This window comes from Ruegeria sp. AD11(2025) (genome assembly GCF_056542405.1).
In genome coordinates, this window is record NZ_JBQFZU010000011.1 from 1 (window position 1) to 57,281 (window position 57,281).

At 60.4% G+C, this 57,281-nt stretch carries 54 protein-coding genes and 2 pseudogenes (1 of these 56 running past the window's edge); 16 read left to right on the forward strand and 40 right to left on the reverse strand.

Going from position 1 to position 57,281, the window contains the following annotated elements; all coding sequences use genetic code 11:
- Positions 1–252: 252 nt before the first annotated feature.
- The 10 genes from ACR1XY_RS12080 to ybgC all read right to left on the reverse strand — a co-directional run bounded on the left by ACR1XY_RS12080 (position 253) and on the right by ybgC (position 9,716).
- Positions 253–828 carry an MOSC domain-containing protein gene (locus tag ACR1XY_RS12080; RefSeq protein ID WP_480593591.1) on the reverse strand — a complete coding sequence of 192 codons (576 nt, stop codon included), beginning with the start codon at positions 826–828 and terminating at the stop codon, positions 253–255.
- A gap of 101 nt (positions 829–929) precedes the next feature.
- Positions 930–2,846 carry an ATP-dependent zinc metalloprotease FtsH gene (gene ftsH, locus ACR1XY_RS12085; protein WP_480593594.1) on the reverse strand — a complete coding sequence of 639 codons (1,917 nt, stop codon included), beginning with the start codon at positions 2,844–2,846 and terminating at the stop codon, positions 930–932.
- 76 nt (positions 2,847–2,922) lie between these two features.
- The gene (tilS, locus tag ACR1XY_RS12090) at positions 2,923–4,176 is read right to left on the reverse strand and encodes a tRNA lysidine(34) synthetase TilS (RefSeq protein WP_480593598.1); all 1,254 of its coding nucleotides are present in this window, start codon (positions 4,174–4,176) and stop codon (positions 2,923–2,925) included.
- Positions 4,173–4,997 (reverse strand): tol-pal system protein YbgF, encoded by an 825-nt coding sequence (gene ybgF, locus ACR1XY_RS12095; RefSeq protein ID WP_480593601.1) that lies wholly within the window; start codon positions 4,995–4,997, stop codon positions 4,173–4,175. The genes tilS and ybgF overlap by 4 nt, the downstream gene beginning before the upstream one ends.
- 4 nt (positions 4,998–5,001) lie before the next feature.
- Positions 5,002–5,511: a peptidoglycan-associated lipoprotein Pal gene (gene pal, locus ACR1XY_RS12100; RefSeq protein WP_480593603.1), complete on the reverse strand. Its 510-nt coding sequence runs from the start codon at positions 5,509–5,511 to the stop codon at positions 5,002–5,004.
- A gap of 88 nt (positions 5,512–5,599) precedes the next feature.
- On the reverse strand, positions 5,600–6,919 hold the full coding sequence (gene tolB, locus ACR1XY_RS12105) for a Tol-Pal system beta propeller repeat protein TolB (RefSeq protein ID WP_480593605.1): 1,320 nt from the start codon (positions 6,917–6,919) through the stop codon (positions 5,600–5,602).
- Positions 6,916–8,013 (reverse strand): energy transducer TonB, encoded by a 1,098-nt coding sequence (locus ACR1XY_RS12110; protein WP_480593606.1) that lies wholly within the window; start codon positions 8,011–8,013, stop codon positions 6,916–6,918. The genes tolB and ACR1XY_RS12110 overlap by 4 nt, the downstream gene beginning before the upstream one ends.
- A 9-nt stretch (positions 8,014–8,022) precedes the next feature.
- The gene (gene tolR, locus ACR1XY_RS12115) at positions 8,023–8,499 is read right to left on the reverse strand and encodes a protein TolR (RefSeq protein ID WP_480593608.1); all 477 of its coding nucleotides are present in this window, start codon (positions 8,497–8,499) and stop codon (positions 8,023–8,025) included.
- 1 nt (position 8,500) lies between these two features.
- On the reverse strand, positions 8,501–9,196 hold the full coding sequence (gene tolQ, locus ACR1XY_RS12120) for a protein TolQ (RefSeq protein ID WP_480593610.1): 696 nt from the start codon (positions 9,194–9,196) through the stop codon (positions 8,501–8,503).
- A gap of 112 nt (positions 9,197–9,308) precedes the next feature.
- Positions 9,309–9,716 carry a tol-pal system-associated acyl-CoA thioesterase gene (ybgC, locus tag ACR1XY_RS12125; protein WP_480593612.1) on the reverse strand — a complete coding sequence of 136 codons (408 nt, stop codon included), beginning with the start codon at positions 9,714–9,716 and terminating at the stop codon, positions 9,309–9,311.
- Between the two features lie 198 nt (positions 9,717–9,914).
- On the opposite strand from ybgC, the gene ACR1XY_RS12130 reads away from it, so the two are divergent.
- Positions 9,915–11,621 (forward strand): SulP family inorganic anion transporter, encoded by a 1,707-nt coding sequence (locus ACR1XY_RS12130; protein WP_480593614.1) that lies wholly within the window; start codon positions 9,915–9,917, stop codon positions 11,619–11,621.
- Between the two features lie 3 nt (positions 11,622–11,624).
- On the opposite strand, the gene ACR1XY_RS12135 is transcribed toward ACR1XY_RS12130, so the two are convergent.
- The 4 genes from ACR1XY_RS12135 to ruvC form a co-directional block, all read right to left on the reverse strand.
- Positions 11,625–12,248 carry a hypothetical protein gene (locus ACR1XY_RS12135; protein ID WP_480593616.1) on the reverse strand — a complete coding sequence of 208 codons (624 nt, stop codon included), beginning with the start codon at positions 12,246–12,248 and terminating at the stop codon, positions 11,625–11,627.
- A gap of 63 nt (positions 12,249–12,311) precedes the next feature.
- Positions 12,312–13,331 carry a Holliday junction branch migration DNA helicase RuvB gene (gene ruvB / locus ACR1XY_RS12140; RefSeq protein ID WP_480593618.1) on the reverse strand — a complete coding sequence of 340 codons (1,020 nt, stop codon included), beginning with the start codon at positions 13,329–13,331 and terminating at the stop codon, positions 12,312–12,314.
- 4 nt (positions 13,332–13,335) lie between these two features.
- Entirely contained in the window at positions 13,336–14,013 is a 678-nt protein-coding gene (ruvA, locus tag ACR1XY_RS12145) for a Holliday junction branch migration protein RuvA (RefSeq protein WP_480593620.1), read from the reverse strand.
- Positions 14,010–14,507, reverse strand: a complete 498-nt coding sequence (gene ruvC / locus ACR1XY_RS12150) for a crossover junction endodeoxyribonuclease RuvC (protein WP_480593622.1) — start codon at positions 14,505–14,507, stop codon at positions 14,010–14,012. The genes ruvA and ruvC overlap by 4 nt, the downstream gene beginning before the upstream one ends.
- A gap of 335 nt (positions 14,508–14,842) precedes the next feature.
- Here ruvC and ACR1XY_RS12155 point away from each other — a divergent pair, with 335 nt between their 5' ends.
- Positions 14,843–15,055: a DUF1127 domain-containing protein gene (locus tag ACR1XY_RS12155; RefSeq protein ID WP_480593624.1), complete on the forward strand. Its 213-nt coding sequence runs from the start codon at positions 14,843–14,845 to the stop codon at positions 15,053–15,055.
- Between the two features lie 99 nt (positions 15,056–15,154).
- Here ACR1XY_RS12155 and ACR1XY_RS12160 read toward each other — a convergent pair whose 3' ends face one another.
- The 4 genes from ACR1XY_RS12160 to ACR1XY_RS12175 all read right to left on the reverse strand — a co-directional run bounded on the left by ACR1XY_RS12160 (position 15,155) and on the right by ACR1XY_RS12175 (position 20,049).
- Positions 15,155–15,499 carry a hypothetical protein gene (locus tag ACR1XY_RS12160; RefSeq protein ID WP_480593626.1) on the reverse strand — a complete coding sequence of 115 codons (345 nt, stop codon included), beginning with the start codon at positions 15,497–15,499 and terminating at the stop codon, positions 15,155–15,157.
- 97 nt (positions 15,500–15,596) lie between these two features.
- The gene (locus ACR1XY_RS12165) at positions 15,597–16,475 is read right to left on the reverse strand and encodes a 50S ribosomal protein L11 methyltransferase (RefSeq protein ID WP_480593628.1); all 879 of its coding nucleotides are present in this window, start codon (positions 16,473–16,475) and stop codon (positions 15,597–15,599) included.
- Positions 16,476–16,541: 66 nt separating this feature from the next.
- Complete coding sequence (locus ACR1XY_RS12170; RefSeq protein WP_480593630.1) at positions 16,542–17,774, reverse strand: MFS transporter; 1,233 nt, start codon at positions 17,772–17,774, stop codon at positions 16,542–16,544.
- Positions 17,775–17,853: 79 nt separating this feature from the next.
- The gene (locus ACR1XY_RS12175) at positions 17,854–20,049 is read right to left on the reverse strand and encodes a primosomal protein N' (protein ID WP_480593632.1); all 2,196 of its coding nucleotides are present in this window, start codon (positions 20,047–20,049) and stop codon (positions 17,854–17,856) included.
- Positions 20,050–20,137: 88 nt separating this feature from the next.
- Here ACR1XY_RS12175 and fsa point away from each other — a divergent pair, with 88 nt between their 5' ends.
- The 4 genes from fsa (at position 20,138) to ACR1XY_RS12195 (ending at position 23,410) form a co-directional block, all read left to right on the forward strand.
- Positions 20,138–20,791: a fructose-6-phosphate aldolase gene (gene fsa / locus ACR1XY_RS12180; protein ID WP_480593634.1), complete on the forward strand. Its 654-nt coding sequence runs from the start codon at positions 20,138–20,140 to the stop codon at positions 20,789–20,791.
- A gap of 197 nt (positions 20,792–20,988) precedes the next feature.
- A complete protein-coding gene (locus ACR1XY_RS12185; protein ID WP_480593636.1) occupies positions 20,989–21,696 on the forward strand; it encodes a DUF484 family protein in 708 nt (235 codons plus the stop codon).
- Complete coding sequence (locus ACR1XY_RS12190; protein WP_480593639.1) at positions 21,693–22,613, forward strand: tyrosine recombinase XerC; 921 nt, start codon at positions 21,693–21,695, stop codon at positions 22,611–22,613. Before ACR1XY_RS12185 ends, ACR1XY_RS12190 begins: the two co-directional genes overlap by 4 nt.
- Positions 22,614–22,696: 83 nt before the next feature.
- Positions 22,697–23,410 (forward strand): CDP-alcohol phosphatidyltransferase family protein, encoded by a 714-nt coding sequence (locus tag ACR1XY_RS12195; RefSeq protein ID WP_480593642.1) that lies wholly within the window; start codon positions 22,697–22,699, stop codon positions 23,408–23,410.
- On the opposite strand, the gene ACR1XY_RS12200 is transcribed toward ACR1XY_RS12195, so the two are convergent.
- The 10 genes from ACR1XY_RS12200 to ACR1XY_RS12245 all read right to left on the reverse strand — a co-directional run bounded on the left by ACR1XY_RS12200 (position 23,395) and on the right by ACR1XY_RS12245 (position 35,820).
- On the reverse strand, positions 23,395–23,862 hold the full coding sequence (locus ACR1XY_RS12200; RefSeq protein WP_480593644.1) for a hypothetical protein: 468 nt from the start codon (positions 23,860–23,862) through the stop codon (positions 23,395–23,397). The genes ACR1XY_RS12195 and ACR1XY_RS12200 overlap by 16 nt on opposite strands.
- Before the next feature lie 76 nt (positions 23,863–23,938).
- Positions 23,939–24,394, reverse strand: a complete 456-nt coding sequence (locus tag ACR1XY_RS12205; RefSeq protein ID WP_480593646.1) for a methylated-DNA--[protein]-cysteine S-methyltransferase — start codon at positions 24,392–24,394, stop codon at positions 23,939–23,941.
- Between the two features lie 71 nt (positions 24,395–24,465).
- Entirely contained in the window at positions 24,466–27,378 is a 2,913-nt protein-coding gene (gene ileS, locus ACR1XY_RS12210; RefSeq protein ID WP_480593648.1) for an isoleucine--tRNA ligase, read from the reverse strand.
- A 164-nt stretch (positions 27,379–27,542) separates the two neighbouring features.
- Positions 27,543–30,236: a DUF2339 domain-containing protein gene (locus ACR1XY_RS12215; RefSeq protein ID WP_480593650.1), complete on the reverse strand. Its 2,694-nt coding sequence runs from the start codon at positions 30,234–30,236 to the stop codon at positions 27,543–27,545.
- Between the two features lie 92 nt (positions 30,237–30,328).
- On the reverse strand, positions 30,329–30,808 hold the full coding sequence (locus ACR1XY_RS12220) for a DUF2269 family protein (RefSeq protein ID WP_480593652.1): 480 nt from the start codon (positions 30,806–30,808) through the stop codon (positions 30,329–30,331).
- Complete coding sequence (locus ACR1XY_RS12225; RefSeq protein WP_480593656.1) at positions 30,808–32,115, reverse strand: SDR family oxidoreductase; 1,308 nt, start codon at positions 32,113–32,115, stop codon at positions 30,808–30,810. The genes ACR1XY_RS12220 and ACR1XY_RS12225 overlap by 1 nt, the downstream gene beginning before the upstream one ends.
- A gap of 93 nt (positions 32,116–32,208) precedes the next feature.
- On the reverse strand, positions 32,209–32,919 hold the full coding sequence (locus tag ACR1XY_RS12230; RefSeq protein ID WP_480593658.1) for a VIT1/CCC1 transporter family protein: 711 nt from the start codon (positions 32,917–32,919) through the stop codon (positions 32,209–32,211).
- A 54-nt stretch (positions 32,920–32,973) separates the two neighbouring features.
- Positions 32,974–33,963, reverse strand: a complete 990-nt coding sequence (locus ACR1XY_RS12235; protein WP_480593660.1) for a YcjF family protein — start codon at positions 33,961–33,963, stop codon at positions 32,974–32,976.
- Positions 33,956–34,411 (reverse strand): N-acetyltransferase family protein, encoded by a 456-nt coding sequence (locus ACR1XY_RS12240; protein ID WP_480593661.1) that lies wholly within the window; start codon positions 34,409–34,411, stop codon positions 33,956–33,958. The genes ACR1XY_RS12235 and ACR1XY_RS12240 overlap by 8 nt, the downstream gene beginning before the upstream one ends.
- On the reverse strand, positions 34,408–35,820 hold the full coding sequence (locus ACR1XY_RS12245) for a YcjX family GTP-binding protein (RefSeq protein WP_480593662.1): 1,413 nt from the start codon (positions 35,818–35,820) through the stop codon (positions 34,408–34,410). Before ACR1XY_RS12245 ends, ACR1XY_RS12240 begins: the two co-directional genes overlap by 4 nt.
- Before the next feature lie 107 nt (positions 35,821–35,927).
- On the opposite strand from ACR1XY_RS12245, the gene truA reads away from it, so the two are divergent.
- Positions 35,928–36,695 carry a tRNA pseudouridine(38-40) synthase TruA gene (truA, locus tag ACR1XY_RS12250; RefSeq protein WP_480593663.1) on the forward strand — a complete coding sequence of 256 codons (768 nt, stop codon included), beginning with the start codon at positions 35,928–35,930 and terminating at the stop codon, positions 36,693–36,695.
- On the opposite strand, the gene ACR1XY_RS12255 is transcribed toward truA, so the two are convergent.
- Genes ACR1XY_RS12255 through ACR1XY_RS12265 form a run of 3 tightly spaced genes read right to left on the reverse strand, consistent with a single transcriptional unit; the run spans position 36,692 to position 39,139 of the window.
- Entirely contained in the window at positions 36,692–37,627 is a 936-nt protein-coding gene (locus ACR1XY_RS12255) for a nickel/cobalt transporter (protein ID WP_480593664.1), read from the reverse strand. The genes truA and ACR1XY_RS12255 overlap by 4 nt on opposite strands.
- The gene (locus tag ACR1XY_RS12260) at positions 37,612–38,304 is read right to left on the reverse strand and encodes a DUF1007 family protein (protein WP_480593665.1); all 693 of its coding nucleotides are present in this window, start codon (positions 38,302–38,304) and stop codon (positions 37,612–37,614) included. The genes ACR1XY_RS12255 and ACR1XY_RS12260 overlap by 16 nt, the downstream gene beginning before the upstream one ends.
- Before the next feature lie 28 nt (positions 38,305–38,332).
- Entirely contained in the window at positions 38,333–39,139 is an 807-nt protein-coding gene (locus ACR1XY_RS12265) for a thioesterase family protein (RefSeq protein ID WP_480593666.1), read from the reverse strand.
- Positions 39,140–39,277: 138 nt separating this feature from the next.
- On the opposite strand from ACR1XY_RS12265, the gene ACR1XY_RS12270 reads away from it, so the two are divergent.
- On the forward strand, positions 39,278–40,213 hold the full coding sequence (locus ACR1XY_RS12270) for a 2-hydroxyacid dehydrogenase (protein ID WP_480593667.1): 936 nt from the start codon (positions 39,278–39,280) through the stop codon (positions 40,211–40,213).
- A gap of 7 nt (positions 40,214–40,220) precedes the next feature.
- Here the strand turns inward: ACR1XY_RS12270 and ACR1XY_RS12275 are convergent, their stop codons facing one another.
- Positions 40,221–40,577, reverse strand: a complete 357-nt coding sequence (locus ACR1XY_RS12275) for a hypothetical protein (protein WP_480593668.1) — start codon at positions 40,575–40,577, stop codon at positions 40,221–40,223.
- 104 nt (positions 40,578–40,681) lie between these two features.
- On the opposite strand from ACR1XY_RS12275, the pseudogene allE reads away from it, so the two are divergent.
- From allE to ACR1XY_RS12290, 3 genes and pseudogenes are all read left to right on the forward strand, one after another.
- Positions 40,682–41,325, forward strand: a pseudogene (gene allE, locus ACR1XY_RS12280) ((S)-ureidoglycine aminohydrolase); the annotation flags it as partial.
- Positions 41,326–41,450: 125 nt separating this feature from the next.
- Positions 41,451–41,774, forward strand: a complete 324-nt coding sequence (locus tag ACR1XY_RS12285; RefSeq protein ID WP_480593669.1) for a hypothetical protein — start codon at positions 41,451–41,453, stop codon at positions 41,772–41,774.
- Between the two features lie 53 nt (positions 41,775–41,827).
- On the forward strand, positions 41,828–42,814 hold the full coding sequence (locus tag ACR1XY_RS12290; protein WP_480593670.1) for a type I glyceraldehyde-3-phosphate dehydrogenase: 987 nt from the start codon (positions 41,828–41,830) through the stop codon (positions 42,812–42,814).
- Here the strand turns inward: ACR1XY_RS12290 and ACR1XY_RS12295 are convergent.
- A complete protein-coding gene (locus tag ACR1XY_RS12295) occupies positions 42,727–42,945 on the reverse strand; it encodes a hypothetical protein (protein WP_480593796.1) in 219 nt (72 codons plus the stop codon). The two genes, ACR1XY_RS12290 and ACR1XY_RS12295, sit on opposite strands and share 88 nt — an antisense overlap.
- On the opposite strand from ACR1XY_RS12295, the gene ACR1XY_RS12300 reads away from it, so the two are divergent.
- Complete coding sequence (locus ACR1XY_RS12300; RefSeq protein ID WP_480593801.1) at positions 42,883–43,053, forward strand: hypothetical protein; 171 nt, start codon at positions 42,883–42,885, stop codon at positions 43,051–43,053. The two genes, ACR1XY_RS12295 and ACR1XY_RS12300, sit on opposite strands and share 63 nt — an antisense overlap.
- Before the next feature lie 165 nt (positions 43,054–43,218).
- On the opposite strand, the gene ACR1XY_RS12305 is transcribed toward ACR1XY_RS12300, so the two are convergent.
- The 3 genes from ACR1XY_RS12305 to ACR1XY_RS12315 all read right to left on the reverse strand — a co-directional run bounded on the left by ACR1XY_RS12305 (position 43,219) and on the right by ACR1XY_RS12315 (position 43,978).
- Positions 43,219–43,377, reverse strand: coding sequence for a 2-oxo-4-hydroxy-4-carboxy-5-ureidoimidazoline decarboxylase (locus tag ACR1XY_RS12305; protein ID WP_480593671.1), 159 nt, complete (start codon positions 43,375–43,377; stop codon positions 43,219–43,221).
- Between the two features lie 64 nt (positions 43,378–43,441).
- Positions 43,442–43,726 carry a hypothetical protein gene (locus tag ACR1XY_RS12310; RefSeq protein ID WP_480593673.1) on the reverse strand — a complete coding sequence of 95 codons (285 nt, stop codon included), beginning with the start codon at positions 43,724–43,726 and terminating at the stop codon, positions 43,442–43,444.
- Between the two features lie 84 nt (positions 43,727–43,810).
- The gene (locus ACR1XY_RS12315; RefSeq protein ID WP_480593674.1) at positions 43,811–43,978 is read right to left on the reverse strand and encodes a hypothetical protein; all 168 of its coding nucleotides are present in this window, start codon (positions 43,976–43,978) and stop codon (positions 43,811–43,813) included.
- A gap of 246 nt (positions 43,979–44,224) precedes the next feature.
- Here ACR1XY_RS12315 and ACR1XY_RS12320 point away from each other — a divergent pair, with 246 nt between their 5' ends.
- The 4 genes and pseudogenes from ACR1XY_RS12320 (at position 44,225) to ACR1XY_RS12335 (ending at position 51,509) form a co-directional block, all read left to right on the forward strand.
- A complete protein-coding gene (locus tag ACR1XY_RS12320) occupies positions 44,225–44,581 on the forward strand; it encodes a hydroxyisourate hydrolase (protein WP_480593675.1) in 357 nt (118 codons plus the stop codon).
- Between the two features lie 56 nt (positions 44,582–44,637).
- A pseudogene (locus ACR1XY_RS12325) lies at positions 44,638–45,479 on the forward strand (urate hydroxylase PuuD); the annotation flags it as partial.
- Positions 45,480–45,624: 145 nt separating this feature from the next.
- Entirely contained in the window at positions 45,625–47,430 is a 1,806-nt protein-coding gene (locus ACR1XY_RS12330) for an autotransporter assembly complex protein TamA (RefSeq protein ID WP_480593676.1), read from the forward strand.
- Positions 47,431–47,462: 32 nt separating this feature from the next.
- Positions 47,463–51,509, forward strand: a complete 4,047-nt coding sequence (locus ACR1XY_RS12335; RefSeq protein WP_480593797.1) for a translocation/assembly module TamB domain-containing protein — start codon at positions 47,463–47,465, stop codon at positions 51,507–51,509.
- Here ACR1XY_RS12335 and ACR1XY_RS12340 read toward each other — a convergent pair.
- From ACR1XY_RS12340 to ACR1XY_RS12355, 4 genes are all read right to left on the reverse strand, one after another.
- Positions 51,503–52,027, reverse strand: coding sequence for a thioesterase family protein (locus ACR1XY_RS12340; protein WP_480593678.1), 525 nt, complete (start codon positions 52,025–52,027; stop codon positions 51,503–51,505). The genes ACR1XY_RS12335 and ACR1XY_RS12340 overlap by 7 nt on opposite strands.
- Positions 52,020–52,808: a cyclase family protein gene (locus tag ACR1XY_RS12345; RefSeq protein WP_480593679.1), complete on the reverse strand. Its 789-nt coding sequence runs from the start codon at positions 52,806–52,808 to the stop codon at positions 52,020–52,022. The genes ACR1XY_RS12340 and ACR1XY_RS12345 overlap by 8 nt, the downstream gene beginning before the upstream one ends.
- 112 nt (positions 52,809–52,920) lie before the next feature.
- Positions 52,921–55,704, reverse strand: a complete 2,784-nt coding sequence (fdhF, locus tag ACR1XY_RS12350; RefSeq protein WP_480593680.1) for a formate dehydrogenase subunit alpha — start codon at positions 55,702–55,704, stop codon at positions 52,921–52,923.
- 13 nt (positions 55,705–55,717) lie between these two features.
- A protein-coding gene (locus ACR1XY_RS12355) for an NAD(P)H-dependent oxidoreductase subunit E (RefSeq protein ID WP_480593681.1) crosses the window boundary here: on the reverse strand, positions 55,718–57,281 show its 3' portion. 140 nt of this gene lie beyond the right edge of the window; the window shows 1,564 of its 1,704 coding nt (coding positions 141–1,704); its start codon lies beyond the right edge, outside the window; the stop codon is at positions 55,718–55,720.

Sequence of the window (57,281 nt, forward strand, 5' to 3'; positions counted from 1 at the left end):
AGAATCGATGCCGATCTTGGCACCGATTTCCTGAATCGGCTTCTTGTTCGCTTCGCGGGCGATTTCGATGTCGGATTTATAGCTCATTGGGCAGGGTCCCTGATTGAATGCCGTGCAAAACCGGCGCAATGCGTCGGCGCTGCGCAACCCATACCGTTGTGTACCAAACGGATGGCTATAGATTCCGACATATTTGTGCCGCGAAACGGCGTAGCGTCACTTCGCGGGCCTCTGATCGGAAACGAGTGACCCTTATGGTGCCCACCCCCTCTGATCCGGTACGAACAGGGTCATCTGGTCACCTAACTTCAATTCGCCAGGCCGTTCGACCCACGCGGTAACTCCGCGCCGCCCTTTTGCGGCCGGTTTGAATGCAGCCCCATACCCGGGAAGATCCGTCTCGATCTCACGCCCGGGGAGGACACAGGGGCGGTTCTCCATATCAACGGTGATGGTGACGCCTCCTGCGACCTGCAACCGTGAAGAGGGTGGAATGTGGGTAAAGTCCGGGATACCGCGCAAAACTATACTGGCCCCCAGAAAGGACGGGTCCAGTTGGTCCAGCGCCAGCTCTTGCGCCGTCCCTTCGATCTCTTCCGCAGACAGCACCGACAGTTGCCGGACATTACGGATTTCCGTGCCCTGCGGGTACAGGTTTTTCACCCGCACGCATGAGGCCCGGTTTTCGCCTTCATGCCGTGCGCCGCGATCCCCGGCAAAACCGAGATCCAGTACATCCACGGCTTTTGCGCGGATCGAATTGCCTGCGGGGACATGGCCCAACCAGATCACCTCGCCTCTATATTCAGTCTCGCGCGTCACTGGCATTTTCGCCCCTTTCCCAGACGGTTCTTTCGCCCGGCCGTAGACGGCAGTCGACCCTGCTTGGGAAGAAAAAAGACCCGGGACAAGGCCCGGGTCTGGTTTGTTTATGCCGAGGGTTCCGGCTCCATCCCGCCATCGGGCGGAGATTTCTTGACCTTGGTCTTCGGGATCGCCGTCACGCTCGGCGCACTGCCCTCGTCGGGCTTGTCGCCTTCGTCGTCACCTTCGCCAGGTGATTCACCGTTCATGACCCGCTTGATCTCATCCCCGGTCAGGGTCTCATATTCCAGCAGACCTTGGGCTAGACGCTCCCATTCCTCGTTCTTTTCGGTCAGAATCTGGTGGGCCCGCTCGTAACCCTGCTGGATCAGGCGCTTCACCTCTTCCTCAATCAGCTCTTTGGTATGAGCGGAAACCGAGAACCCGGCTGTGTTGCCCGAATATCCCTCATGCGCCTCCGCATAATCGATGTTGCCAACCTTGTCAGACATGCCCCAGCGCATCACCATGGCGCGCGCCAACTGGCTGGCCTGCATGATGTCTCCGGCTGGGCCGTTCGAGACGTGATCTTCACCGTATTTGATGACCTCAGCAGCCTTACCCGCCATCGTCATAGCAAGCTTCTGCTCGCACTCGTCGCGGTGATAGTTCAACTGATCCATCTCGGGCAGGCTAACAACCATGCCAAGCGCGCCGCCTCGGGGAATGATCGTCGCCTTATAGACCGGATCGCACAACGGTAGCGTCATGCCAACAACGGCGTGGCCCGACTCGTGATATGCGGTCTTTTCCTTCTGATCCTGAGTCAGCACCATCGAGCGGCGTTCGGCCCCCATCATCACCTTGTCCTTGGCGTTTTCAAAGTCCTCCATGGTGACAAAGCGACGGCCTACACGCGCGGCCATCAGCGCGGCCTCGTTCACGAGGTTGGCCAGATCAGCACCCGAGAAACCCGGTGTACCCCGCGCGATGATACGCAGATCGACATCAGGGCCCAGAGGTGTTTTGCGCGCATGAACGCCCAGAATTTTCTCACGGCCTTTGATGTCGGGATTGCCGACGGTCACGTTGCGATCAAACCGGCCGGGACGCAGCAATGCGGGGTCCAGAACGTCTTTTCGGTTGGTCGCGGCCAGGATGATCACACCTTCATTGGCCTCGAAGCCGTCCATCTCGACCAGCAACTGGTTGAGCGTCTGCTCGCGTTCATCGTTACCGCCGCCGTAACCGGCGCCACGATGGCGACCCACGGCGTCGATCTCGTCGATGAAAACGATGCAGGGTGCGTTTTTCTTTGCCTGTTCGAACATGTCGCGCACACGGGATGCACCGACACCCACGAACATCTCAACGAAGTCCGAACCCGAGATAGTGAAGAACGGCACACCCGCCTCGCCAGCAATCGCGCGGGCCAGCAGCGTCTTGCCAGTACCCGGAGGGCCAACCAGAAGCGCACCCTTCGGGATTTTACCGCCGAGGCGCGAGAATTTCTGCGGGTTACGCAGGAATTCCACGATTTCTTCCAGCTCTTCCTTGGCCTCATCGATGCCTGCGACGTCGTCAAAGGTCACGCGGCCATGCTTTTCGGTCAACATCTTGGCCTTGGACTTGCCAAAGCCCATGGCGCCGCCTTTGCCACCGCCCTGCATTCGGTTCATGAAGTAGATCCAAACCCCGATCAGCAGCAGGAAGGGCAGCAATGTGATCAGGAAGGACTGAAATCCGGATTGCTGCTGTTTCACCGCCTGAACAGGAATGTTCTCCTTGATCAGCAGTTGGGTGACCTCGGCATCGCCGGGCTTGATGGTGACATAGTTCGCGCCGCTTTGGGTGGTATAGCGAATCTGCTCACCATCCAGCGTCACATTCTTGACTTCGCCGCCTTCAACCGCAGTGACGAAATCGGAATAGGTTTTTTCATTGCTCTGAAGCGTTCCGCCTTGACCGCTGAAGAAATTGAACAGTGCAAGGATCAGCAGAAACAGAACGACCCAGAAGGCGATGTTACGAGCGTTGCCCAAGGAAAATCTCCCAAAAGGTTTCGGCAGATGGGGACCTGCCGGGTTGTCCTATAAAATAGAGATGATTCAAGCATGTTCAATGCGATAAAAGCGAAGAATAAAACTCGGGCCTATACGCGGCGAATTCAGCGGTCCAACCGTTTGAATAGTCGACCAAAGGCGCCGCCAGCAGGTTTTCCCCGCTCCAGACGGCGGGTGAAGACAACAGCGCCCGACGGGGTTTGCCCAAGGCGCGCCACTCGGGCACCTGCGGCAAACCTATCTCTCCCAGTGCGCGGATCTCGGTGCCCGGCGTTCGGGGTCCGGATAAGATCCAGCGGTTATCCCAGACCTCTTGCGGTGCGGCGGTTGCTGTCGCCACAGCGTTTAGCTCCCTGCAAAACCACGTTTTATCCTGATGCGGGACCAGAAGACAGCCCGCGAGGGTCAGTGTTTGCCCTTCTCGAACAGCGGTGGCGGCCTGATCGACAGCTGCTCCGCGCGGCGGATAGCCCTGCCCGGCAATCCAAGCGATGATACCGACGACCAGCCGCCTTTGGATTTCCATTGGAAGCAGTTCGAAACCGTTGCGGTCGACACAGACATCCCCGCCATCGGCTGTTGCAATCCTACACGCAGATTCCTGCGTATAGCGCGCCAGCGCCTCACGCGCTTGTGCAAGGTTTTCAGCGACCCGGGCCAAAGATTGCGCGGAAATCCCAAGCAGCCCAAGCCCCGTCAGCGCCTCGCGAGCCTTGATCCGGTCGAATCTTTGGTCGTGATTCGAAGGGTCATCGATCCAGCTCTCACCTTTCCCCGACAAGTAGTCTCGCAAGTTTTGCCGCGTGATCCCCAGCAACGGACGCAGTAGAGTGACGCCATTTTGGTCCCGCGCGTCAGGCATACCCGAAAGGCCACTGACCCCTGCCGCCCGGCCCAACCGCATCAGCACCGTCTCGGCCTGATCATCTGCCGTATGGCCCAGAGCGATTGCCGGGATGTCATTGCGCCGCGCCCAGTCGGACAACAACCGGTATCGCGCCTGCCGGGCCTGATCTTGCAGATTTCCTGCGCCATCCCAGCCCTGCCACAGCAACGTTTCGTGGGGGATGCCCAAGCGCGCGGCCAGTCTGGCAACTTTATCGGCCTCAGCGGCAGCTTCGGGTCGCAAACCGTGATTCACCGTTGCGGAAAACAACCGGATTGGTTCGGTTTGCGCAATTTCACGCAGCAGGTGCAGCAGAGCGACCGAATCTCCACCGCCGGAGACGGCGACACCTAAACGCGGCGGCAACCGGTCAGGCAGCCGCGCGCGAAGTTCGGATCGAAGAGTATCGGCCTGATCGGTCAAGAACAGCCCAGCGACGCCATTTCCTGCGTGGCGGCGGATACGGTGGCCGAAGCCGGAAAGCGCACACCAACCTCGGACAGGGTGATGCAGGCCTGATCAGTTTGACCCAGACGCCCCAGTGCGGCCCCCAGTTCGAACAGGGCCTCGGGCGCGAATGCGCCCTCGGAATCACCGGTGAAGCTGGCCAGAAACGCCCGCGCGGCCTCACGCGTGTCGCCCAGACCTTCCAATGCCTGCCCACGTTTCAGATTGGCTTCGGGTGCAAGCGGGCTGCCGGGATAAGCAGTGTCGAATTGTGCGAACTGATCGGCTGCGGTTTGAAAGTTGCCCTCCGCCAAGGCTTGCGCGGCAGCATCAAAATCTGCCTGTTCACCTACCGCCAATTCTCCCTGTTCGATCACGGGGGGGGTTGTTGGCGTAGCCGGTGCTGCTGCGATGATTTCAGTTTCACCGCCCAATGTACTGGTAGGCTCACCCGAAATTTCACAGTTTGGCTCCAACTCGCAAAGGCGGAATTCCATGTCACCAATCCGATTGGTGCCATCAGTTACAATATTCTGCACGCGCTGGTTCAGTTGTTCGGTCTGGCGTGTCAGGCGCTGCAGTTCTGCCTCGATGGCATCCACGCGTTCCAAAACGGAACTGCCGGACAGGTTCGGGGCCGGAGAGCCAGTCGTTGAAAACTCACGCTTCAGGCGCTGAATTTCCACATGCAGCACCGTCAGTTCCTGACGGATATCCGCCAAGGTCTGCTGATCCTGTGCTTGTGCCATTCCGGCGGTTGCAACAACCGCAGCCAGAACCCATCCTGCAACTCTCATCGTCTTACCCCAAGGTTGAACCGGTCAGCACCGTCACCGCACGGCGGTTCTTGGAATAACAATCCTCGGTGCTGCAAATCTCGATCGGGCGTTCCTTGCCATAGCTGACGGTGGTCAGACGGTTACCCGCCACCCCGCGCGAGATCAGAAACTCACGGGCCGCATTGGCCCGGCGTGCGCCCAAGGCGAGGTTGTATTCGCGTGTGCCCTGCTCATCTGCATGGCCTTCGATTGTGGCCACATAGTCCGGGTTCGCCATCAGCCAATCCGCCTGTCCCTGCAGGGTTTGTTGTGCCTGCGGTGTCAACGTCGATTGATCCACCGCGAACAATACCCGATCACCGATGGTTTGCTGGAAATAGGCCGGCGAACGCGGATCGCTGGGCGAACCCGGTGCGATTGCGCCATTTGCGCCATTGCCGAAACCACCGCCCAATGCCGACGGATCATTGTTGGTACAAGCGGCCATCACGCTCAGCGTGCCCAAGGCCAGGATTTTGCCCAATACGTTCATTTCAAGTGCCTCGTTGTTTTATCGGTTTATTGCCGTCTCTGTAGCACAGTGCAGGTTTTTTGTGAACTTTTCCAAGCCCCTGCCCCGATCAATTCTGCAATGGCCCCCAGGAAGGATCGCTGCCGCCATCGGGGGTGCGCACCGGGCGCAAGTTCCGGCCCGAGATATCCACCGAATATAGCGACGCCCGACCGCTGGCCCCCTGCGTTTCGCGCGTGAACATGATGACACGGCCGTTGGGTGACCAAGTCGGGCCTTCGTCAAGGAAAGACGAGGTCAGCAGACGTTCCTCACTGCCATCGGTGCGCATGACGCCGATATGGAACCGGCCCTTGTTCTGCTTGGTAAAGGCGATCAGATCACCCCGCGGTGACCAGACCGGCGTGCCATAACGGCCTTGCCCGAAACTGATGCGGGTCGCCTCACCGCCATTAGCAGGCATGATATACAGCTGCGGCGTTCCGGACCGGTCGCTTTCGAACACGATCTGAGAGCCATCCGGTGAATAGCTGGGTGCGGTTTCAATTGCTGGCGTGTTGGTCAGGCGCACGCTCTGACCCGAGGCGATGTCCATTTTCCACAGATCGGTGTTGCCGCCCTGGATCAGCGAATACACGATTGAGCCACCATCCGGAGAGAACCGGGGTGAAAAGCTCATCGTGCCTTCCTGCGTTTTCAACTCGGTCCGGCGAACGCGATCCACATCCAGCACGTAGATACGCGGCTGGCCGCTTTCATAACTGGTATAAAGCAACCGATCGCCCGTGGGAGAAAAGCGCGGGGCCAGAACGATTGCCGCGCTGTCGGTCAGGTACTGCACATTCGCGCCGTCGTAATCCATGATCGCCAGGCGCTTCAGGCGCTGATCCTTGGGGCCGCTCTCTGACACAAACGCAACGCGGCTGTCGAAATAACCGCCCTCGCCGGTGATCCGGCTATAGACCTGATCAGCCACCTTATGCGCCATGCGTCTCCAGCCATCGGTGGTGCCCGCAAATTGCAAACCATTGCCCAGCTCCTGCCCCGAGAACACGTCCCACACCCGGAAGCGCACGGTCAGGCGATTGCCCGAGACGTTCACGGCACCCGTCACCAGCGCCTCGGCATTGATGGCTTTCCAGTCGGCGAACTGGACCGGGGCTTCAAAGCTGCTGACCCGGCTGATGAAGGCTTCGGGCGAGATTTCGCGGAACAACCCGGTGCCGGTCAGATCGGCCGCAACGACCCGAGAGATATCGTTGGCATATTGCGTCGCCGCTGGCCCGTCGGGCACAAAATTCGGCACGGCGAAGGGCAAGGGTTCGATGATCCCCTGATCCAGTTCCAGACGCAGCGGTCCGTTCTGGGCTTTTACCGGTGCCGCCAAAATCGTCAGGCCAAGCAACAGGCTGGTCAGAATTCTCATCATTTGATCCGCATCCTCTCGGGATTGAATGTAATCTCAATATCCCGCCATTGGTCATATTTGTCAGCAGGCAGGGTGTATCCTTTGGCGCCGCAGCGCAAAATGGCTCGTCTGGCGGCTTCATAGGCTTGTTTCGCCGCCCCGGCAGACCCGCCAGAGCTGTCGATCATGCGCAGGCTACCCCCGACGATCTTGCCTTCCGGAGTTAACGAAAAGCCAACAACCACAACAGTTTGCAACGCATCTGTGGACAAAGACCCCACATTCCAGCACTTAGAAACAGCCAGGCGCATGGCGTCTTTTTCACCGCTGGTCAGTGGCGGGCCGGACGGTTCGCTGCCCTGCCCCAATGCCTCTGCCAGTGCGTCGTTGATGGCAGAGTCGCTTTGCGCGGGCTCGGGCGGCGTCGGGTCCTGTTCTTCAGCCACTTCGGGCTGCGTCGGAGGTGCAGGCCGGTTTGGCCTCACCCGCGGCCGTGGAGAAGTGCGCGGGGCGTTGTCCTTGGTCTCTTCGGCCTCGGTCACGATTTCATCGGTCGCCTCTTCCGGGGCGGTCTGATCCTGTTGCTCCTCTTGAGTTTCGGCCCCTTCATCCAGCGACACGGCGGGCGTCTCCACCTCATCCGGCTGCGCCTCGGGCGGCGGCGGCGCGATGGGTTCCGGGGCCACCTTGTCGGCCGGGCGCGGCTGCGCCTCGGGGCCCGGAGGTACCGGCAACACTTCGGTTACAGGTTCGGGCTGCTCCAGTGTCGGGGGCTCATCGACCACTTCGGGTTCGGGCGGGGTCTCTACCGGATCGGGCACCGGGTCGGGCTCAGGTTCCGAGGGCGTCGCAACCTCGGGAGGGGTCAGTTCCTCCTCCACCGGAGCCGTCGGGGTCACTTCTTCCTCGGGTGGGTCGGGCTGTTGCAAGGCGGTGGGGGTCGGCACCTCGGGGGCGTCACGCTGCGCGGTCATCGCTGCAAATTGCTCACCCGTGACCACGGATACCTCCTGCACCGCCATAGGCAAGGGTTCGGACCGGAAGGTACCGCCGAAAAAGGCCCATCCAATCAAAACGACGTGGGCAACTGCCGAGATCTTGGTGCCGGTATCCACCGCGCGGCCTCACTCTCCACCTTCTTCCAGCGTCGGCCCGCCGGTGTCTGTCACCAGGCCCACATTGGAAAACCCACCTGCATTCAGCGCGCCCATGACCTGCATCACCTGGGCATAAGGGATCGCCCCGTCGGCCCGCAGGAACACGCGGTCACTGCTGCGCTCGGACGCGATGGCGCGCAGCTTGCCAATCAATTCCCCACGCTCAACATCCGTGGTTTGAATCTGCACCCGGCCATCCGCAGTCAGCGTCACGGTCAGGGGTTCTTCATTGTCACCGGGCAAGGCGCTGGCTGCCGTTTTCGGCAAGTCGACCGGCACTCCGACGGTCAGCAGCGGGGCCGCCACCATGAAGATGATCAACAACACCAGCATGACGTCGACAAATGGCGTTACGTTGATCTCGGCCATCGGTTGCGCGCGGCCGCGACGCCGCCCGCGTCTGCGTCCGTTCCCGCCGCCGTTTTGCTGAACCGCCGCGCCCATGTCAGCTGTCCAACTGGCGCGACAGGATTGTGGCGAACTCGTCGGCAAAGGCCTCATAGCCGTTCACGATCCGGTCGCTATCCGCGCTTAGCTTATTGTAGAAAATTACCGCTGGGATCGCCGCCAGAAGGCCCAAACCGGTGGCCAAAAGGGCCTCGGCAATACCAGGGGCCACAACGGCAAGGTTGGTATTCTGCTGTTCGGCAATCTCGATAAAGGCGTTCATGATGCCCCAGACGGTGCCGAACAGGCCGATAAACGGCGCAGTGGAACCGACGGTGGCCAGGATAGACAGACCTTTTTGCAGCGTCTCGGCTTCTTTGGCGATTGCCACGTCCATCGAACGGTCGATCCGCGCCGTGGCCCCTGCAATCAGCCCTCCGTCGGTGCGATGAGACCGCCGCCATTCGATCATGCCGGCGGCAAAGATTTTTTCCGAACTGCCATCGGGCTGGGTGCCAATCTGTTCGAACAACTCGTCCAGAGGGTTTCCGGACCAAAAATTCTCATCAAATCCCTGCGCCTCACGACGGGCCGCGCGATAGTTGATCAGTTTCTGAATGATAATTGCCCAGGACCAGATCGATGCGCCAACCAGCATCAGCATCACCAGTTTGACGATAAATGTCGCGCGGGCATAAAGCCCCCACATGGAGAAATCGATCTCCTGCGCCAGCGCCAGCGTTTCAGCTTCCATGAATCTGCTCTTTGTTTTTTGCCTTATGGCCGTTCGATTTGGCCTTGTTTTGCCAAACGCTATCGCAGTTGGATACGAAAAGCCAACATAACCACCCCCACGCCGCAATTTGTTACAACAATGCGCGAATCTCTGCCGGAAGCCGTACCGGCTTGCCCTGCGCATTCATGCAGACTGCGGTGACCGTGGCACGAAAAACCTCGGTATCGCCCCGCTTTACCAGTTGCCCCATAGTCAGCCGCACACCCGAACGGGACAGGAAGCGGGTTTCGATGGTCAGTTCATCCTCAAACTTAGCTGTTGCCAGATAGTCCGCCTCGATCCGCCGAATGACCCAGACAACGCCGCCGTCACGCATGGCATTCTGGTCGTTTCCCAAACGGCGCACATAATCCGACCGGGCACGTTCGATGTATTTCAGGTAGTTTGCGTGATAAACCACTCCGCCCATGTCGGTGTCTTCGTAATAAACCCGGACCCGGTAGATATGCGTGTCTTGCGCTGCGGTGCTTACGGCCATGGTTACATATCCGGTCTATCTATCAGCTCTAATCGTCTGGCTCGTGGCGAGCCGTACCATCAACAGATGCACGTGCATCAGCGGCCGTGCAATCCCCGCGAGACTACAAATTTCAGCTTACACGGTCCTCGGTATCGAAATCCTGCCCCATGCCGACTAACCTGCCAAAATTGGGATGTGAATGTAACAGGTGATTGAATGGCAGAACCCCACGGAAAAGAGGGCAGATCTCCGCTTCCCATCCTACAGGGCATCCTGCCGCTCAACCGCTCTGCCCTGCCGACCGAGGTTCTGGCCGGGCTGACCTTCGCCTGCCTCGCGATCCCCGAAGTCATGGGTTACACCAAGATCGCCGGCACTCCGGTGGTCACCGGGCTGTACACGATCCTGATCCCGATGGCGCTGTTTGCCCTGTTCGGGTCGTCGCGCCACCTGGTGGTGGGGGCGGATTCAGCCACTGCGGCGATCACGGCGTCGGCGCTGGCGGGCATGGCGGTTTCCGGATCTTCGGAATATCTCGCGCTGGCTTCGCTATTGGCGTTGATGGCGGCGTTGCTGTTGATCGCAGCGCGCCTTGTCGGCCTTGGGTTTCTGGCGGATTTCCTGTCACGCACGGTACTCATCGGGTTTTTGACAGGCGTGGGCATACAGGTGGCCACCGGCCAAATTCCCGGAATGCTGGGGGTCGAAGGTGCCGGCCACGGCACGATTGCCAAGCTCAGGGACATCGCGCTGCATTACGGCCAGACGCATTGGCCAACGGCTGCCGTGTCCGTGGCGGTGCTGGCGGTTGTCCTTGGATGCAAGCGGTTGTCGCCCAAAGTTCCGGGGCCGCTATTCGCAATATTGGGTGTCATTCTGTTCAGTTGGGCCTTTCAATTCAGTGCATCCGGCATTGGCGTACTGGGAACGGTGCCCGGCGGCCTCCCCGCCCTGTCGATCCCGGATGTGGATTGGAGTTGGGCCCTGTTCAAGCAACTGACACCCACCGCGCTGTCGATCTTTGTGGTGATCCTGGCACAAAGCGCGGCGACCTCGCGCGCCTACGCTGCACGCTACGATGACAATTTCAGCGAGAACACCGATCTTGTCGGGCTGGGGTTGGCCAATCTAGGAGCAGCCTTCACCGGGACCTTTGTGGTCAATGGCAGCCCCACCAAGACCGAGATGGTGGCCAGCGCCGGAGGCCGCAGCCAGATCGCTCAACTCACGACGGTCGCGATTGTCCTTGTGGTGATCCTGTTTCTGACCGGCCCGCTCGCGTTCCTGCCCAATGCAGCCCTGTCAGCTGTGGTATTCCTGATCGGCGTCAAGCTGATCGACCTCAAAGGCCTTGCCGCCATATACCGGCAGGCCCGATCCGAGTTCTGGATCGCGCTTACGACTGCTGCCGTTGTGGTTTTCGTTGGTGTCGAGCAAGGGATTATCTTTGCGATGGTCCTGTCACTAATCGACCACACGCGCCATGGCTACCGCCCCAAGAATGCAGTGATCGTCAAAAGCGACGATGGCGGCTGGCGGTCCAAACCCATCACCGTACCAAACCAGTTCGAACCCGGCCTTGTGATCTATCGCTTTTCGCACAGCCTGTACTACGCCAACACTCAGCGCCTGTCGGACGAGGTGGCAGCGATCGTGGGTCAATCCAACCCGCCGCTGCGCTGGTTCTGCTTAGACGCCTCTGCCGTGGACGATATCGACTTTACCGCGGGCTATACGCTGCGCGGCGTTCACGATCAGTTGAAGTCCAGAAACATCAAACTGGTCTTTCTGCTGGTCGAGCCCAATGTCCGCAAAGAACTCGACCGTTACGGGATCACCGATCTGGTCGGGACGGACGCCTATTTCGAGACAGGGAACGCTCTGATCGAGGCGTTTCATCCGACGAACAAACCACCCACCTGAGGCCTATTGCAGCGGTTTCATCCGTGCGAACAACCGCAAGGCATGGGATTTGTCCTGCGCCGCCCCAGGCAGGACAGGATCATAAGCCGCCCTGATCAGTTCAGCGATGTCGGGCCGCAGGACGGTTGTGTCCCCGGCCACCGCCAGCGGCGATTGAGACCGAAACGCGGCATCCGACCACAGCAAAACCGTCTGCACAACCTGACTCAACGCCAAAGTTTCGGCCGGTACTTTCGACAATTCCTTGTCCATTCTAAGGAAAACAAAAGCTGCGCGGATTGCGCCGTCTTCCTCGAAACGAAAGATGCGATATTGGTTGGCATCCGCTGCAACCAACCGCTCGACCAGAGGCGCCAGATCGGGGATCAGCCGGTCCAGATCGGGGACCTCCAGCAACTCCTGCCAGTCGCGGAAGAAGAAAACCATGCAATTGGCACCCAGTTCCGGGTCAGTCTCGGCCATCTTGTGCCCGGCCAGCGCCACCACGGCCTGGAACGCGCCCTTGACGGTGGCCAGAGTTTCATCCTCAACGCCAAAAACGATCGGCACAATGGGCCGCCCCCAACGCGCGAACAGAAACTCACCACTTTCGCGGGTGAACAAAGCCTGGATGTCTTCGGGGTTCACGCCCAATCCTTCATCTTTTCGATAATACTCTCGCCGACGGCTTAAATTCTCTGACGTCCGGCTTCAACCAAACAGATCGCTTTGTCCCCGCGGTGCCGCCATCCCCAGATGCGTCCACGCCTTTTGCGCCAGCATCCGACCGCGCGGTGTCCGTTGGATCAGACCCTGCTGCAACAGATAGGGCTCAATCACCTCTTCCAGCGAATCCCGGCTTTCCGACAGAGCTGCCGACAAGGTCTCAATCCCCACCGGTCCACCCGCATAGTTCTCGGCGATCAGTTTCAAATACCGCCGGTCCGCTCCGTCCAAACCCAGAAAGTCCACGCCCAGCCGCGTCAATGCCCCGTCGGCCAGTTCGCGGGTAATCCGCCCATCGCCTTCGACAATGGCGAAATCGACGACCCTCCGCAGCAGCCGCCCTGCAATCCGCGGCGTCCCGCGCGAGCGGCGCGCAATCTCCCGTGCACCATCATCATCGGCAGGTGCACTCAGCTTGCGCGCGTTACGGGTGACGATCTCGTGCAGCTCATCGACCGTGTAGAATTGTAGCCTTGTTGGAATACCGAACCGATCACGCAGAGGCGTCGTCAACAGGCCCATCCGCGTGGTGGCACCGACCAGCGTAAAGGGCTGCAGCTCGATCCGGACCGTGCGCGCGGCGGGGCCTTCACCGATCACCAGATCCAGCTCAAAATCCTCCATCGCCGGGTACAGCACCTCTTCGACCGCCGGGTTCAGACGGTGTATTTCGTCGATGAACAACACGTCCCGCGATTCCAGATTGGTTAAAATCGCCGCCAGATCACCCGCCTTGGCCAGCACGGGCCCAGAGGTCATGCGGAAATTCACCCCCAGTTCGCGCGCCATGATCTGCGCCAGCGTCGTCTTACCGAGACCCGGAGGGCCATGGAACAGAGTATGGTCCATCGCCTCACCCCGCTGACGGGCGGATTGGATGAACACGCGCAGGTTGGCGCGCGCCTCAGCCTGACCAATGAATTCGTCCAACCCTTGCGGACGCAGGGCGCGGTCATTGTCCTCGGGCAGAGGGTCCGGGCGCAGGGTGGGGTCGGCATCTACCATTCAATCACCCTTTCGGTGCAAGTAATTTCAGAGCCGCGCGGATCAGGTCAGCCTCACCGGCACCTGGCAGGCTGGCCGCCGCTTCGGCCACGGCAGACGCGGCGTCTGAGGGCCCATAGCCCAGATTGGACAAGGCCGACAGTGCACCCGCCGTAGCTGCTGCCGATCCCGAGGCCGGTTTCGCCGCCTGTTTCGAGGCCGGTGAGGGTTCGGCGAGTTCCACAACCTCCAAGGCGGGTCCGCCCATCGCCTCGGTCACAGTTCCTCCCATGGCCATCACGCCCGGCGCCTTGTCCTTTAGGTCCAGAACGATCCGCTGCGCCGTCTTCGGACCGACCCCTTTGGCCGCCTTCACCGCGCCCCAGTCGCCCAAAGCAATCGCCCGGCTGACTCCATCTGGCCCCAGCGCCGACAAAATGGCCAGCGAAACCTTGGCCCCAACACCCTGAACCGAGCACAACAGACGATGCCATTCCTTCTCGACCAGCGACAGGAATCCATAAAGCTGCATCAGGTCTTCGCGCACAACCATGTCGGTGTAGATCGAGACCGCCTCACCCACACCCGGCAGCGCCGCCATGGTACGGTCCGAGCAATAGACGATGTACCCAACCCCGCGTACGTCGATCAACACGTGATCAGATGCCCGATAATCCAGCCGCCCTGTCAGTTTTCCAATCATGCCCGCACCTCTTTCATCCGCGCCCGGGGCGCTGTGCCGTAATACGAGTGACAGATGGCAATCGCCAGTGCATCTGCCGCATCCGCCCCTTTGGGCTGACAGCCCGGCAATTGCAGTTTGACCATGTGCAGGATCTGCTCTTTCTCAGCATGGCCGACACCCACGACGGTTTTCTTGACCCGGTTGGGCGCATATTCCCCCACCGGCAGTCCGGCCTGTGCCAACGTCAGCAGGGCTACGCCCCGGGCCTGACCAAGCTTTAGCGTTCCCGCCCCGTCTTTGTTAACGAAAGTCTGTTCGATGGCGGCCTGATCGGGCTGATGTTCGGCAATGACTTCGACAATCTGGTTGTGCAACGACAACAACCTTTCCCCCAGATCATCTCCGTCGGATTTGCACAAGCCATTCGCTACATGGCTCAACCGGCTGCCATGCGATTCGATGACGCCCCATCCCAGGGTCCTGAGCCCCGGATCAATGCCCAGAATTCGCATATTTCGCCTCAGCCTGCTCGGGTTTTTGTGATCTTTCTTTCGGATTAGCACGAAGCGTGAACATTTTCCAAGCGAATTGACCCTGCGCCTGAAAACGACACGACTGTCTCAGGGGCGACAAAACGGCCTGATTGCGACCGCAGGAAGTCTGAATTCGACACGTTTTCTGAACGCCTAATGGCCTATAAATTAACGGTTTTTAAGGAATCAACACCCTTGCAAAAAACGCATAGGACACATGCAATTTCCACACTTGTGCGGCCACATAGACAAGACTAGATGCCGCTCAGATCAGATGATCAAAAGTTTAATCTCTAACCAGAAGGAAACAGGATATGGCTGCACTGGACACCACTCGCACCACCACTGGCTCGTTCGGCCTCGTCGGCCGTATTGGCGTAACTTTCGCATCGGTCGTGAACGCCGTTGTTGAATGGAACGACGCCCGCGTAACACGCAACGCGCTGAGCGGTCTGACGGATCGTGAACTGGAAGATATCGGTTTGTGCCGCGGTGATATTGACTTCGTCGCAGAAGGTCGTCGCTAAGAGACAACCACCACTCACTCGCCCCATTCTCCTCTGGGGCACAAAAAAGAACGCCGCGCATTTCACGATGCGTGGCGTTTCTCGTCAATGCTGATCGGTTTAGTGAAGGAATCCGCTGATCTGGGCCGCAAGAAACTCGGAAACCGGATCAATCTGCATCACCCATGCACCAGCCTGTTCAACAGATGTCCCCTGCGCCAGGCTGTCGACACGAAACTGATAGGCCGAAGCGCCCAAGCTTGCCAGCAGAAAGACCTTGAACGCAAATAGGCCCAGAAGGCACCCAAAAAGCGCCTTTACCGGAACCGCAGACTTAACCCGCTGCGGTTTCATGACCACAAGGCCATCCTTGCGCATCGTCGCGCGATAGCCTCGGCTCAGCTTGGCGTGCTTTTTGTTCAAGCGATGAACACGCTGATCGAATTCTAGTTGTTTTCCCGTCATGGCAGCCTCCAAAAACCGCCCCCGTAACCACGTCATGACGGTAATTACAGATTGCGACAAAAAAGAGGCAAAAATCTATTGAAGTTCTGGAAATGGCCTAATTTCGGCCCTTATTGCGCAAAATTAGCGTCGTCCATTCACCAATTTCGTCGCTTCTGACCAGATTGAACCCGTTTTGCGAATAAATCGAGATCACATCATCGGCCTGTTCGTTGAGGATTCCCGACAGGATCGCATATCCCTCACCCCGCAGATTCGCTGCGATTTCAGGAGACAAAGCCACCAGCGGGCCTTTGAGAATATTAGCAAAAATCAGATCGTACGGGGCATGAGACTGCAGGTCAGGGTGGTCGAAACCGGCGGCTTCAACGCAATTCACCTGCCCGGACATGCCGTTGGCCTTCAGGTTTGCCTCGGCCACATCCACCGCAACCTGATCGATGTCGCTGGCGATGATGTTGCCGTTCCAGACCCGCGCAGCCGCCATCGCTAAAACAGCAGTGCCGCAGCCGATATCGGCCACATTGGTAGCCGCAAACCCGTCATCCAGCAGATAATCAAGCGCCTTGAGGCAACCCAGCGTGGTACCGTGATGGCCAGTGCCAAAGGCCATCGCGGCCTCGATCAGCAGCGGGATGCGCCCCTCTGGCAGTTTGTCTGCGTCATGGCTGCCGTAAACAAAGAACCGGCCAGCCTCGACCGGGGCCAGTTCGCGGCGCACATGGGCGACCCAGTCGGTTTCGGGCAGTTCCGAGACTACAAAGGGCTTGGCCTCGAACGCGACCGCCAGAACGGCCAGTGCAGTTTCGTCCGGCGCTTCGGTGAAATAGCCACCCACTTCCCACAGGCCCGAGCCATCCTCGACCTCGAACACGCCGACGCCGGTGGGTTCCGGGTCCAGACGCTCCATCGCTTCGCCCAGACCTTCGGCGGCTTTCTTGCCGGTCAGAGTGGTTAGCGCGGTGAATGTGGGCATGGGGGCCTCCTGTCTCAGTTGAGACAGCGCCTAGGGCCACACGTAGGCAAGGTCAAGCATTTGCAACTACTCCGCAGGTGCCGGAGCGTATTTCGACAAGATGGTCTCGTTACCCGGTTCAGGGTGGCGCGGGATAAGCAGCGAAAGGCCCAGCGACACCAGCGCCATTGCAGCGGCCAGACCAAAGACCGCACCGGGTGACACTACCCAGAGCAAACCCAGCAGCGCAGGCAGAAAGACAGCCGCGATGTGGTTGATCGTGAAAGCCACTGCTGCGGTTGGCGCGATATCGGCCGGGTCGGCGATTTTCTGAAAATAGGTCTTCAACGCCAGCGCCAGAGCAAAGAGTACATGGTCGATCACATAAAGGATCGCCGCCAGCAGAACACCCCAGCCGAACCAGTAGATGCCGCCATAAGCTGCGAAGACAATGGCCAGGCCCGTGTATTCGAAAATCAGCGTACGGCGCTCACCAAACATCGACACCGCTTTGCCCAACATTGGGGCCGCCGCCATGTTGATCACAAGGTTGATCAGATAAAGGCTGGTCAGTTCGTGCACTTCAAAACCGAACTTCTCGACCATCATGAAGCCCGCAAAGACAACGAAGATCTGTCGCCGCGCGCCTGCCATGAATTGCAGTGCGTAGTACAGCCAGTACCGTTTGCGCAGGATCAGCTTTTTGGTCTGCGGCGTGGGTGCGTCGAATTGCGGATAAGCAAACAGACTGAACAGCGCCAGCAACGCCGTAACACCGCCTGCGGCCATGAACACAAAGTTATAGGACAGATCAAACCGATCCCAGGTCAGCACGATCAAGCCATAGACAACCGCCGTGGCCGCCGATCCCATGGCCACCAGCCAGCCCAGCACCTGCGGCGCGCGGTCCTTGGGTAGCCATTGCAGCTGCAGAGACTGGTTCACCGTTTCGTAGTAGTGAAAGCCGATCGAGCTGAACAAAGTCACGAAAAGCAACCCGCCCAGACTGGGGAACCACGCGGTCACCGCCGTCGCCACGCCCAGCATCATCAGCGAAATCATCGCCAGCATCTGCTCGCGGACGAAAATGATCACCGCAATCACGCCAACGGCCAAGAAGCCCGGAATCTCGCGCACCGTATGCAGCAGGCCGATATCCGCGCCGTCGAAGTTGGCAACCTCGATGACGAAGTTGTTGAGTAGCGCGCTCCACGCGTTGAAGGCGATGGGCATGGTCAGCGCCATCACGAACAAGAGCGTGATGGGACGGCGCCAGAACGGCAGGCTCTGCGCCTCGGAAAGCGGCATGGGTTTCAGCATGGGACTCCCTCTACGCCTATTTTCGCGGTTTGGCGAGGGCCAAGGACGTGGCGCACATTGGCTCTGCGCAGGCGCAGAGTCAGTAAAAGCTCTGCGGGTCGATATCGACGGTCAGGCGGATGTCACCCTTCAGGCGCAGGGGGGCGATCCAGCGGGCGATGGCGTCCTGAATGGGCGCGCCCTTGGGGGCCTTTACCAACAGTCGCACACGGTGACGCCCCCGGATACGCGCAATCGGCGCAGGGGCCGGGCCAAAGACCTGCGCGCCGATATCTCGCAGAGGTACATCGTTGCGGGCCATAGCGTTGCCGATATCGAAGACCGGCCCGACCTCGGGCCCCGACAACACGATCCCCGCCATACGCCCATAGGGCGGGACTCCGGCGGCCTGCCGCCCGGCGGCCTCGGCCTTCCAAAATCCCTCTTCATCGCCCGACAGGATGGCCCGGATCACCGGGTGCTCCGGTTGAAAGGTCTGCAACAGCGCCTGCCCCGGCTTGTCCGCTCGGCCAGCGCGACCTGCGACCTGCCGCATCAATTGAAACGTCCGTTCGGCAGCCCGCAGGTCGGCGCCGTGCAGTGAGAGGTCGGCATCAATTACGCCGACAAGGGTCAGCTTTGGGAAGTTATGCCCCTTGGCCACTAGTTGCGTACCAATGACGATATCTGCGTCGCCCTCGGCAATCTCTTCTATCTTGGCCTTCAACGCCCGCGCCGAGCCGAAAAGATCGGAACTGAGCATGGCGATCTTGCCTTCGGGGAAGGTGGCCTCGGCCTCTTCTGCCAGCCGTTCTATGCCCGGTCCGACCGGGGCCAGTTTACCCTCAACCCCGCAGGATGGGCAGGCCTCGGGCATCGGCTTGGTCTCACCGCATTGGTGGCACATTAGTCGTTTCAGGAATCTGTGCTCCACCATCCGCGCATCGCAGTGGTCGCAGGCGATCTGTTCTCCACAGGCCCGGCACAGCGTCACAGGTGCATAGCCCCGACGATTGATGAACAAGAGCGACTGCTCGCCCCGTTCGATCCGCTGCCGCACCGCCTGCCGCAGAGACGGGGAAATCCACGTTCCCGGCTGCATCTGCTCGGCCCGCATGTCGATAGGCTTCATCTCGGGCAGCACCGCCACGCCAAACCGCGATGTCAGGTCGAGCCGTTCATATTTTCCGGCCTCGGCATTGGCCCAGCTTTCCAGTGACGGCGTGGCACTGGCCAAAATCACCCGCGACCCGCAAATGGCTGAGCGCAGAACCGCCATGTCGCGGGCGCTGTAGTGCACGCCGTCTTCCTGTTTGTACGAGGTGTCGTGTTCTTCATCGACCACCACCAGCCCCAAATCACGAAACGGCAGGAACAGCGCCGACCGCGCGCCCACCACCAGCTGCGCATCCCCCTGCCCCACCATTCGCCAGACCCGGCGACGTTCCGTCATGGTCGCGCCTGAATGCCATTCCGCCGGACGCGCGCCGAACCGCGCCTCAACCCGGGTCAGAAATTCGGCTGTCAGGGCAATCTCGGGCAGCAGCACCAGAGCCTGCCGCCCCGTCCGCAGCGCTTCGGCGACCGCTTCCAGATAAACCTCAGTCTTGCCTGAGCCGGTCACGCCTTTCAGCAGCGTGGTTCCATAATTTCCGGTGCGCTGTCCGGCCCGCAACCTGGTAACCGCAGCCGCCTGATCCTCGGTCAGTTCTTTGCCCGGCAGGTCCGGGTCCAGATGTGGATAGGGTAGATCGCGGGGGCTGTCCTCTTCCCGCACCGCACCCTGTTTCACCAGCCCTTTCACAACGGAGGACGTCACCCCCGCCTGTTCGGACAATTCCTTCAGCGTGAAAGCCAGCCCGCCATAGTCGCGCAGCACTTCCAGCACACGGGTCCGCGCATCGGTCATCCGATCCGGCTCGCTATTACCAAGGCGGTAAATCTTGCGCATCGAGGGCGGATCACCCAATCCCGGCGCGCGCGTCGCCAGCCGCAGCATCGCGGGCATCGGCGTCAGCGTGTAATCGGCCACACGACCCAGAAACACCCGCATCTCTTCGCGCATCGGTGCGACTTCAAGCACCCGGATCACCGACCGAGCCTTGCTGATGTCGAAGCCACCTTGCCCCGGCCCCCAAACCACGCCCAGCACCTTTCGCGGCCCCAAAGGCACTTCGACAAAAGCACCCAGAAAACACCCGCCCTCGGGTGCTTTATAGTCCAACGTCCGGTCCAGCGGCTGCGTTGTCAGCACCGCAACCAGCTCTCCTTGGTCGAAAAAACCGTTAGCGCTCACTGTATATCCTTTGCAGGGGGTTCCAGCATGGGTCTCTTTGAGGTAAAGCCATCCGCGACCAAGGCCAACCCATCAAAGGACTGCCCTCATGAAATTCTTCGTAGACACAGCCGAGATCGAGGCAATCGCCGAACTGAACGATCTGGGCATGGTGGACGGTGTGACCACCAACCCGTCGCTGATCCTGAAATCGGGTCGCGACATTCTTGAAGTAACCAAAGAAATCTGTGATCTGGTCGATGGACCCGTCTCGGCCGAAGTCGTCGCGACCGAGGCTGACGACATGATCGCCGAAGGCCGCAAGCTGGCCAAGATCGCTCCGAATATCGCCGTCAAGGTTCCGCTGACCTGGGCCGGTCTGAAAGCCTGCAAGACGCTGACGGACGAAGGCCAGATGGTCAACGTGACGCTTTGCTTCTCGACCAACCAGGCGATTCTGGCAGCCAAGGCAGGTGCGACCTTCATCTCTCCCTTCATCGGCCGCCTGGACGACATCAACCTCGACGGCATGGACCTGATCGCCGATATCCGTCAGGTCTATGACAACTACGGGTTCGAAACCGAAATCCTGGCCGCGTCGATCCGCACAGTGAACCACGTGACCGACAGCGCCCGTATCGGTGCGGACGTGATCACCGCCCCGCCCGCCGTGATCAAGAAACTGGCCGATCACCCGCTGACCGAAAAGGGCTTGGAAACCTTCCTGGCAGACTGGGCCAAAACCGGTCAGAAAATCCTCTGATCCCATGCGCGACCGCGCGGCGCCGTCAGGTGCCGCGCCCGGCCCAACTGCAAAACCTGATCCTTTGATCAGGGCCTTGCAGGCGGGAGCGTTTCCGACACACGCCCATACGAAATCCACTTTTGCCTGCAATTTTCCCAAGGCAAATGCCGCATTCCGTGTTATAAGCCGCTCAACAAAAAAAGACCGGACGGGACATGAGCAGTAACACCAAACTTAAGGACAATCTCCGCGCCGCGATTCTGGCAGAACCAGACGCCGTGCTGGACGACAAGGATCTGATGCAGGCGCTCGTGGCCGCCAATGAACAGGCGCGCGGTGACAATGTTATCGACCTGCGCGGCATCGCCATGCAACGGCTCGAGGCGCGGCTTGACCGGCTCGAAGACACGCACCGCTCGGTCATTGCGGCGGCGTATGAGAACCTCGCTGGCACCAATCAGGTGCATCGCGCCATCCTCCACCTGCTGGAACCCGTCGATTTCGAGGATTTCCTGGCCACACTTGGCAGTGAAATTGCCGATATCCTGCGGGTGGACCACATCACTCTGGTTCTGGAAACCACGGTCCGGCAGGAAGACCCCGCCATCGAAAAGCTGGGCGGTGTGCTGACCGTGGTCGAACCGGGTGCCGTTGATGCCTATCTCAGTCAGGACCGCGGCGGACCGGCACGGCAAGTTGTCCTGCGCCCGATTGCACATGCTGAACCCCGGGTGTTCGGCACCATGGCAGGTCGGCTTCGTTCCGAAGCCTGTCTGAGGCTGAATTTGGGTGAGGGCCGCCTGCCCGGCATGATCGTCATGGGCGCCAAAGACGCTAACCACTTCACTCCGCAACTGGGCACCGACTTGCTGTCCTTCTTCGCTGGCGTGTTCGAACGCTCGATGCGCCACTGGCTGTCGTGAGCCTGATCTCCCCAGCCTGCCGCGATGCGCTACAGCATTGGCTCGACAGTCTGGGGGCACTGGCCGGGCGGTCCGAGAATACACAGACCGCCTACCGAGGTGATGTCACCGATTTCCTGTCCTTCATGACGCTGCACCACAGCGAACGTCAGGGACTGGCCGCATTGGCCCGGATCACCGTGTCCGACATGCGGGCATGGATGGCGGATCAACGGGCCTCCGGCGTCGGCGCGCGGTCACTGGCGCGCAAACTCTCGGCCGTCAAAAGTTTCTACCGCTGGCTGTCCGAGCGCGAGGGGTTCGAACCGACGGCCGTGCTGTCGACCCGCGCGCCAAAATTCACCAAGAAACTGCCCCGCCCTCTGGCCGAAGATGCCGCCCGTGCCATGATCGAAACGGTCGAACTGCAATCGACCAACGATTGGGTCGCGGCCCGAGATGTGGCCGTGGTAACCCTGCTTTACGGCTGCGGGTTGCGTATTTCTGAGGCCCTGTCCCTGACCGGCGCCGACGTGCCCCTGCCCGAGTCTCTGCGAGTCGTCGGCAAAGGCGACAAAGAGCGGATCGTACCCGTCCTACCCGCCGCCCGCACAGCAGTGGATCGGTACCTGCAGCTATGCCCTCATCCGCAGGACAAGGACAAGGCCCTGTTCCGTGGTGTGCGGGGCGGGGCGTTGAACCCACGTGCCATTCAGGGCGTCATGGCCAAGGCGCGGATGCAGCTTGGCCTGCCCGCTACGGCCACACCGCACGCTTTGCGGCACAGCTTTGCCACCCACCTTCTGTCCGCCGGGGGCGATCTGCGCGCGATTCAGGAATTGCTGGGCCATGCATCGCTCTCAACCACCCAGACCTATACAGCCGTCGATACGGCCCGGTTGATGGAGGTCTATAATCGCGCCCACCCCAAGGCGTGATGTTCTCGCATTGTGACGTCACCCATTCATCTTAGTTCGGCTTTTGGTTTGCATCTGGCGAACGCATCGGTCATGACACCCGCATGACCCTCAGATTCAAAGCGCTTTTTGTCCATCTCTTCACCGCTACCGGAGCTGTTTTCGCGATGCTGGCCATGCTGGCCGCTGTCGAAGAGAAATGGAGCCTGATGTACCTGTGGCTGGTGGTTTCGTTCATCGTGGACGGTATCGATGGCCCTCTGGCCCGGCATTATCACGTCAAGAAAAACGCGCCCGAGTTTGATGGCGTATTGCTGGATCTGATTATCGACTACCTTACCTATGTGTTCATACCGGCTTATGCGCTGTTCAAATCCGGGCTGATGGATGGATGGACCGGTTGGTTCGCGATCATCGTCATCACCTTTGCTAGCGCTATGTATTTCGCCGATACGCGCATGAAAACAAAGGACAACTCCTTTTCCGGATTTCCCGGATGCTGGAACATGTTCGTGATCGTGATCTTCGCGCTCGAACCCAATTTCTGGGTCATCCTGCTGCTGGTGTCACTGCTGTCCGTGGCGATGTTCCTGCCCCTGAAATTCATCCACCCCGTCCGCACGGAACGCTGGCGCGCTGTATCGCTGCCTATGGCCTTTGCATGGACCTTCTTTGCCGGCTGGGCCGCCTGGGTCGATTTCCACCCCGAAAGCTGGGCGCATTGGGGTCTGGTGATCACCAGCCTGTATCTGGTGTCGGCGGGGATTGCGCAGCAGATCATACCGCAGCGCAAAAGCGCGGATTACAGGACCTCCTGAACCTCAAACTCGGTGCCGTTATGGGTAAAGACGTCACCCTCTTGCAGGCCGATCATGGCCAGATAGATCGGGCTTTGGGTTGAGATCCCCATATAGGTCTTGCCGTCCACATCAAACCGCGTAGTTGAAACGCAAACCACAAAGCGACGGTTGTTGAACTTGACCACGGCCCCAGGCTGCACCGTATCAGTGATGCTGAAATCGGTGTTTTCGATCACGTCGATCTTGGCGTGATGGGCATGCACCGGGGCATCAAAAGCCGCCGCCAGATCTGCATTCTCACGTGAGGCGGCGATATCGTCCTTGTCATGCCCTTCCCGGTCATCCAACTGAGAATCCTTCAGGAAAGCGTCGTAATGGGCCTGAGCCGTCGCCAATTCTTGCTCTTCCAGCGACATCAGTCGGTCTATGATGGCCTTCTTACGGCCGGCCGGGTCAGTTGGGGCAGTCATGCAATGCGATCCTTTGAATTCTCTATCTGATACAAATTGAGCCTCAACCAGCCGGATTGCAACAGAATTCCGCGGGTCAGATCAGCAGGCCCGCCGCCCGTTCATGGCGCAGCAGGGCAACCTTGGTCTCAATTCCTCCGTCGCCAGAAAAGCCGCCCAGTCCGTTGGCTGCCAGCACCCGGTGACAGGGGATGATGATCGGGATCGGGTTGGCTCCGCAGGCTTGCCCCACGGGCTGAGGGGGCTGCCCCAACTCTTTGGCGATGTCGCCGTAAGTGCGTGTCTCGCCCAAGGGGATAGCGAACATGAGGTCACAAACCTGCTGTTGAAATTTTGACCCAGCCACGCGGTAGGGCAAATCAAACCGCTCCAGTTGACCCTGATCATAAGCCGTCAACTGCGCGGCGGCTTCCTGCAACAAGGGCGTTTGGGATCCCTTGTTCCGACCATCCCACACAAGACGCGTGACGGCTCCGTCGGTTTCTTCGACCCCAAGGCAGCCAAACTGGGTTTCAACGGCAATCATCGGCATGATGGCAGCGTTTCAGATCGCCGCCCCCGCTGCAACGAAAAACCCCCGGCCGATGGCCAGGGGGTCTGATCTTAGCTCAGTGCTTCGTTGCAGCGTCCACAGACACCTGCGTGAGTGTGGCGGCCAACATCGGGCAGGATCTTCCAGCAGCGCTGGCATTTCTCGCCTTCGGCCTTTTCGAACACCACCGCGACGCCCTCGATTTCCGGTACGCGGAAGGCTTCGGCGGGGGCCGGGTCGCCGGTAACAGTCAAGCCCGAGGTGATGCACATGTCATCCACGTCAAAGGTGGCAAGCAGATCGCGGGTTTCCTGATCCTCGACATGCACGATCGGCGCGGCCTCAAGGCTGGAACCTATTACCTTGTCCTGACGCTGGATTTCCAACGCAGCGGTCACGGCACGACGCACGCGGCGCACTTTTGCCATATAGGTTTCCAGTACCTCGTTGCGCCAGTCGGCTGGAGTGTCAGGGAAGTCCACCAAATGGACCGAGCTGTCATCGCCCGGAAAGCGCTCCAGCCAGACCTCTTCCATGGTGAAGACCAGAACCGGTGCCAACCAGGTGGTCAGGCGGTGGAACAGGATATCCAGCACGGTGCGGGCCGCGCGGCGGCGCAGGCTGTCACCGTCGCAATACAGTGCATCCTTGCGAACGTCGAAGTAGAAGGACGACAAATCGACCGTGGCAAAAGTGAACACGGCACTGAACACGCCCTGGAAGTCGAAGGACGCATAACCCTTGCGGACCTGCTCATCCAGATCGGCCAGACGGCTGAGCACCCAACGTTCCAGGCGCGGCATTTCCTCGGGCGCGACGCGGTCGGCTTCGGTGAAGTCGGCCAGCGAGCCCAGCATGAACCGCATGGTGTTACGCAGGCGGCGGTAGCTGTCAGCGGTGCCTTTCAGGATTTCCGGCCCGATCCGCTGGTCGGCGGTATAGTCGGTCTGAGCCACCCACAGGCGCAGAATATCCGCGCCGTACTGTTTGACGACCTCTTCCGGCACGATGGTGTTGCCCAGCGATTTGGACATCTTGTTGCCTTTGGCATCCAGCGTGAATCCGTGTGTCACCACGTTGCGGTACGGCGCACGACCCTTGGTGCCGCAGGCCTGCAGCATGGACGAATGGAACCAACCGCGGTGCTGGTCGGTGCCCTCCATATAGACGTCGGCGATGCCATCCTCGGTCCCGTCCTCACGGTCGCGCAGAACGAAGGCATGGGTTGAACCGGAATCAAACCATACATCCAACACGTCGAACACCTGATCGTAGTCGTCGGGGTTGGCGATGCCGTCGAGGATCTTCTCTTTAAAGCCTTCAGTGTACCAGATATCCGCGCCGTCTTTCTCAAACGCCGCCTTGACGCGGACGTTGACCTCTTCGTTGCGCAGAAGGTAATCCGCGTCGGTCGGCAAAGCGCCCTTCTTGGTGAAGCAGGTCAGCGGCACACCCCAGGCGCGCTGGCGGGACAGGACCCAGTCCGGGCGCGCCTCGATCATGGAATACAGGCGGTTGCGACCGGTCTGCGGAGTCCATTTCACCAACTCGTCTATGGACCGCAGGGCGCGTTCGCGGATGGTGTCGCCCATCTCACCCATGCCATCGTCCAGTTTACGGTCAACCGATGCGAACCACTGCGGCGTGTTGCGATAGATGATCGGCGCTTTCGAGCGCCACGAATGCGGATAGCTGTGCTTGATCTTGCCACGCGCCAGCAGGCCACCAACCTCGACCAGCTTGTCGATGACGGCCTTGTTCGCGTCACCCTCACCGCCCTTGCGGGACAGGATGTACTTGCCGCCAAAGAACGGCAGATCGGCGCGGAACGAGCCATCGTCCATCACGTTATAGGTGATGACCTGTTCCAGCATGCCCAGATCGCGGTAAAGCTCGAATTCCTCCATACCGTGCGACGGCGCGCAGTGGACGAAGCCAGTGCCTTCGGTATCGGTCACGAACTCAGCCGCGCGAAAGTCGCGGATGTCGTCCCATTCGCCATTGCCGCCCTCGGCCCCGGCCAGCGGGTGGGTCAGTTGCACGCCCGCCAGCTCATCCGTGGTCACGTCACGGACGCGGGTCCACTGGTCATCGTTCAGGCGCGCTCGGCCCAGAACGTCGGCGGCCAGATTATCGGCCAGCAGGAATTTGTCTCCGACTTTAGCCCAGCATTCGTCAGGCGCTCCAGTGACTTCGTACAGGCCGTAAGAGATGTCCTTGCCAAAAACGACAGCCTTGTTCGAAGGCATCGTCCAAGGGGTGGTCGTCCAGATCACCACAAACGCGTCATCCAGATCGCCTGCATTCACGACCTTGAACTTCACCCAGATGGTGAAGCTTTCCTTGTCGTGATACTCGACCTCGGCCTCGGCCAGAGCGGTTTTTTCGATGGGCGACCACATCACGGGCTTTGAGCCCTGATAAAGCGTGCCGTTCATCAGGAACTTCATGAACTCGTCGGCGATCACGGCCTCGGCGTGATAGTCCATCGTGATGTAGGGATCGGCCCAGTTGCCTGTGATGCCCAGACGCTTGAACTCTTCACGCTGGATGTCGATCCAGCCTTCGGCGAACTTGCGGCATTCCTGACGGAAATCGACGACGTTCACCTCGTCCTTGTTCTTGCCCTTCTTGCGGTACTGCTCCTCGATCTTCCACTCGATCGGCAAACCGTGGCAGTCCCAGCCCGGAACATAACGCGCATCAAAGCCCATCATCTGATGGGACCGCACGATCATGTCCTTGATGGTCTTGTTCAGCGCGTGGCCGATATGCAGGTGACCGTTCGCGTACGGGGGGCCGTCATGCAGCGTAAAGGGCTGGCGGCCCACTTTTTCACGCAGGCGGTCATAGACGCCGATGGTCTCCCACCGCTCCAGCCATGCGGGCTCGCGCTTGGGCAGGCCGGCGCGCATGGGGAACTCGGTTTTGGGCAGGTTCAGCGTGTCTTTGTAATCAGGTGTCTGGATCGTGTCGGCGCACATTGGGGGCGTCCTTTGGATGATCTGGTCGTACTAGGATCGAAGCGGTCGGTGCGAAGTCTCAAACACCTTTGCCCGGCGTCTCAGAGGGTCAGAGCGCCGGGGATATAATTCGAATAATGATGGCCGTCCGGTCATACATGGCCGCGCTTATAGGACGCCCGCGCCTAATGGTCCAGAGGTTCCGCCCCTTGCGGCGAATGGCGCAGCTTGGCCCAGCGGTTGAGCCACGCCAGACCCGCCAGCGCAAGGCCCAGAGCCAGCAGCGAGAACACCCGGATCAGGCCGCCCAGCCCGGCAATGTCGATGAGGAACACCTTGGCCACGGCCAGCCCGATCACCCCCAGACCTGCCTTGCGCATCAGGTCGGATCGGCGCGCCAGCGACTGGTAGAACAGTGCTGCCCCGATCACCAGCAGGGCCATGGTATAGGTGTAAAGTTCGGGCTGGGTCACACCGTTGTCCTCATACATCCCGGCGGCACCCTGCCAGACGTGACGGATCATCAAGCCCAGCCAGACCGCCGCCAACACGCTGCTAAGCCCCCAACTGGCGCGCTTCAGCCACAGCGGTGTGGCATGGATGCGCCAGACCGAGAACCCGATGGCCAGCGCAGGCAACAGGTAAGCCACCGCCAATGTGTTCAGGACAGGCGGGCCCAGAACCGGCGGCGCGATTGTGCTGAGCAACGGGTTCGACTCAGCCAGCGCCTGTGCCAGCCGGAATAGGCCATGCCCGGCAAAGAACGCGGCCAAAAGATAGCGGGCATAGTTCAGCTTGCCGCCCAGTTCGAACCGCTGCACCTGTGCGAAGGCCAGCATCAGCCAAATGAGCGCGAGCAGACCCAGCCCCCAATGACTGTTGGTGGCACCGCCTTCGCCAAAGCTCTGCAGCCAGCGTTCCAGCAAAAGCGACAGCAGGATACCCCCGGTCGCCCAGGCAGCGCTCTCCAGGAGCAGCGATGCCACGGGGCGGGTCAGAGGACGGATCAACAGCCATCCGATCAGGAACCCGACGGTGGCTGCGCTGTAAACCAGCGCCATCTCGGCCACCGGCGCTGAACTGGCCCAGACAAGACCCGGGTTCAGCACCAGTCGCACCGTGACCGTGAACACTCCGGCCCAAATGAACCAGCTCAACGGAGGCAGGGTGAACTTGCGATCCAGCGCAGCGGCCACAACAATCATCACGACCAGAGCAATGGTCAGCGCCGCTGAACTGAGGACGATGACGCAGGCAAAGGTCAAACAGGACAGCGCCGAAAGCGTCGCCAGAGACGCGCGCATCCGTTCGTCGCCATCAATGCGCGCAAAGCGCTCGGCAAAGACAACCATCAGCACGCCCAATGCGATGCCATGCAGCGCCCACGGGTAGGCTCCGATGGTGTCTGCGGGATGCCAGCCGACCTCAAGCGCGATGGCCAGAGCGGGTGCAAAGACAGCAGCCGCACCGGCCCAGACCGCCGGGAATGTGGGCGCCTGTATCGAGCGCCACGCTGCGGTGACTGAAATCACCGCGCCCAGCATGATCAGGATCGTGACCACCCACGGGTAATCTGCCTCAGCCGTTTCGGCATAGGTTTCGGCGAACTGGCGCAGCACGATGCCGTCATCCCAGCCATGCACCAGAACGAACCAGATGAGGCCAAGCGCAGGCAGCGCGATTGCGTCCTGCAAGGCCTCGGCCTGCCTGCCCCACAGCATCAGGCCAAGTGTCAGCCCCGCCAGCAGCGCAACTCCCAACCAGAACTCAGCGGGGCTGTCGGCCCAGTGCACCGACAGAATGACGGAACTTACGGCAACTGCACCAAAACCCAGCCGGGTTGGAAATTCGGGCCACGCGCCTCCCTTTTTGCGACGGATGATCTGGCTGATCATCACGCCGCCATGATCGGGCCAAACACGCCGAACGGGGATAGCAATCGCAATCACCGCCAGCGCCGTGACGCAGATCAGGTAGTCAGGTTCCGTCAAGGGTGAGGACAACACCAGCAACAGGCAGGCCGAATACGCACCGAACAAGGTCAGAACCGAGATCCACGCCCAGCGCCGGACCGTGTCGATTCCCAGACCCAAAACGGCGATCACAAAGAAATAGGCATACAGCCAGCTAGGGTCCTTGGACGCGCCGCCAACGACGAAGGGGGCCGAAAAGGCTCCGATCAAACCAACGGCGGCCAGTAAGGGGCCGTGAAACCACCCCAAAACCAACCCCAACAGTGCGACAACAACCATCGCAGCCAGCGCGGCTTCGGGGCCGATCAGGTCATAGAGCTGCCTTGCGGCCAGAATGCCTCCGAACAGGGTGACCAGACCGGCGCCGGAGAAGACCGAGGGCAAATAGGCGGTGGCCGAGGATTCGTCATCGCCATACCTGCGGCGGATCACTTCGCCGGCAACGATCAGCGCCGTACCGAATACCAACGCGGCAATCACGCGGGCGGACGGCGGCAGCAACCCGTTATCAACGCCGTATTGAACCAGAAATATCCCCGCCAGCGCCAGCGACAAGGCCGACACCGCATAAAACCAATTCTCCCGCAACCAGGTCGAGAGGGCAGCAAACCGATCCTCGCGAAACACAACGGCGGCAGGCGGGGACTGCTCGGCAGCGGGCCGAGGTGTTTGAGCCTTGGACCACGGGGCAGGCTTCGGTGGCTTGTCCGGTTTCTCGGTCGGTTTGCGCGGCTCGGGCCGGGCTGGCACAGCGCGCGCCTCGGGCACATCTCCACCCAGCGCGCGGAGTTGCAGTTCAAGCTGTTCGACCCGGCGGCGCAGGCGCGTGTGACCGACAAGCAGAACAATAATGGCCACTGGTATGGCCAACACGATCAATCCGACAAGAACAAGCAGGGATTCCAATGGGCTCTCCGGGTGGTTTCAACGCCAAGCTACCCGAGGCTCGCAGCAGGCAACAGTCAGAAATCCCGGCAATTTACTCATAGGCCTGCGGGCTAAATCCACCCGATTGTCGGGCGCGCGATCATCAGCCAAAGGATGGTCAACACCGCCGCAAATGCCGGAAACCCGCAGGCGAACCAGATACGGAACAGACGGTGATAGACCTGCGGCAAGGGCACGGCGCTGTCAGCCGCCGCCTGCGCCAGCCCGCGCATTCGCACTTGTATCCAAACGACCGGCAGCCAGAACACCCCGGCCACCGCGTAAAGCATCAGCGAGGCCAGAACCCACCCTTCGGTCAGGGACCAGCCCAACCGCCATGCCAGCAGCCCCCCGGTTATGGGCTGGGCAATAACGGCCGTTGTCGTGAACAGCAGATCGGCTAGAACCACCACTCCGGCGGTCTGCGCGATGAACCGGGCATCACCCGAGCGGTGCGCGATCAGCATAAAAAAAGCGATCCCCGCACCAGTGCCCAGCAGGACGCAGGCTCCGATGATGTGCAGCCAACGCAGGATCAGGTCCGGGTCCATCAGCGGCTCTGCAACAGGGGCCAGGCGACAAGCGAGAGCGTCATCGCCGGCAGGATCTTGATCAATGGGCCGAGCGGGTCGAGCCATAGGCCCGGCACCGCGAAACTTGCGGCCAGTAGGTAAACGAGGGCAACGGCAACCTGCGCCAGACAGGCACGCGCCGCCCAAGGGCGCCACAGGATGGCAAGGCCCAGTGCGATATCGACGAAGGACCAGAACAGGACGCTGGCAACGGCCAAAGCCATGCCCCACCCGGCTTCGGTCAGAATGGCCGCTGCCTTAGGCAGACTGATCAAGCCAGTTAAGCCGGATAACACCCAGAAGAGGCTCAGCACTGCAACGACCAGAGGCATCAGCAGCGACATCCGCGCAGTCAGGCGGTGCTCACGCGAGCAGGTCAAACCTGCATAGACCTGTGGTAAGCTGGCCAGCGACTGCCCCGTGGCCGCTCGGTAGGGTTCGGGGTCACCCACCACACCGTCTGCCATCACTGTCATCGCATTGCTGCGCAAGGGCGAGCGCCACCCCAAATGACCCAACCCGTCGGCACAGGCCGAGATCAGGCCGGTCATCACCTCTGGCACTACCACCGTGGCCCGCGCAGCCGGGAACCCCATCCATTTACGGGTCTCTGCCAGCACTTGGGACAACGAGGCCGGAGTGTCCTCGACCAGATCATAGGTCCCCTCCGGCAAGTCCTGCGCCACGGCCTGCACAACGGCGCAGCACAGGTCCGGCATCCCGACACATTGAACGAGAGTGTCGGGATACGCGATTGGCTGCACCAATGGTACCGCCGTCAGCATCCGCAACAGCGCGGTGCCGCCAAAATCCGATTGCCCGATCACCAGCCCCGGCTTGAGGATCCACAACGCAGCGCCGCTTGCCCGCAGCGCCGCATCCCCGGCGGCCTTGGTGCGCATAAAGTCAGTGTCGGCATCGGGTTCGGCCCCAATGGCCGATATCTGGACCACGGCGATATTCCTTTGCGCGCAGGCATGGCCCAAAGCTGAAATGGCGGTGTGGTGAACGGTTTCAAGATCATCTGCCGGACCATCCTGCAGTGCGCCGGCGCAGTTCACGACGCAATCAATGCCCTGCACGTGCTTGTCCCAATCCTCGGGCCGCAAACAGGCCCGCAAGTCACCCAGTATCTGCGGAACGTCCCCAAGAACCTGAGCCCCCGATTTCTTGCTGCGTACAAAGGCCGACACACGCACGCCCTCAGCCCGCAGCGACCACGAGACCGCGGCGCCGATAAATCCGTAAGCCCCTAAAACCAGAACGTTTTTATTCGCAAGCTGCAATTGGCACTCAATCACTTGAACCTGTTTGCCGCAGCCTAACCGTTGGCCGAAGTTTGACCAGCCGTTTACGCTGCCCTGCGACAATCTTGGCCGTCACGGGTGAAACAGAGACCCGACAAGATACGCGATCAACGCCGCGGCCCCGCCGATCACAAAGGTTTCGAACCCGGATCGCCAACAGGGCGCCAATGACCAGCGGCTCTTGAACGCTCCGATGGAAAAGAAAACGCCCATGGTCATGCAGGCCGAGATCGTAAAGGCATGATCAAACCCAAGAAGGAACGGCAGCAGCGGCACCATGCCGGCAACGAGGAACGCGATGAAGGTCGCCATTGCCGCCTTGAACGGATGGGGATCAACGCTGCCGAGGCCGTATTCGCCCTCGACCATCAGGTTGATCCAGTTTTCGTGGTTGGCTGTGATCGCATCTGTCGCCTCGTCCAGAACGCGGCCCGACAGGCCCTTCTGCGCCAGAATCTCGCGCACCTCGCGGCGCTCACCGTCGGGGTAGAGGTCGATATGGCGCTCTTCGATGGCGCGGATGCGGCGGATGTTGTCCAACTCGGCCTTTGTACCCGAGTAATTCCCGGCGGCCATGGAAAACCCATCCGCCAGCACGTTGGCCAGACCCAAGGCAACGATGATGAACGGGGACAGCCCAGCGCCAGCAACCCCGGCCACGATGGCAAAGGTGGTCACCGACCCGTCAATGCCGCCATAGACCACATCGCGCAGCACGCCCCGACCGGGTGGCGCATTGATCCGCGCGGCGATTTCTTGCTGGCTGTGTCCGTGATCGGTCATGGCTGGCTCCGGCTTTGTTATGCATGCCAACCGGCCAAAGGGCTTTGCGGCAGGTCAAGTTTTGGAAAACAACCCGCTGAGCGCACGCTTGATCATCCCGCGCGTTGAAGGTTTGTGCCGGTCGGAAAATGGCAGCGGTCGGCAGACCTCCATCGCGGCCACGCCAACCCGCGCGCTGAGTGCGCCGTTCACCAGCCCCTCGCCAAATCGGCGTGACAGTTTGCTGAGGACCGATCCGCCCAAAATAGGCTCCAGCAGGTCGTCACCCACGGCCACGGCCCCGGTCGCCACCAGATGCACAAAGACAGTCCGCGTCAGACGCCAACTGCCCAAAAACCCTGCGCGGCCGCCATAGATCTCGGCCACCCGGCGGATCATCCGCAACGAAGCCGCAAGCGCCGTCACAACATCGGCCAACGCCAAGGGCACCAGTGCGGTCACAGTAGCAACCTGCCGGGCGGCGGCCTCGACCTCGCGGCTGGCGGCAGCATCCAGAGGGGCCAGCAACTCGTCTTCGGCCAGGGCCAGCAGGGTTGACGCGTCGAATTGCTCGCCCATCCGTTCGGCCAGACGATCGCGGCCCCATTGGGTTTCGTCGCGCCCTTTGTAGAACGCGATCAGGCGGTTGGTCACCGCGCGGGCCTGCGCCAGATCACCCTCGGCCAGTGCAACATCCGCAGCGTGGCGCATTCCATCCACGCGGGACAATCGCCCAATAGCCGCCAGTTCCCGCACCGCGATGATCAAAGCAACCAGAACAAGCGCCCCGATCAACCCCGTCACGACCCAGCCCAAAATCGGCGCGCGTAGCAGCAGTGAATTGACGAAGTCCCAGGCGGCAACCGAGACCACGGCGCCGATCACCGCCAGCGCCAGCCCCCAGAACCACCGCGACAGGGCTGAGGGCTTCCGCGCCGCCAGCCGCGACGCCGCCTGCATCGCCTGCCCTTGCGGTGGGGCAATATCGGGCACTGGCGGGGCCTGCGCCACATCAGCCGCGGGCTCTTCCGCATCCAGATCGATCAGTACCGGACCTCTAGGCATCTACCGCCCCTTCCCTGCGCCAGATATATTTGATGTCCGGCAGGTTTTCATCATTGTCCGCCCCATCACTGCGGGAAATCTCGACAAATCCGTTGTGTTCATAGAACCGCTGCGCACCAAGATTGGCCTGAAACGCATACAGGGACAGCTGTGCCCGGACGGATTTGGCGTGTTGCAGCAAACGCCGCCCAATTCCTTGCCCACGCGCTGCCGGTGTCAGGTACAGCGAGTGGATGTCATCCCCATTCAGCGCCAGAAATCCAAGGATTCCCCTCTCGGCCTCGGCCACAGTGACCCAGTTCTGGTCAATCATCCAGCCGCAAAAAGCGATCGTTTCGGCGCGGGAGTGCAGCTTGGGCATCCAGCCGTTTTCCCGCGAAAACCCGTGCAGGATCTCTCCGATGCTACCGGCATCCGTGCTGCGGGCGGGGCGGAGGGTCACTGTCACAGGCGGTCTCCGATCAGGAACTGCGCGGCGCGGTCCAACCGAATATGCGGAGGGCCGTCGCCGGGGCGCAGGGTCAGATGCGCGGGCGCAAAAGCCATGAATTCGAAATCCTCACCCAGCCAGCTTTCGGCCCCGTTGCGGGCCGGGCCCAGCAGATGCGCCGGGTCGTCGGGCAATTCGCCGGGATAAAAGGCCGCCTGTTTGCCGTCCAGCAAGGTGCCGCGTACGCATGGCAAGTCAGCCCCGTTGTGATTGCGGATTTCTTCGGTCGTCGCCCGCAGCGCCGCCAGTGACAGCGCCGCCGTTTCCGCCCCGGCAAAATTGGCACGGTCGCGGGCATCGCGGGTCAGAGCTTCCATGATGTGGGTCAGGCGGGGATGTTGCGTGTGGTGAAGGTGATCGGCCTTGGTGGCGGCAAACAAGATGCGCTCGACCCGTTTGCCCAACAGCAACTGGCTGAGCCATGCGTTGCGCCCCGGGCGGAAGGCCGCAAGGATGTCGGCCATTGCTCGTCGCATATCCTCAACCGCTTGTGGTCCTTTATGGATCGCACCCAGTGTGTCGACCAGAACCACCTGCCGGTCGATCCGAGCGAAATGATCCCGAAAGAACGGCTTTACGACCTGAGACTTATAGGCCTCGTACCGCCGCGCCATTTCGCGGTGCAAGCTGCGCCGGGGCGCGTGTCCCTCCACGTTCAGTGGCGCGAAGGTTAGCACCGGAGACCCTGCCAAATCGCCCGGCAACAGGAATCTCCCGGGTGTGCAATCATAGAACCCGGCATCGCGCGCAGCGCCGAGATAAGATGCGAATTCCTTGGCTAGGGCCTGCGCTTTGGGTTCTTCATGCGTTTCAGCCGGGTCGCTCGTGTTGACCAAATGAAGAAACGCGGCGGCCTCAGTGCGACCGGCGATACGGTCCAGCGTTTCCGCGGACCAGACCTCATAAGACTTGTCCAGCAGAGCCAAATCCAGCAGCCATTCTCCGGGATAGTCCACGATATCCAGATGGATGGTTCGCGGCCCCTGCAGGCCGGAAAGCAGCCCGGAAGGACGAGCCTTGAAGGACAGGCGCAGCTCGGACACGGCGCGGGTGCTGTCGGGCCAGTGCGGTTGTAGGCCGGTCAGGGCGGCCAGATGGTTTTCGTAGTCGAACCGTGGCACAGTATCGTCCGGCTGCGGCTGCAGGTAGACGGAATTGATGCGACCTTCCTGCTGCGCCACCAGACCGGGCATCCGCCCCCGGTCTAGAAGGTTCGCAACCAAAGAGGTTATGAACACCGTCTTACCCGACCGGGCCAACCCGGTGACGCCCAGACGGATGACTGGTTCAAACAGAGTTTCAGACACACGGTCACCCACGGATTCAACACCGCGCACAAGACTGTCTGCCAGGGATGAGATGACCAAACTGTCGCCCCGCTTTTTTCGTTTCGCTCAAGATAGGTAGAGGTCGCCGCACTTGCCAGAGCTTTCCCACCCTTGCCCCTTTTCTCGCGGCAGGTTACCAGCGGCCCATGCCCAGATACGCGCTGAAAGTCGAATACCAGGGGGAACCGTTCGCCGGGTGGCAGCGGCAAAAGGAATTGCCGTCTGTGCAGGGGGCAATCGAACAGGCCTTGTCGCGCATTCAACCCGGAGAGCATACCATCGCCGCCGCCGGCCGCACCGATGCGGGCGTTCATGCGCTGGGTCAGGTGGCCCATTGCGATCTGGTCAAGGACTGGGACCCGTTCCGCCTGTCCGAGGCGCTGAACTATCACCTCAAGCCGCAGCCGGTGGCCATCGTCAAAGCCGCACAGGTTGACGATGGCTGGCACGCCCGGTTTTCAGCGCTGGAGCGGCAATACCTGTTTCGCATCCTGATGCGCCGTGCCCCTGCAACCCATGACGCCGGACAGGTCTGGCAGATCAATCATCGGTTGGACGTCGACTCCATGCAGGCTGGGGCGGATACGTTGATCGGTCGGCATGATTTCACCACTTTCCGCTCCTCCATCTGTCAGGCCGCCAGCCCGGTCAAAACGCTGGATGAGTTGCGGGTCGAAAAGGTTCAGGGATTTTCCGGCCCCGAGGTGCATTTCCACGTCCGCGCACGGTCATTCCTGCACAATCAGGTGCGCAGCTTCGTGGGAACTCTGGAACGGGTCGGCGCAGGTGCGTGGACGCCCGAAGATGTACGCGCTGCGCTAGAGGCCACCGACCGTGCCGCATGTGGGCCTGTGTGCCCACCGCAGGGCCTTTATCTGGCGCGGGTTGAGTATCCGGAACCGGTATTCGACTAGATCGCGCGCATCAAAAGACCGCTGGCGATCACCACGATAGTCAGTCCCGCCACCAGTTCGATGGTCGGGGCCAACACCGAAGCAAACCGTGTGGCCGAGACTGAAGCCAACAACCCTCCGCGCAGGCCAAACGAGGTCCAACCAACCAGAGTAGTCACCGTTGCCGTGCCCAAAGCCATCGCAAACGCGCCTGCGATGCCGATCATTGCGATGCCCATTTGCCATGTCAGGATCAACACGAACAATGCGCCCGTGCAGGGCCGCGCGGCAATGCCTGCGATCAGCAGCGTGGCTTCGCGAAGGCTGCCAACCTGAGCAACTTCCTCGGCCGTCGGGCCGTGTCGGTGGCCGCAATCGGAACAGACGCCATCATTGTGATCATGGTGATCGTGTTCATGATGGTGGTGATCATGGTGCTGACGCGCTGTTTCGGTCCGATGGCGCCGTGCAAAGCTGCGAATGGAACGGGTCACCAACCAAAGGCCGATCGCGGCAATAGCGGCATAACTGATCGGAGCCATGACTTGCTCGGTTGTGCCCACAAGACTTTCGCGCGACATCTGAAAAATCAGGACACCCGCATAAACCAGCACAACAGCCGTCACCGCCTGCCCCAGACTTGACAGCACGCTGATCGCGGACAAGCGCCAGAAGGCGACGCGACGGCCCAGCCCGTAGCCTCCGATCAGCACCTTACCGTGGCCGGGGCCGATGGCGTGAAAGAAGCCATAGGCGAAACAGACTGTTAGCAGTGTTGCGACCGCTTCGGGCTGCTCGGTTCGAACCGCGCGCAAAGCCCGCGCGATCTGATTCTGAAATTCGCGCTGCTCACCTGCAGCCCAGGCGGCAAGGCTGTCAAATCCGCCACTTCCCCAGAACCACAGCAGCAAAGCAATAGTGATGGCAACCGGAACAATCAGGTATTTGGACATGAAACGAAAATCTCGGACGCAAAGCTCTCCCCGACCATCGGGATATCGTTTTCCTCAAGATCATAATCGGCGTCGAGCGACAGCAGGAATGCCTGCATCTGCGCCAATTGCCCATCAATATCGGGATCAATCCGATCAATCTGGCAGGATGCGGGCCCTGTCACTGTAACGGGGCGCGTCACGTCGTATGCGATGTAGAATGTCTCATCGTAGGCTTTCGCCGTCAGCGAAGATGCAGACACCGGGCCGCCCTCAACCGCACGCAAATGGCTTGTTACAATACGCCCGTCCTCAGTTGTGGCTGTAGGCTCCAACGGGCCGGACAACGCCACCGGAGCGCCATCGGCGAAAACAACCAGATCACCGTTGTACCCTTCAATCCAATGCGCGTCGAAACCCGACAGGACCTGTTCTTCGCCTTCGGTCAAGACGCCATCGAAGTCGTGATCCAGTTTCAACTGTTCAAGTTGGTAAAGCGAGTATAGCTCGTCATAGGCCCAGGTCACGCGCACATGCGTCAACTGGCCGGAGTCGTCCACGATGAACTCAAGCCCGGTGTCGATGTAGACATGCGGGTGCGCCATGGCCGATATCGGCAGGCAACAGGTCAAAAGGGTCACGATACAGCGCATGGGCGAAAGATAGGGGTTCGATCCACGCCCGGCAACGCGTTTCACAGATGACGTGCATAAATCGGCCAAAAGATCAGGCCGGCGGAAACAGGACCAGCGTTTGCAAGGCCGTTCCCACTGGCCCTTCGGTGTCATAGAGCACCGATTGAGACATCCCGATCCCCGAAGGTTGCCAGTGGCACAACGACTCCGAAGCCAACCAATCCGAAACGGGTTCTCGATGGATCTGAACTGTCAGATCAGTATTCATAAACCCCATCTCGGTTGTCGGCGCGTTCCACGAGATACCATTGCCGCAATCGGCCAGCGGGCACAGCGCCTGTATCGGCGATGGAGCCTCTCCCTCCAACAGGGCTGGTACACGCATCCAGACGGTCTTGGGCCCGGCTCCCTGATTGCCGTCCTTCGGATACAACACATCAGAGTGATTGGCGAAGCCGGGCAGATCATGGCGGACCTCGCCGATCGGGAACGGACCTGTCACCGCGTCTTCCAACCGGGGTGGAGCTATCGTCACATTCGGAACCGGTCCCAGATCGCGTCGCGCCAGATGCATGGTCGTCGCGGTGGCGCAGAGCCTGTCATCCAGATCATGCACTGTGACCCGCGTGGTCGCCAGCGTCTTGGTATGGCGGGTGGTTTCCGCCGCCACACGCAGCCCGGCCAAAGGTTGCGGCCGCAGCAGGTCGACGGTCAGACGGGTCAGCATCTTCTCGGGGCCAACCTCGGTTTCTGCCGCCCGCACGATCAGGCCGCTGACCGGCCCTGCGTGGCAGTGATCGGCAGACCACGGTCCGCGCGCCGGATCACAGCCCACAAATGCACCGTCATCGCGCAGATGAAAATATGCCTGTCGGCTTAGCTCTGATGTCCCGCTCATGGGCTACCTCAAGTGTTTTTCTGTTCACCCGACGAAAAGACCGGGCTTTACCTTGGGCCGGAGAATGACTTAGCTGCGGGGAAAATGTCCAGTTCCGCGGCGGGACATAACGCAAATTGAAGCAGTGGGAGGTGCGGCATGGCGTTGTTGATCGAAACCGGGTTGTCTGACTGGATCAGCGACAGCGATATTGCTCGCGATATCAAGCGGCTGCATCCCGACGCGGATGTGCGGACGCCGGACAGCCTTGGAGATCCTGCCGACATCACCATGATCGCCGTCGTCGGGTTGAGCGACGACCACCCCAAACGCCTGCCGAACCTTAAACTGGTGCAAAAGCTGGGCGCCGGGGTCGAGACCATCGTCAGCAATCCCAACCTTCCCCAGCATGTGCGCGTCGCTCGGCTGAAACCGGACGCCCCCGCGCAGGGCATCGCCGAATGGTTCGTGGCTTACATTTTGCGCCATCAACGCCACATGGGCTTTCACGAGGCTGCCCAGCGCCGCGCGGAATGGCTGCCCAGGGCGCCGCTTTATTCCCCCGATACTGTGGTGGGTGTTCTGGGCCTGGGCCATATCGGCGCGCGCAGCGCCAAGATGCTGCGGGCGGTCGGGTTTCAAGTCATGGGCTGGAGCCGTTCCCCCAAACAGATCGACGGCGTGACGTGCCTGCATGGCGATGATGCGCTGCCCGATTTGCTGGGCCAGTGCGATCATGTCTGCGCGATCCTGCCCTCGACCCCTCAGACCGTCAGGCTGTTCGATGCCGGGATGCTGGCCGCGATGAAACCGGGCAGCCAGTTACTGAATGCCGGTCGGGGTGATCTGATCGACGAAACTGCGCTGATCGCAGCGCTGGACAACGGCACCCCCGGCCATGCGGTTCTGGATGTGACCTCAAATGAACCGCTGCCCTCGGACAGCCCTCTCTGGGCGCATCGGGGCGTCACCATCACACCGCATGTGTCAGGCTGGCACCTGGGCGAGGCACTGTCAGATGTAGGCGAGAACTTTCAGCGGCTGGCCGCGGGAAAACCCCTGCTGCACGAGGTTGACAGGGCGCGCGGCTACTAAACCTTAATCAGGGTGTCAGGATCCAGTTGCCACCCGCATCGCGGCAGCGGCGGGTCCGGACCTCTCGGGTCTGATCAGATCCTTCGGGCTGAATAAAGTGCTGCAGATGAACGCAGTTGTCCCGCACATCGCGGACACGGATTGTGCCCTTGGACCCAGACGCGTCATTCACCCAGGTGCTTTCTTCACCGACCTGGGGTGTCCCGTCCGCAAGCATCGCATCTGCAGTCAAGTTCACGACTTCGAAGTCTGCAGGCGTCAGCCCCATTTCGGCAATAATTCGTGAAATCGGCTTAGCATGGACGACCGCCGCCGCTCCAAGAACAATAACCGCCGCCAGTGTAGAAGAAATCCAGGCTTTCATGATCGCCTCGCCTTGCTGAAAAAGATTTGCATTCAAGATTATACCGCCAGCGAACCGGGGCCAAGCCCCCGTTAGGCGACCTTCAAAGTACTCCGAACAAACTTTCGCGACCCTGGTTACCGTTCCGCCCCCACAGCGGGTTTTCCGAGACCTTCTCGAAATAGATCATGGAAATGCAGCCCGGCGGCGATAGCGACCGCCCCGAAGCCGACCCGCAGGCACAAGGCTTACTGTTCGTGGTTGAAGGTGAAATGACGCTGACACTGCGCGACGAGGTGCAACAGCTGGACATATGCGGATACGCATGTATTCCGGCCGACTCTGTATGGCCCCTGCACAACAGCACCAAAGCAACCGCCCGTTTCCACTTGGTCCGCATAACCTATGAAACCGTCCACGGCCTGCCCGCCCCGATCCGATCATCACCAATGAACGCGACGTGACCCTTGTTGAGGTGCCTGGCACCGAGGGCCGCTGGTCCACCACCCGCTTCGCCGACTCACGGGACCTGCGCCACGACATGCATGTGGATACCGTCAATTTCGAATCCGGTGGCGTGTTCCCTTTTGCCAATACACACGTGATGGAACATGGTTTTTATGTGCTTGAAGGCAAAGCGGTCCGCCGGCTCAATCAGGATTGGGTCGAAGTCGAAGCCGACGACTACATGTGGCTGCACGCCTTCTGCCCGCAGGCGTGCTATGCGGGCGGGCCGGGGCGATTCCGCTATCTGCTCTACAAGGATTAGAAACGCCATATACCGCTGTCGTTGCCTAAACGCTGACGTCAAATTGGCTTTTTCCGGTGCGGGGGTTCACAGAAGCGCTTGAATCTGGTGAAATAACACCGGTTTTTAGCACTGGAGATTGTTCAATGGTACTGCGCGGATCGATGCTGGCACTGGCAGCTGTAATTGGCCTGATGGCCCTGGAGGCAACCCCCGTTGCCGCCAAAGAGGAAACCAAATCGGTATTCGTCATGAGCCGCACATGGGCCGTTACGCAAGTCTCGGATGCTCCGGTCGTGTATCGCGCAACCCGTGACAACAACAACCTGAACCCGTTTGGTCCGCCGCCGCGCCTGCGCACCATCCAAGCCATGGCGGCTATCCAGGCGGCGACCGGCTGCAAGCCGCTCCGGGCCAGCATGTATCAGAACATTTCGGGGCAGTTCTTCTCGCAGGTCAGCTGCAACTGACCTGAGGTCGAAACGGCATTGAGGTCAGCGCAACCCGCTGCCATAGCTTACGCATGAAACTTGCGATCAACGGATTCGGCCGCATCGGCCGCACGATCCTGCGGCAGCTGCTGGCTTTGCCGCAGGACAGTGATGTTGAACTGGTGCTGATCAACGATATCGCGCCGCTCGAAACTTGTGCCTATCTGTTCAAATACGACAGCACCTTCGGCCCTTATCCTGGATCGGTCGAGGCCGGTGACGAGGCCTTGGTGGTCGACGGCCATTCCATACCGGTCACCCACAGCCCGGATTTGTCACGTGTGGATCTGACCGGGGTCGACGTCCTTATGGATTGCACCGGTGTTGCACGTACCTCGGACGTGGCCAGTCAGGGGCTGACCGCGGGGGCAGGCAAAGTGCTGATCTCCGGCCCTTCACCGGCCACCGAGGTAACTATCGTTCTGGGTGCCAACGAGGATCACCTGGGCAACGCCCGGATCGTATCGAACGCGTCCTGCACCACCAACGGGTTGGCCCCGCTGATCAAGGTTCTGGACGGGATCGGAGGCATCGCCTCGGCCCATATGACAACGATCCACTGCTACACCAACAGCCAGCCCATGGTGGATGCGCCACGTGGCGATCTCGCCCGGTCACGGGCGGGGGCGTTATCCATGGTCCCCACCACCACCAGCGCCACGCATCTGATCGATGAGGTCATGCCCCACCTCGCAGGCCGTATCTCAGGCGCGGCGGTGCGTGTTCCAACCGCCAGCGTGTCCGCAGTCGATCTGGTCGCGACCTTGGACCGCGGCATGTCGGTCACCGAGTTCGACGCGGAACTGCGCAAAGGCGTCACACACTCTTCCGTTCTGGGCTGGACAGACCACCCGCTAGTTTCGTCAGACCTGCGGACCAGACCGGAATCACTGGTCATCGCCGGCCCCGAAACGCGAATGATCGGTGACCATCAAGTGCGCGTATTCGGTTGGTATGACAATGAATGGGGCTTTTCTGCGCGCATGCTCGACGTTGCCCGCCTGATGGCGCAACCCTGACCCTTGCGATACCGCAGCGGGCGGACCTGCCTAGCCCGGCCATCGGGAAATTCCAGCCCAGGGCGATCATGATAACGACCACACTGACCCTGATTTATGATCTTGTCCGGTTCGCCCGCAATCTCGATCACATCGCCAAAGGGCGAGAAAACCTCGGCGATCAGCGGCGCAACAACGATCCGGCAGCTCACGAGAGCAATACGTCCCACAAACGAAAATCCGCGATCCGTTCAACCTGACGGCAAGCCTCGGCGGTTTCCGCATCGCGGTCCTGCTCGATCCTCTATTGAAGCGCCTGAAAGAAAGACGCCGTGTCGTGATCGTGCACCACGATGATGAATGGAAAGCCAAACTTCTCGGTGTAGCGCTGTTTCAGATCGTGATAGTGACGCGCTCCTGATCCGTCAAAGCATCCAACCCGCCGAGGCCTGTTCGGACGAACTTTCCTGCGTCCACCGCTTGGCCTGAGCCAGCTTGTCCGCCAAATCAGGTTGCCCGGTCAACACACCCAGACGCTCATCTTCAGAGGCCGAGCGGAACACGCGCGACAGTGCATTGTGCATGCCACCCGCATTGTCACGAACCAGTCAAGATTCCAAATCAAAGGCTTTTTCCGCAATCCAGCGTTTACGGCACAATCAATTGATCCCGCCCGTCGGTCTGCGTCCAGTAGGGCAGATCACCGGCAGTCGTGTCGGCCACATAGTCAAAACCGCCTTCTTCAGCCACCAGCCGAATTTTATTGTTAGAACAACACCCAGTACACCAATCACGCGGGCGTTCACCCATAACTGCGACATGCAGTCGGAAGGCCTCGGTTTTCTGCGCGTGCTCTTCGGCCTCAGGCACATCCATGCGCTGGACCCATTTCAGGCCGTGGCTGGCCATATCCCAGCCTCTCGCCTTCTTCACCGCCCCTTGATCCGGCGACCGCGCCAAAGCCGTCACCACGCCGTAAACCGCGATCCGCAAGCCCTAAATAAACCGTAGAAGACGTTAGAACCCCGCGCGCGAACCGTATTCTTCAATCGGTTCCTTACTCCATTTGCGCTGCTCGGGCCATGTCACGGCTCCCACGACTTCGGACAGAAGAGCATCGGACGCCGCGTCGCGGTGCAGGACAATGTGTTTGCCGCCCACTTCGTAGTTCAGCACGGTTTGCACGGCCGACTTCTCTCCCCGCTCCGCTGGGCGTTGGGCGGGTTGGTTCCATGCCCGGTCAAGTCACGAGCGTATCGAGGCGGCTACGTGGTATCTTCCGTTCCTGTACGTTTCTTCGGACATAGCCCGGAAATGCGATTTTGATTGTCGGACTAATCCGAGCGCTGTTTCCGGTTCTTTCGGCATTTCCGCTGTTTCGAGCTTTGCGCCAGACTGCGAAAAAACTAAAGGCAAATCAAAGAAGACCCTGTGGCTGGCTATCGGGCGACCCACGTTCTGGAGGCGGCGCGCGATTGCCCGGCGAAAGGGCTGAAGATCGCCCTGAACGACGTCACCAAGGAAACCCGCTGCAAACTGGCCGAGACCGAAACCAATTCCGACGCCTGGATCAACAACCCGGCTCTACCGCAAAAAGACTTCAATACAGGCTCATTTAAGCTTGTTTTCTTTGCCGGAGACTATCTGCGCACCGCAGGTCAGGTCACCGAGGACCCACTGCTTCCGGATCAGGTGCCGACCTGTTTCGGCATGTTTGACGCGGATGCGCCCTACCACTTGCCGTTGTTGCCGTTACCCTCGGGCTACTCGATCCATCGTGGCAGTTGAATGCTACCCACAAAGCTCCCGCCCGTCGGCTGCCCCTGACGGAGCACCTCCCGTTGGACCAAGCGCCACGCCTTTCAGGCGTGGCGCGGCAGGTGCTCTGCGGTGCATTCTATCGCATCCAGAAATTCCTGGTCGCGCCTGAGAGGATGCCGAACCACCTGGCATGGTTCAAACGGGAAAGCTGCGCGACCGGGCTGAGCGGCGCCGTGCTTTTGATGGTGGTTTACTGTGTCGAAGGTGAGCTGTATCTGATCGATGCTGAAAAAACCGATCTGGAATTGTGCCAAGGCGTCGTGATCCCAGAAGCTATTCTGACCGCGGACTGGCTGATCTACGACTTTCCCTGCAAATCAGGGCTGAGTAAGCGACCTACCCTACTGATGGAGCTGCAGGTGGCGATGGGCTGGAGCCATAACCAGTTCTTCACCGGCCGCACTATGATGCTGCATCTGGGGGGCGTTCACCGCAACGATCGTGATCGCCAATCTGCGCTCGCCCCACGACAATTACCTGATGCTGCCGGTCGTGTTCCAAATGCTGTCGAACCACCACCCTCTGGCGTTTGCGACCGAAAACAGCTGGATCATCGCCGCGCTGGTTTCCTGATGGGCGTCACCACCCGGCATTACTTCAACACGCGCCCTGCCTGCGCAAGGAACCCGACCTGGATCTGGGCCGTCACCACCATTTTGTTCATCGCCATCAAACCGGTGTCGAAGGGCATTTAGTGGGCTCCAAAAGGTGTCTTGCTGGGAACCGCAGGCACCATTTTCCGAAATGCCAGACAAATTAACTGCAGGTGGGTGTCACCCACGCATTGCCGACCGCCGATGTGGTCGACGTGGAGCCCGAAATTCGCGCCGCAATCATCCTCTGGCTCCAAAATGCCGGGTCTTGACCACAACAGGCCCCCTAATTTCAGCTTTGTTTACGATAATCTCTTTCCCTGCATAGAAACTGATGCTCTAACATGAATGCAATGAGCCGTTGCGTTTCATAAAACGGTGAAATTGATTTCGACTTGGGGCAGTTGGAGCCATTCGATGCGGGTAAGCAGGCCACGGGCCTTTGTGAACTACTGTCTTCTTGGCATGGCTGCCGCCGCTTTTCCCTCGTCACTGGTCGCGCTTGAAACGACGCTCTCGGCACCCGGAGCCCCGAAGGCGTTGATTGAACGCATTGAAGAAACGTCCTCGGTTGCAACCGCTGAAAACAGAGGCCTGGATACGCCGCTCGAAATCCTGTCCGCCGCTTTGTCGGATTACCGCACCATCGTTCAGATTTTGTACGACGAAGGCTATTTCAGTCCGGTCGTCAGCATCAAACTGGACGGGCAGGAAGCAGCGGACATGAGCTCGCTTACCGTGCCGAACGCAATCAACCGCGCTGTTATCACGGTAACTACTGGTCCAACCTTCACGTTCGGCACCGCCATCGTTGAACCCGTCGCGCCGGATACCGTCCTGCCCGAAGAATTCGCCCCCGGCAAACTGGCCACGACCGGCGCCATTCAGCAGGCGGCCTCGGCCGGGGTGCAGGGGTGGCGCGATACCGGCCACGCCAAGGCCGAAGTCGAAGGCCAAAAGGTCATCGCCCGCCATGCGCAGAAACGGCTGGACGCCGAGATCGACCTTGCACCGGGTCCGCGTCTGACCTTTGGCAAGATGATCATCAAGGGTGACACAGATGTTCGGCACCGGTCGATTGAAAAGATCGCCGGGTTCCCGTCAGGCGAAGTCTATTCACCGGCGAAAATCCAGCGGGTCGGCACACGGTTGCGCCGCACCGGCACGTTCAGCGTCGTGTCGATCGAGGAGCACGAAACCCCCAACCCCGACGGCACGCTGGATTTCGACGCCACGTTCGAAGACATGCCCAAACGCCGCCTGACCTTCGGGGTCGAGCTTGCCTCGAACGCCGGGCTGGACGTGACCGCAACCTGGACCCACCGCAACGTGTTCCGCCGCGCCGAACGGCTGCGGTTCGAAGCCGCGCTGCGCAACATCGGCGGGTCCGAGGACCTGGACGGCCGGATCGGCCTGCGTCTGGATCAGCCTGACCGGCTGGGTCCGGATGACAACACCTTCTGGAGCGCCCTGCTGGAGCGGCGCAACACCGAGAACTATAATGTCTCGGTCGCTTCGTTGGCCTATGGTGCGCGGCGAACCTTTTCCGACCGGCTCTATGCCGAAGCCTCGGCCGGATTCCAGTGGTCGGATGCGGATGACGCCTATGGCAGCGGCCGCAAATTTCGGTACTTCATCATCCCGTTCCGCTCGGAATGGGATGAGCGCGACAGCAAGGTCAGCGCCACGCGCGGGTTTTATCTGGATGCACAGGCCATGCCCTTTGCAGGGCTGTCCGGCACACAGAATGGCATTCGGCTGTTCTTTGACGGGCGCGCCTATACCAGCCTGAACACCGGAGGGCGTCTTGTTCTCGCGGGCCGTGCTCAGCTGGGATCGGTGATCGGCCCCTCAGCAAGCGGTGTGACGCCGGATTTCCTGTTCTTCTCGGGCGGTGCGGGAACCGTACGCGGGCAACCCTTTGAAAGCCTTGGCATCCCGGTCAACGGCGGCGTGGCGGGGGGCAAGTCCTTCCTTGGGCTGTCCGGTGAGGTTCGCGGAAAGATCACAGACACAATATCCCTTGTTGGGTTTTATGATTTTGGTACCGTGGACACGTCATCCTTTATTGGCAGCGGAGCCGAATACCACTCGGGTGCAGGTCTAGGGGTCCGTTATGATCTGGGCGGGTTTGGCCCGCTGCGTCTGGACCTTGCCCTGCCGGTACAGGGCGAGACCGGCGACGGTCTACAATTCTATATCGGGATCGGACAGGCATTTTGATACGGCGCTACGCATATCCTGTTGTGACCACGATGCTGATCGTGACTGCCCCTCCTGTGATCGCGCAGGAGGATGAGGGCGGAGGCAGTATGCTGGAACGGTTCCTGCAGGACACGCTATCGGGCGACGATCAGAACGTCACCGTCAAGGGGCTGCAAGGTGCCCTTAGCGCTCGCGCCACGATCCAGGAGATCACTGTGTCGGACGATGAAGGCGTTTGGCTGACCATCAAGGATGCCGAATTGGACTGGAACCGGCTGGCCCTGATCCGGGGGCGGTTTTCCGTCAATGCCCTGACGGCGCAGGAAATTGACATTGCCCGCGCGCCCGGCACGACGACCAAAGAGGCCCCGCCCCCTTCGGTTGAGACCAAGCCCTTTCAACTGCCCGAATTGCCCGTCTCTGTCGAAATCGGCGAGATTCGGGTGGATGAGTTGTTGCTGGGCAAACCCTTGATCGGGGTTTCTGCCGCATTGTCCGTGACCGGCAACCTGTCGCTGGCCGATGGCACCCTGGACACCAAACTGGACATCACCCGACTGGACCGCGCCGGCGACAGAATCAAGCTGACCGCCGGGTTCCAGAATGCCTCGCGTGAAATCAATTTGGATCTGGATGTGAACGAGGCTGAGGGCGGCCTGATTTCGACCGCGCTGAATATCCCCGACAGCCCGCCGATCGGCTTTACGGCCAAGGGCGCGGGCCCCCTGACCGATTTCACTGCCGATATTGCCCTGAGCAGCGACAAGCAGCCAAGGGTGACAGGACAGGTTGAGCTGCGCGCGGCGGAAACCGGCGCAGCGGACGGCATAGCCTTTACCGCCGATCTGGGTGGCGACCTGACCCCCTTCATGGCCGAAGATCTGGACCCGTTCTTCGGCCCCAGGACGCGGCTTTTCGTGGACGGCCAGACCAAACCCCAAGGCGCGCTGGATGTCTCTGATCTGGAACTGACCACCCAGGCGCTAAACCTGAAAGGTGAGCTGCAGTTGGCTGAAGGCGGCAGTCTGCAGCTTGCAGCCTTGCAGGGCAGGATCACTCCACCGGATGGGAATACCGTAGTGCTGCCGGTTGCGGGCGGGGATACCTCAATCGAGGCGGCACAGATTTCTGCCCTGTTCGATCAGAAGAACGGTAACCTGTGGGATCTGAGCCTGACGGCAGACGCGTTTCAATCGCCGCAGGCGAAACTTGAAAACGCCCGGATCACCGCGCAAGGCACGTTGGAACAGGGCGATGCGTTCACCGTCATCGGTGATCTGCAGGCTATCGTTGACGGAATCGACCTGAACGATCAGGCGTTGAATACCGCTTTGGGCGAGCGCATCACGCTGGACGGCCAATTCGACTATGGCAGCGATCAGTCTCTGAATCTGTCGGGTTTCGAGTTGGTGGGAACCGATTACACGTTGGCGCTGGACGCGTTGATCGACGGGCTGACCAGCGGGTTGACGGTAGATGGGTCAGCCGCGCTCGACGCAACTGACCTTTCGCGTTTTTCGGATCTCGCGCAGCTTGATCTGGGTGGAACTGCTTCGGTCCGGGTTACCGGCAAGGGCTCTCCGTTGGAACGGAGCTTTGACGGCAAAGTGGTGGTCGAGGGACGCGATCTGGTCACCGGGCGCGACGATATCGACCCCGTCATCAAAGGCGAGACCACGATCACACTGGATGGCAGCCGTGGCAGCGACGGCATCACCATCCGCGAGTTCGACCTGAACAGCGAAGCCGCGCAAGCGCAGGCCAGCGGTGAGGTCACAACGCCCGACGGCAATCTGACCATCGACGGACAAGCCAGCGTGAATGCGTCGGATCTTTCGGTCTTCTCCGGGCTGGCCAAACGTGAACTGGGCGGTGCCCTGCAGGCGAAACTTGACGGCATTGGCACGGTGCAGACGCTGGAATTCGACGGCACCGCCAGCGTGACCGGACAGGATATCAAAACCGGGATGTCCGATATTGATCCTCTGCTGTCCGGCAAAACTACGATCACTTGGGATGGCGCGCGCACGGCAGATCAGATCGAAATCCGGCAGGCCACGGTCAACGGCAACGCCCTGACGGCGCAGGTTGCAGCAACCGTTGATGACCCCACCGGCAATCTGGCGGTGGATGGCAAGGCGCAGGTGAATGCGCCAGATCTGTCGCTGTTCTCGGGGCTGGCCAATCGCGACCTAGCCGGATCAATCTCGGCAAATCTTCAGGGCAGCGCGGCCCTCGCCAACAAGGTTTTCGACATTCAGGGCGACGTGAATGCAGACGATATTCAGACCGGTATCGAGATAGTCGACAAGCTGGTTCAGGGCCGCACGACTCTGACCGTCGATGCAGAAAAGGGTGAGGAAGGGGTGGATATCCGCACTTTCCGCCTGCAGGGCACAGCCTTGTCCGCCAGCGCATCAGGCAAGCTGGACCGTGACGCCGGCGGGCTGGATTTCAGTGCTCAGCTTGATGATCTTTCCCGTATCCTCACCACGATGTCCGGACCGCTGACCCTGGACGGAAATGTCGCCCCAACCAGATCGGGTATTGAGGGCACCACGCGGCTGAGCGGACCGGACAGTTCTTACGCAGCACTGACCGGAACGGTGGACACGGATGGTACTGCAGATTTGGATTTCGACGCCAAGCTGAACAAGATCGAACGTTTCGCGCCCGAATTCCCCGGCACTGTCGCGGCAACCGGCAATGCCAAACGCAAGAACGGTGTCTGGACCATCGATGGCTCGGCCAATGGCCCCGCCGAGATCAGCAGCACAGTCAAAGGCACCTTTGATGAGACCTCTGGGGAGGCTGACCTGCAAGCGCAGGGTGGCATTAATCTTGGCGTCGCTAACCTGTTCATCTCACCCAACAAAATCGACGGAACGGCACGGCACAATCTGCGCCTGAAAGGCAAGCCCTCACTGAACGCACTCAGCGGTTCCATCACCACCTCGGGGACGTCGCTCGCAATTCCCGATATCGGGCAGACGGTCACCGGGATTAGCGGTTCAGTCGAATTGGCGCAAAGCCGGGCCACGATCTCGCTGAATGGTGGCATGCGGGCCGGGGGCAACTTTACCATCTCGGGCCCTCTGGACCTGACGCCGCCGTTTAATGCCAACATCGTCACCAAACTCAACCAGCTCGTACTGACCGACATGCTGCTCTATGAAACCACACTGAACGGCGAGATTGCCATGACCGGGGCCCTGGCGGGTAACAGCGCCATTTCCGGGCAAATCACGTTTGAAGAGACCAACATCAACCTCGCCGCCGCGGCAGGGGCTGTGGGCGCTGCACCGATCCCCGAGATCGAACACATCAACGAAAGCCGGGCTGGCTATATCACGCGCGAACGGGCACGGCTGGTCGTTGAGGAAGGTGCGACCAAAAGCGATTCCCGTATTGCGCTGGGCGTCACCCTTCGGGCGCCCAAAGCAGTTTTCGTGCGCGGTCGCGGCGTTAATGCCGAACTGGGTGGAAACCTGTTCATTGGTGGCACGACAGCGTCGGTTGTACCCTCCGGCCAGATCGAACTGATCCGGGGAAATTTTGACATTCTGGGCCGCAGACTGGCCCTGACCAAAGGCATCGTGACCCTGCAGGGGGACCTGACACCGTATATCGAGTTCGCCTCGTCAACCAGCACCTCTGAGGGCACCGCCACGATCGAAATAGCCGGCCCGCTGGATGCGCCCGAGGTTGACGTCTATTCCGACCCGGAACGCCCAGCAGAAGAAGCACTGGCCATGCTGTTGTTCGGCAACCGTTTCTCGGAACTGTCACCCTTTATCATTGCCCAGATGGCGGCGTCCCTGGCGCAGCTCAGCGGTGCGGGGGGTGACGCGACCAAGGGGCTACGAGACTCGACTGGTGTGGACACGGTGGATATCGGGGCAACCGAGGGCGGCGCCGGTCGTCTGGGGGCCGGAGCCTATCTGAGCGACAACCTCTACACCGATTTCACCGTCAACACCCAGGGCGACACCGAGGTGAACCTGAACCTCGACGTCACCGACAGTTTCACTGTGCGCGGCACTGTTGACGGGCGTGGCGAAACCGGTCTGGGCCTGTTCTTCGAACGGGATTACTGAAGGCGTTGTTTCCGCCGGATGCCAATCGCCTGCCCGACCTGCGGCGCGGCCTCCAGCCCGGCGTGATCGCGGACCATGCGGGCCAGCCGGGCCGCTGCCCAATCCGGGTAAGGTTCTGACCGCCCACTGGTGTGACTGACATTCATGAACAGCGCTTCCTGCGTGGCGCAGATGACGTCGTCTTTTCCAGACAGCATTTGCGCAAAGTAGTGGCCACGTTTCTGGTCTGAATCCAGCATACGAAAGCGGAAATAGAACGGCTCGTCTGGCTGAACCTCGCGCAGGAAATTCATGTGGGATTGTAGGACGTACGGCCCCTGCCCCAGCGCCTTGACCTGCACCTCACCCAGCCCGAGGTGATCGACCATCAGCTTTTCCAGCGCCATGTCGAAGGCCACGCCATAGAAACCCACGTTCATGTGACCATTGTAATCGACCCATTCTGGCAACACCGAGAACCCGCAGATTTCGACCGGCGCATCATAAGGCCCGTCATGTCCGCTGAGAGGTTTATTCATCACCAACCTCCTCAAAGATCGCGACAGCCCGCACAAAGCCTGCCGAGGCGCCTTTTATCTTGAACGGAAAGCACGAGATTTCGAACCCGGTGGGTGGCAGACCTTCGAGGTTGGTCAGCTTTTCGATATGGCAATAGCCGATCTCTATAGAGGCGCGATGCCCCTCCCAGATGATCGAGGCATCCTTGGTTTCAGCGTATTCCTGTGCAGTCAGGGGAAAGGGTGCGTCCCAGCTCCAGGCGTCTGTGCCGGTCACGCGCACACCGCGTTCAGTCAGGTACAAGGTCGCCTCGCGTCCCATACCGCAGCCTTTCATCAGATAGTCCGGCTGTCCGTACTGCGTGCCCGCCGAAGTATTGACGATCACGATGTCCAGCGGCTGCAGGTCATGGCCGATCCGTTTCAACTCGGCTTCTACATCGGCAGCAGTCGCGACATAGCCATCGTCGAAATGCCGGAAATCCAGTTTCACGCCGGGATTCATGCACCATTCCAGCGGCACCTCGTCGATGGTAATCGCCCGTTCGCCATTATTCATGGTCGAATGATGGTGATAGGGCGCGTCCAGATGGGTGCCGTTATGGGTGGCGATCTGCAGCCGTTCGATGGCCCAACCCTCGCCGCCTGGAAGGTCGTCTTTCTGAAGGCCGGGAAAGAACGCCATCACCTGCTCAGCGGTTTGGTCATGCGTCAGATACTCGATCCCGGGCAACATGATCGGCGGGTCGGACACGATCCCGGTTTCCAGCGGAACCGACAGATCGACAAAACGGCGGGCCATATGCTCCTCCATCACCAAGGTGATGACAGGTTTGGCCGCAAGCAACACTCTGTCAAGGAAAGAAAAAAGGCGACCCTTGGGGCCGCCTTTCCTGGATTTGTGAGTGTCGGTCTTATTCCGCCGCGACGGCGTCTTCGATCTTTTCGACCCGGATCGCCGAGAACTTGAACTCGGGGATTTTCCCATAGGGATCGATGGCCGAGTTGGTCAGGATATTCGCCGCCGCCTCGACATAGGCGAACGGGATGAACACCATATCCTCGGCAATCGCCCGGTCGGCCCGCGCCATGATCTCAATTGAGCCGCGACGGGTGGTCAGACGGATCATCTCACCCGGTTCGATCCCCATCAGCTTAAGCGTACGCGGGTTCAGCGAGCAGTTCGCCTCGGGCTCCACCGCGTCCAGAACGTTCGACCGGCGGGTCATCGAACCGGTATGCCAGTGTTCCAATTGACGGCCGGTGGTGGCGATCATCGGGTATTCGTCATCCGGTGCTTCATCCGGCGGGATGACGCTGGCCGGGGTAAACCGGGCCCGGCCTTCCGCACGCGGGAAGCCGTCACCGAACACGATCGCCTGCCCCGGGTCTGTCTCGGACAGCGACGGATAGGTGATAGTCTCGGTCTCCAGACGCTCCCATGTGATGTTGTTGAGCGAGTTCATCGTCAACTTCATCTCGGCAAAGACCTGAGACACATCGGTGTAATCCCAGTTCAGACCGATCCGCTGCGCCAGTTCGACCGTGATTTTCCAGTCTTCGCGCGCCGCACCCGGAGGGGTCACGGCCGGACGCACACGCTGTACCTGACGGTTGGTGTTCGACACCGTGCCGTTCTTCTCATAGAGCGCCGAGGCTGGCAGGATGATGTCGGCATAGTTCGCCGTCTCGGTCAGGAAGATGTCCTGCACGATCATCAGGTCCAGCTTGGCCAGCGCCTCTCGGGCGTGGTTCACATCGGGGTCGGACATGGCCGGGTTTTCACCCATTATGTACATGCCCTTGATGTTGCCAGCATAGGCCTGGTCGATGATCTCGGTGACGGTCAGACCTTTCTCGTTCGAGAAGTCGTCCGAGTTCCAGACGTTGTTGAACTTGGCGCGAATGCCATCGTCAGTCACGGTCTGGTAGTCGGGCAGGAACATCGGGATCAGGCCCGCATCGGATGCGCCTTGCACGTTGTTCTGACCACGCAGCGGGTGCAGACCCGCGCCGGGTTTACCAACGTTGCCGGTCATCAACGCAAGGCTGATCAGACAGCGCGAGTTGTCGGTGCCGTGGATGTGCTGGCTGACGCCCATACCCCAGAAGATCAGACCGGCCTTGGCCTGCGCAAAGGTGCGGGCCACGCGGCGCAGCTGATCCGGCTCGATGCCACAGATCGGCGCCATCGCCTCGGGCGTAAACTGGCGCAGGTGCTCTTTCTCTGCCTCCCAGTTCTCGGTCCAGCGGTGGATGTACTGGCTGTCATACAGCTCTTCTTCGACGATCACATTCATGATCGCATTGAGCATCGAGACATCAGCCCCCGGACGGAACTGCAGCATTTCATCGGCGAACTTGCGCATGCCGACGCCGCGCGGGTCCATCACGATCAGCTTGCCGCCGCGCTTGGCGAACTGCTTGAAGTAAGTCGCCGCGACAGGGTGGTTCTCGATCGGGTTGGCACCGATAATGATAACCACATCCGAGTTCTCGACCTCATTGAAGGTCGCGGTCACAGCGCCGGAACCGACGTTCTCGATCAGTGCCGCCACGGACGACGCGTGGCACAGACGGGTGCAGTGGTCGACGTTGTTGTGCTTGAAACCCTGACGGATGAACTTCTGGAACAGGTAGGCTTCTTCGTTGGTGCATTTGGCCGAACCGAAGCCTGCTACGCTGCGCGGGTCTTGGTCGCGCAGGGCCTTCAGCTTGGTGGCCGCCAGATCCATTGCTTCTTCCCATGTCGCTTCGCGGAAATGGGTCGACAGGTTACCCGGATCGACGTTCAAACCTTTCTCGGGCGCATCCTCACGCCGGATCAGCGGCTTGGTCAGACGGTGTGGGTGGTGAATGTAGTCAAAGCCAAACCGGCCTTTGACGCACAGGCGGCCTTCGTTGGCGGGGCCGTTGATGCCCTCGACATATTTGACCTTGCCGTCCTTGACCTTCAGCGAGACCTTACAGCCCACGCCACAGAACGGGCAGACGCTTTCGGTTTCGCTATCGTAGTCCTTGCTGTCGCCCTTCTGTTGGTCGTCCAGCACGGTGGCGGGCATCAAGGCTCCCGTCGGGCAGGCCTGAACGCATTCACCACAGGCCACACAGGTTGAATCGCCCATCGGATCGTTCTGGTCGAACACCACCTGCGCGGTATGGCCACGACCGGCCATGCCGATCACGTCATTCACCTGCACTTCACGGCACGCCCGGACGCAGAGGTTGCAGTTGATGCAGGCGTCCAGATTGACGCGCATCGCAACGTGGCTGTCATCCAGCAGAGGGATTTTCTCGGCCTCTTTCGCCGGGAAACGGCTGTCGCTGACATCGTTCAGCTTGGCCATATCCCAGAAATGGCTGGACTTGTCGTGCGCCTCCTCGGGCTGGTCAGCGACCAGCAGCTCCATGACCATGGCGCGCGATTTCTCGGCGCGCTCCGAGTCAGTCTTCACCACCATACCGTCCGCTGCAGGACGGATGCATGAGGCGACCAGAGTGCGTTCACCTTCCACCTCAACCATACAAGCGCGGCAATTGCCGTCGGGGCGATAACCCGGCTGCGGCTTGTGGCACAGGTGTGGAATGGTGAACCCCTGCCCCTTGGCCGCTTCCCAGATGGTCCAGCCTTCGGGCACGGTGACATCTTCGCCGTTCAGGTTGAAGGTGACGGTCTTGTTTGGGCTTGCATCAAGCATGGCTCTGTCTCCCTCAGATTTCGTCAGCGAAATGTTTCATGACCAGACGGATCGGGTTCGGAGCGGCCTGCCCCAGACCGCAAATCGATGCGTCGCCCATGACTTGACACAAATCCTCCAACAGATCGGTGTCCCACTTGTCGGCCTGCATCAGTTTGACCGCCTTTTCGCAGCCTGCCCGGCAAGGCGTGCACTGGCCACAGCTTTCATCTTCGAAGAACCGCAGCATGTTCAGCGCGGCATCGCGGGCAGTGTCCTGATCGGACAGAACCACAACGGCAGCAGAACCGATGAAAGTACCGTGCGGTTGCAGAGTGTCGAAATCCAGCGGGATGTCATCCATCGACGCAGGCAGCAAGCCTGAGGACGGCCCGCCCGGCTGATAGGCTTTGAAGGTCTGACCTTCGACCATCCCACCAGCGGCTTCGATCACGTCCAGAATGGTCGATCCGGCGGGCAGCAGGTAAACGCCCGGCTTTGCCACCCGGCCCGAGACCGAATAGCTTCGCAGGCCCTTACGGCCATTTTTTTCAGTGCTGTTGAGGCACTCGGGCCCCTCGCGGCAGACTTTGGTGACCCAATAGAGCGTCTCGACATTGTGCACGAGCGTCGGGCGGTTAAAGACCCCAACCTGCGCCACGAACGGAGGACGGTGACGCGGCAGGCCCTTTTTGCCTTCGATCGACTCGATCATCGCGGATTCTTCACCGCAGATATACGCGCCAGCACCCCGGCGCAGATCGATGTAACCCGGCTCAACAATCCCGGCCTGTTCCAGCGCGGCGATCTCACGGCGCAGGATTTCCAGAACGGCCGGGTATTCGTCGCGCATGTAGATAAAGCAGGTTTCCGCCTCGACCGCCCAGGCAGCGATCAGCATCCCTTCGAGGAAGACATGCGGCGTGCGCTCCAGGTAAAAACGGTCCTTGAACGTGCCGGGTTCGCCCTCGTCCCCGTTCACGGCCAAATAGCGCGGGCCCTCGTTCATGCGAACAAAGCCCCATTTCTTGCCGGATGGGAAGCCAGCGCCACCCAAACCACGCAGGCCTGAGGACAGGACGTCTTCCTGCACCTTCTCCCAATCGCCGCTTTCGCGCAGCTCGTTCAGCTTGGCGTAGCCACCGTTTGTCTCATAAGCGGCAAAGGCTTCGTAGCCGGGCAGATGGGCGTGCGTGTCACTGGCAGCAATTGCGGCCTTCACCTTTTCAGGGGTCGCATGATCGATATGGTTGTGACCGATCTCAAGCACCGGAGCGGTGTCGCAGCGGCCCATGCACGGCGCGCGGACAACACGAACCTCAGCCGGGTCCAGACCGTCTTCCAGCGCTTTTTGCAGCTGCTGAGCACCGGCCATTTCACAGGACAGGGAATCACAAACCCGGATGGTCAACGCCGGAGGAGGCGTCTCACCTTCTTTTACCACATCAAAATGGGCGTAGAAGGTCGCGGTTTCGTAAATCTCGGCCTGTCCGATCCGCATCTCAACCGCAAGCGCGGCAATATGGTCGGCGCTGATATGGCCGTGTTCGTCTTGAATCAAATGCAGGAATTCGATCAGCAGGTCGCGACGGCGCGGG

Coding starts and splice junctions, on each gene's coding strand:
- ACR1XY_RS12080 (WP_480593591.1), bottom strand. CDS start 828: ATGCCAGTGACGCGCGAGACTGAATATAGAGGCGAGGTGATCTGGTTG.
- ybgF (WP_480593601.1), bottom strand. CDS start 4,997: ATGAGAGTTGCAGGATGGGTTCTGGCTGCGGTTGTTGCAACCGCCGGA.
- pal (WP_480593603.1), bottom strand. CDS start 5,511: ATGAACGTATTGGGCAAAATCCTGGCCTTGGGCACGCTGAGCGTGATG.
- tolB (WP_480593605.1), bottom strand. CDS start 6,919: ATGATGAGAATTCTGACCAGCCTGTTGCTTGGCCTGACGATTTTGGCG.
- tolR (WP_480593608.1), bottom strand. CDS start 8,499: ATGGGCGCGGCGGTTCAGCAAAACGGCGGCGGGAACGGACGCAGACGC.
- tolQ (WP_480593610.1), bottom strand. CDS start 9,196: ATGGAAGCTGAAACGCTGGCGCTGGCGCAGGAGATCGATTTCTCCATG.
- ybgC (WP_480593612.1), bottom strand. CDS start 9,716: ATGGCCGTAAGCACCGCAGCGCAAGACACGCATATCTACCGGGTCCGG.
- ACR1XY_RS12130 (WP_480593614.1), top strand. CDS start 9,915: ATGGCAGAACCCCACGGAAAAGAGGGCAGATCTCCGCTTCCCATCCTA.
- ruvB (WP_480593618.1), bottom strand. CDS start 13,331: ATGGTAGATGCCGACCCCACCCTGCGCCCGGACCCTCTGCCCGAGGAC.
- ruvA (WP_480593620.1), bottom strand. CDS start 14,013: ATGATTGGAAAACTGACAGGGCGGCTGGATTATCGGGCATCTGATCAC.
- ruvC (WP_480593622.1), bottom strand. CDS start 14,507: ATGCGAATTCTGGGCATTGATCCGGGGCTCAGGACCCTGGGATGGGGC.
- ACR1XY_RS12155 (WP_480593624.1), top strand. CDS start 14,843: ATGGCTGCACTGGACACCACTCGCACCACCACTGGCTCGTTCGGCCTC.
- ACR1XY_RS12160 (WP_480593626.1), bottom strand. CDS start 15,499: ATGACGGGAAAACAACTAGAATTCGATCAGCGTGTTCATCGCTTGAAC.
- ACR1XY_RS12165 (WP_480593628.1), bottom strand. CDS start 16,475: ATGCCCACATTCACCGCGCTAACCACTCTGACCGGCAAGAAAGCCGCC.
- ACR1XY_RS12170 (WP_480593630.1), bottom strand. CDS start 17,774: ATGCTGAAACCCATGCCGCTTTCCGAGGCGCAGAGCCTGCCGTTCTGG.
- fsa (WP_480593634.1), top strand. CDS start 20,138: ATGAAATTCTTCGTAGACACAGCCGAGATCGAGGCAATCGCCGAACTG.
- ACR1XY_RS12185 (WP_480593636.1), top strand. CDS start 20,989: ATGAGCAGTAACACCAAACTTAAGGACAATCTCCGCGCCGCGATTCTG.
- ACR1XY_RS12195 (WP_480593642.1), top strand. CDS start 22,697: ATGACCCTCAGATTCAAAGCGCTTTTTGTCCATCTCTTCACCGCTACC.
- ACR1XY_RS12200 (WP_480593644.1), bottom strand. CDS start 23,862: ATGACTGCCCCAACTGACCCGGCCGGCCGTAAGAAGGCCATCATAGAC.
- ACR1XY_RS12205 (WP_480593646.1), bottom strand. CDS start 24,394: ATGCCGATGATTGCCGTTGAAACCCAGTTTGGCTGCCTTGGGGTCGAA.
- ileS (WP_480593648.1), bottom strand. CDS start 27,378: ATGTGCGCCGACACGATCCAGACACCTGATTACAAAGACACGCTGAAC.
- ACR1XY_RS12220 (WP_480593652.1), bottom strand. CDS start 30,808: ATGGACCCGGACCTGATCCTGCGTTGGCTGCACATCATCGGAGCCTGC.
- ACR1XY_RS12230 (WP_480593658.1), bottom strand. CDS start 32,919: ATGACCGATCACGGACACAGCCAGCAAGAAATCGCCGCGCGGATCAAT.
- ACR1XY_RS12235 (WP_480593660.1), bottom strand. CDS start 33,963: ATGCCTAGAGGTCCGGTACTGATCGATCTGGATGCGGAAGAGCCCGCG.
- truA (WP_480593663.1), top strand. CDS start 35,928: ATGCCCAGATACGCGCTGAAAGTCGAATACCAGGGGGAACCGTTCGCC.
- ACR1XY_RS12255 (WP_480593664.1), bottom strand. CDS start 37,627: ATGTCCAAATACCTGATTGTTCCGGTTGCCATCACTATTGCTTTGCTG.
- ACR1XY_RS12265 (WP_480593666.1), bottom strand. CDS start 39,139: ATGAGCGGGACATCAGAGCTAAGCCGACAGGCATATTTTCATCTGCGC.
- ACR1XY_RS12270 (WP_480593667.1), top strand. CDS start 39,278: ATGGCGTTGTTGATCGAAACCGGGTTGTCTGACTGGATCAGCGACAGC.
- ACR1XY_RS12275 (WP_480593668.1), bottom strand. CDS start 40,577: ATGAAAGCCTGGATTTCTTCTACACTGGCGGCGGTTATTGTTCTTGGA.
- ACR1XY_RS12285 (WP_480593669.1), top strand. CDS start 41,451: ATGGTACTGCGCGGATCGATGCTGGCACTGGCAGCTGTAATTGGCCTG.
- ACR1XY_RS12290 (WP_480593670.1), top strand. CDS start 41,828: ATGAAACTTGCGATCAACGGATTCGGCCGCATCGGCCGCACGATCCTG.
- ACR1XY_RS12300 (WP_480593801.1), top strand. CDS start 42,883: ATGATAACGACCACACTGACCCTGATTTATGATCTTGTCCGGTTCGCC.
- ACR1XY_RS12305 (WP_480593671.1), bottom strand. CDS start 43,377: ATGCACAATGCACTGTCGCGCGTGTTCCGCTCGGCCTCTGAAGATGAG.
- ACR1XY_RS12330 (WP_480593676.1), top strand. CDS start 45,625: ATGCGGGTAAGCAGGCCACGGGCCTTTGTGAACTACTGTCTTCTTGGC.
- ACR1XY_RS12335 (WP_480593797.1), top strand. CDS start 47,463: ATGCTGATCGTGACTGCCCCTCCTGTGATCGCGCAGGAGGATGAGGGC.
- ACR1XY_RS12340 (WP_480593678.1), bottom strand. CDS start 52,027: ATGAATAAACCTCTCAGCGGACATGACGGGCCTTATGATGCGCCGGTC.
- ACR1XY_RS12345 (WP_480593679.1), bottom strand. CDS start 52,808: ATGGCCCGCCGTTTTGTCGATCTGTCGGTTCCGCTGGAAACCGGGATC.
- fdhF (WP_480593680.1), bottom strand. CDS start 55,704: ATGCTTGATGCAAGCCCAAACAAGACCGTCACCTTCAACCTGAACGGC.